The sequence below is a fragment of the Streptococcus porci DSM 23759 genome (genome assembly GCF_000423765.1).
Classification (GTDB): domain Bacteria; phylum Bacillota; class Bacilli; order Lactobacillales; family Streptococcaceae; genus Streptococcus; species Streptococcus porci.
Genome location: NZ_AUIP01000013.1, coordinates 1 through 57,671 on the forward strand (window position 1 = coordinate 1; position 57,671 = coordinate 57,671).

Annotated in this window: 52 protein-coding genes and 4 pseudogenes (1 of these 56 running past the window's edge); 10 read left to right on the forward strand and 46 right to left on the reverse strand. The window is 42.0% G+C overall.

The genetic code is table 11. From position 1 onward, the window contains the following. The 4 genes and pseudogenes from G576_RS0105750 to G576_RS0105765 all read left to right on the forward strand — a co-directional run. Nucleotides 1–336: pseudogene (locus G576_RS0105750) on the forward strand (transposase); the annotation flags it as partial. A gap of 8 nt (nucleotides 337–344) precedes the next feature. After that, nucleotides 345–1,157: a Cof-type HAD-IIB family hydrolase gene (locus G576_RS0105755; protein ID WP_027973797.1), complete on the forward strand. Its 813-nt coding sequence runs from the start codon at nucleotides 345–347 to the stop codon at nucleotides 1,155–1,157. 374 nt (nucleotides 1,158–1,531) lie between these two features. Then, nucleotides 1,532–1,765 carry a hypothetical protein gene (locus tag G576_RS0105760; RefSeq protein ID WP_027973798.1) on the forward strand — a complete coding sequence of 78 codons (234 nt, stop codon included), beginning with the start codon at nucleotides 1,532–1,534 and terminating at the stop codon, nucleotides 1,763–1,765. 10 nt (nucleotides 1,766–1,775) lie between these two features. After that, nucleotides 1,776–3,044 (forward strand): replication-associated recombination protein A, encoded by a 1,269-nt coding sequence (locus tag G576_RS0105765; protein WP_027973799.1) that lies wholly within the window; start codon nucleotides 1,776–1,778, stop codon nucleotides 3,042–3,044. A gap of 31 nt (nucleotides 3,045–3,075) precedes the next feature. Here the strand turns inward: G576_RS0105765 and G576_RS0105770 are convergent, their stop codons facing one another. The 4 genes from G576_RS0105770 to G576_RS0105790 form a co-directional block, all read right to left on the reverse strand. Then, on the reverse strand, nucleotides 3,076–3,333 hold the full coding sequence (locus tag G576_RS0105770) for a DUF896 family protein (RefSeq protein WP_027973800.1): 258 nt from the start codon (nucleotides 3,331–3,333) through the stop codon (nucleotides 3,076–3,078). A 9-nt stretch (nucleotides 3,334–3,342) separates the two neighbouring features. Then, complete coding sequence (glyS, locus tag G576_RS0105775) at nucleotides 3,343–5,382, reverse strand: glycine--tRNA ligase subunit beta (protein ID WP_027973801.1); 2,040 nt, start codon at nucleotides 5,380–5,382, stop codon at nucleotides 3,343–3,345. After that, a complete protein-coding gene (gene glyQ, locus G576_RS0105780; RefSeq protein ID WP_002939388.1) occupies nucleotides 5,382–6,299 on the reverse strand; it encodes a glycine--tRNA ligase subunit alpha in 918 nt (305 codons plus the stop codon). The genes glyS and glyQ overlap by 1 nt, the downstream gene beginning before the upstream one ends. Before the next feature lie 704 nt (nucleotides 6,300–7,003). Continuing rightward, nucleotides 7,004–7,723, reverse strand: a complete 720-nt coding sequence (locus tag G576_RS0105790; RefSeq protein ID WP_027973802.1) for a hypothetical protein — start codon at nucleotides 7,721–7,723, stop codon at nucleotides 7,004–7,006. 416 nt (nucleotides 7,724–8,139) lie between these two features. Here G576_RS0105790 and G576_RS12410 point away from each other — a divergent pair, with 416 nt between their 5' ends. Beyond that, on the forward strand, nucleotides 8,140–8,697 hold the full coding sequence (locus tag G576_RS12410) for a hypothetical protein (RefSeq protein ID WP_051178021.1): 558 nt from the start codon (nucleotides 8,140–8,142) through the stop codon (nucleotides 8,695–8,697). 70 nt (nucleotides 8,698–8,767) lie between these two features. On the opposite strand, the gene G576_RS0105805 is transcribed toward G576_RS12410, so the two are convergent. From G576_RS0105805 to zapJ, 12 genes are all read right to left on the reverse strand, one after another. Then, nucleotides 8,768–9,613 carry a DegV family protein gene (locus tag G576_RS0105805; RefSeq protein WP_027973803.1) on the reverse strand — a complete coding sequence of 282 codons (846 nt, stop codon included), beginning with the start codon at nucleotides 9,611–9,613 and terminating at the stop codon, nucleotides 8,768–8,770. A 79-nt stretch (nucleotides 9,614–9,692) separates the two neighbouring features. Further along, entirely contained in the window at nucleotides 9,693–10,505 is an 813-nt protein-coding gene (locus G576_RS0105810; RefSeq protein WP_027973804.1) for a Cof-type HAD-IIB family hydrolase, read from the reverse strand. A 113-nt stretch (nucleotides 10,506–10,618) separates the two neighbouring features. Next, the gene (locus tag G576_RS0105815; RefSeq protein WP_027973805.1) at nucleotides 10,619–11,230 is read right to left on the reverse strand and encodes a trimeric intracellular cation channel family protein; all 612 of its coding nucleotides are present in this window, start codon (nucleotides 11,228–11,230) and stop codon (nucleotides 10,619–10,621) included. Nucleotides 11,231–11,396: 166 nt separating this feature from the next. Then, a complete protein-coding gene (locus G576_RS0105820; protein ID WP_027973806.1) occupies nucleotides 11,397–11,597 on the reverse strand; it encodes a heavy-metal-associated domain-containing protein in 201 nt (66 codons plus the stop codon). A gap of 21 nt (nucleotides 11,598–11,618) precedes the next feature. After that, the gene (locus G576_RS0105825) at nucleotides 11,619–12,494 is read right to left on the reverse strand and encodes a cation diffusion facilitator family transporter (protein ID WP_027973807.1); all 876 of its coding nucleotides are present in this window, start codon (nucleotides 12,492–12,494) and stop codon (nucleotides 11,619–11,621) included. Between the two features lie 9 nt (nucleotides 12,495–12,503). Beyond that, nucleotides 12,504–14,738, reverse strand: coding sequence for a heavy metal translocating P-type ATPase (locus G576_RS0105830; protein WP_037618638.1), 2,235 nt, complete (start codon nucleotides 14,736–14,738; stop codon nucleotides 12,504–12,506). Then, the gene (locus G576_RS0105835; protein ID WP_027973809.1) at nucleotides 14,731–15,174 is read right to left on the reverse strand and encodes a CopY/TcrY family copper transport repressor; all 444 of its coding nucleotides are present in this window, start codon (nucleotides 15,172–15,174) and stop codon (nucleotides 14,731–14,733) included. Before G576_RS0105835 ends, G576_RS0105830 begins: the two co-directional genes overlap by 8 nt. Before the next feature lie 142 nt (nucleotides 15,175–15,316). Then, nucleotides 15,317–15,799 (reverse strand): transcription elongation factor GreA, encoded by a 483-nt coding sequence (greA, locus tag G576_RS0105840; RefSeq protein WP_027973810.1) that lies wholly within the window; start codon nucleotides 15,797–15,799, stop codon nucleotides 15,317–15,319. Between the two features lie 28 nt (nucleotides 15,800–15,827). Beyond that, nucleotides 15,828–17,540 (reverse strand): endolytic transglycosylase MltG, encoded by a 1,713-nt coding sequence (mltG, locus tag G576_RS0105845; RefSeq protein ID WP_051178028.1) that lies wholly within the window; start codon nucleotides 17,538–17,540, stop codon nucleotides 15,828–15,830. Between the two features lie 155 nt (nucleotides 17,541–17,695). Further along, entirely contained in the window at nucleotides 17,696–18,196 is a 501-nt protein-coding gene (locus G576_RS0105850; RefSeq protein WP_027973812.1) for a GNAT family N-acetyltransferase, read from the reverse strand. Nucleotides 18,197–18,301: 105 nt separating this feature from the next. Continuing rightward, a complete protein-coding gene (gene murC / locus G576_RS0105855) occupies nucleotides 18,302–19,633 on the reverse strand; it encodes a UDP-N-acetylmuramate--L-alanine ligase (RefSeq protein ID WP_027973813.1) in 1,332 nt (443 codons plus the stop codon). A gap of 99 nt (nucleotides 19,634–19,732) precedes the next feature. Next, nucleotides 19,733–20,326 carry a divisome accessory protein ZapJ gene (zapJ, locus tag G576_RS0105860; protein ID WP_027973814.1) on the reverse strand — a complete coding sequence of 198 codons (594 nt, stop codon included), beginning with the start codon at nucleotides 20,324–20,326 and terminating at the stop codon, nucleotides 19,733–19,735. Nucleotides 20,327–20,750: 424 nt separating this feature from the next. Here zapJ and G576_RS13010 point away from each other — a divergent pair, with 424 nt between their 5' ends. Beyond that, nucleotides 20,751–21,182, forward strand: coding sequence for a hypothetical protein (locus G576_RS13010; protein WP_051178024.1), 432 nt, complete (start codon nucleotides 20,751–20,753; stop codon nucleotides 21,180–21,182). 286 nt (nucleotides 21,183–21,468) lie between these two features. Here the strand turns inward: G576_RS13010 and G576_RS0105875 are convergent, their stop codons facing one another. The 14 genes from G576_RS0105875 to fabM all read right to left on the reverse strand — a co-directional run bounded on the left by G576_RS0105875 (nucleotide 21,469) and on the right by fabM (nucleotide 35,350). Further along, nucleotides 21,469–24,558 (reverse strand): pilus expression-regulating Snf2 family helicase, encoded by a 3,090-nt coding sequence (locus G576_RS0105875; RefSeq protein ID WP_027973815.1) that lies wholly within the window; start codon nucleotides 24,556–24,558, stop codon nucleotides 21,469–21,471. A gap of 155 nt (nucleotides 24,559–24,713) precedes the next feature. Continuing rightward, entirely contained in the window at nucleotides 24,714–25,484 is a 771-nt protein-coding gene (locus G576_RS0105880) for an acetyl-CoA carboxylase carboxyl transferase subunit alpha (protein WP_027973816.1), read from the reverse strand. Beyond that, a complete protein-coding gene (gene accD, locus G576_RS0105885; RefSeq protein WP_027973817.1) occupies nucleotides 25,481–26,347 on the reverse strand; it encodes an acetyl-CoA carboxylase, carboxyltransferase subunit beta in 867 nt (288 codons plus the stop codon). The genes G576_RS0105880 and accD overlap by 4 nt, the downstream gene beginning before the upstream one ends. A 94-nt stretch (nucleotides 26,348–26,441) precedes the next feature. After that, nucleotides 26,442–27,812: an acetyl-CoA carboxylase biotin carboxylase subunit gene (locus G576_RS0105890; RefSeq protein WP_027973818.1), complete on the reverse strand. Its 1,371-nt coding sequence runs from the start codon at nucleotides 27,810–27,812 to the stop codon at nucleotides 26,442–26,444. A gap of 23 nt (nucleotides 27,813–27,835) precedes the next feature. Next, nucleotides 27,836–28,258 carry a 3-hydroxyacyl-ACP dehydratase FabZ gene (fabZ, locus tag G576_RS0105895; RefSeq protein ID WP_027973819.1) on the reverse strand — a complete coding sequence of 141 codons (423 nt, stop codon included), beginning with the start codon at nucleotides 28,256–28,258 and terminating at the stop codon, nucleotides 27,836–27,838. After that, nucleotides 28,255–28,728 carry an acetyl-CoA carboxylase biotin carboxyl carrier protein gene (gene accB, locus G576_RS0105900; RefSeq protein ID WP_027973820.1) on the reverse strand — a complete coding sequence of 158 codons (474 nt, stop codon included), beginning with the start codon at nucleotides 28,726–28,728 and terminating at the stop codon, nucleotides 28,255–28,257. The genes fabZ and accB overlap by 4 nt, the downstream gene beginning before the upstream one ends. Before the next feature lie 3 nt (nucleotides 28,729–28,731). Next, entirely contained in the window at nucleotides 28,732–29,964 is a 1,233-nt protein-coding gene (gene fabF / locus G576_RS0105905) for a beta-ketoacyl-ACP synthase II (protein WP_027973821.1), read from the reverse strand. 31 nt (nucleotides 29,965–29,995) lie between these two features. Next, the gene (gene fabG, locus G576_RS0105910) at nucleotides 29,996–30,733 is read right to left on the reverse strand and encodes a 3-oxoacyl-[acyl-carrier-protein] reductase (protein WP_027973822.1); all 738 of its coding nucleotides are present in this window, start codon (nucleotides 30,731–30,733) and stop codon (nucleotides 29,996–29,998) included. Further along, nucleotides 30,734–31,657: an ACP S-malonyltransferase gene (gene fabD / locus G576_RS0105915; RefSeq protein ID WP_027973823.1), complete on the reverse strand. Its 924-nt coding sequence runs from the start codon at nucleotides 31,655–31,657 to the stop codon at nucleotides 30,734–30,736. It lies immediately after the preceding gene. Between the two features lie 27 nt (nucleotides 31,658–31,684). Further along, nucleotides 31,685–32,650 carry an enoyl-[acyl-carrier-protein] reductase FabK gene (fabK, locus tag G576_RS0105920; RefSeq protein WP_027973824.1) on the reverse strand — a complete coding sequence of 322 codons (966 nt, stop codon included), beginning with the start codon at nucleotides 32,648–32,650 and terminating at the stop codon, nucleotides 31,685–31,687. 164 nt (nucleotides 32,651–32,814) lie between these two features. Continuing rightward, nucleotides 32,815–33,039, reverse strand: coding sequence for an acyl carrier protein (locus tag G576_RS0105925; protein ID WP_006531079.1), 225 nt, complete (start codon nucleotides 33,037–33,039; stop codon nucleotides 32,815–32,817). Nucleotides 33,040–33,089: 50 nt separating this feature from the next. After that, entirely contained in the window at nucleotides 33,090–34,052 is a 963-nt protein-coding gene (locus G576_RS0105930) for a beta-ketoacyl-ACP synthase III (RefSeq protein WP_027973825.1), read from the reverse strand. Continuing rightward, entirely contained in the window at nucleotides 34,052–34,486 is a 435-nt protein-coding gene (gene fabT / locus G576_RS0105935) for a fatty acid biosynthesis transcriptional regulator FabT (RefSeq protein WP_027973826.1), read from the reverse strand. Before fabT ends, G576_RS0105930 begins: the two co-directional genes overlap by 1 nt. Before the next feature lie 69 nt (nucleotides 34,487–34,555). Continuing rightward, nucleotides 34,556–35,350, reverse strand: a complete 795-nt coding sequence (fabM, locus tag G576_RS0105940; RefSeq protein ID WP_027973827.1) for a trans-2-decenoyl-ACP isomerase — start codon at nucleotides 35,348–35,350, stop codon at nucleotides 34,556–34,558. 190 nt (nucleotides 35,351–35,540) lie between these two features. Between fabM and G576_RS0105945 the strand changes: the two genes are divergently transcribed. Together G576_RS0105945 and mobC are read left to right on the forward strand one after the other, a co-directional pair. Continuing rightward, nucleotides 35,541–36,896 (forward strand): aspartate kinase, encoded by a 1,356-nt coding sequence (locus G576_RS0105945; protein WP_027973828.1) that lies wholly within the window; start codon nucleotides 35,541–35,543, stop codon nucleotides 36,894–36,896. 727 nt (nucleotides 36,897–37,623) lie between these two features. Continuing rightward, a complete protein-coding gene (mobC, locus tag G576_RS0105955; protein ID WP_027973830.1) occupies nucleotides 37,624–37,962 on the forward strand; it encodes a plasmid mobilization relaxosome protein MobC in 339 nt (112 codons plus the stop codon). A 437-nt stretch (nucleotides 37,963–38,399) separates the two neighbouring features. Here the strand turns inward: mobC and G576_RS0105960 are convergent, their stop codons facing one another. From G576_RS0105960 to G576_RS12430, 13 genes and pseudogenes are all read right to left on the reverse strand, one after another. Continuing rightward, nucleotides 38,400–39,317 (reverse strand): DMT family transporter, encoded by a 918-nt coding sequence (locus G576_RS0105960; RefSeq protein ID WP_027973831.1) that lies wholly within the window; start codon nucleotides 39,315–39,317, stop codon nucleotides 38,400–38,402. An 82-nt stretch (nucleotides 39,318–39,399) separates the two neighbouring features. Continuing rightward, nucleotides 39,400–40,098, reverse strand: coding sequence for a gamma-glutamyl-gamma-aminobutyrate hydrolase family protein (locus G576_RS0105965; protein ID WP_027973832.1), 699 nt, complete (start codon nucleotides 40,096–40,098; stop codon nucleotides 39,400–39,402). A 334-nt stretch (nucleotides 40,099–40,432) separates the two neighbouring features. Continuing rightward, on the reverse strand, nucleotides 40,433–41,875 hold the full coding sequence (gatB, locus tag G576_RS0105970; protein ID WP_027973833.1) for an Asp-tRNA(Asn)/Glu-tRNA(Gln) amidotransferase subunit GatB: 1,443 nt from the start codon (nucleotides 41,873–41,875) through the stop codon (nucleotides 40,433–40,435). Then, entirely contained in the window at nucleotides 41,875–43,341 is a 1,467-nt protein-coding gene (gene gatA / locus G576_RS0105975) for an Asp-tRNA(Asn)/Glu-tRNA(Gln) amidotransferase subunit GatA (protein WP_027973834.1), read from the reverse strand. The genes gatB and gatA overlap by 1 nt, the downstream gene beginning before the upstream one ends. Continuing rightward, complete coding sequence (gene gatC / locus G576_RS0105980) at nucleotides 43,341–43,643, reverse strand: Asp-tRNA(Asn)/Glu-tRNA(Gln) amidotransferase subunit GatC (RefSeq protein ID WP_027973835.1); 303 nt, start codon at nucleotides 43,641–43,643, stop codon at nucleotides 43,341–43,343. The genes gatA and gatC overlap by 1 nt, the downstream gene beginning before the upstream one ends. Before the next feature lie 112 nt (nucleotides 43,644–43,755). Further along, on the reverse strand, nucleotides 43,756–44,757 hold the full coding sequence (gene galE / locus G576_RS0105985; protein ID WP_027973836.1) for a UDP-glucose 4-epimerase GalE: 1,002 nt from the start codon (nucleotides 44,755–44,757) through the stop codon (nucleotides 43,756–43,758). A gap of 84 nt (nucleotides 44,758–44,841) precedes the next feature. Beyond that, nucleotides 44,842–45,220: pseudogene (locus tag G576_RS12420) on the reverse strand (VOC family protein). A gap of 9 nt (nucleotides 45,221–45,229) precedes the next feature. Next, nucleotides 45,230–46,690, reverse strand: coding sequence for a UDP-glucose--hexose-1-phosphate uridylyltransferase (galT, locus tag G576_RS0105995; protein WP_027973837.1), 1,461 nt, complete (start codon nucleotides 46,688–46,690; stop codon nucleotides 45,230–45,232). A 3-nt stretch (nucleotides 46,691–46,693) separates the two neighbouring features. Next, nucleotides 46,694–47,866: a galactokinase gene (locus G576_RS0106000; RefSeq protein ID WP_027973838.1), complete on the reverse strand. Its 1,173-nt coding sequence runs from the start codon at nucleotides 47,864–47,866 to the stop codon at nucleotides 46,694–46,696. 341 nt (nucleotides 47,867–48,207) lie between these two features. Beyond that, the gene (locus G576_RS0106005; protein ID WP_027973839.1) at nucleotides 48,208–49,038 is read right to left on the reverse strand and encodes a carbohydrate ABC transporter permease; all 831 of its coding nucleotides are present in this window, start codon (nucleotides 49,036–49,038) and stop codon (nucleotides 48,208–48,210) included. After that, nucleotides 49,025–49,912: a carbohydrate ABC transporter permease gene (locus tag G576_RS0106010; protein WP_027973840.1), complete on the reverse strand. Its 888-nt coding sequence runs from the start codon at nucleotides 49,910–49,912 to the stop codon at nucleotides 49,025–49,027. Before G576_RS0106010 ends, G576_RS0106005 begins: the two co-directional genes overlap by 14 nt. A 91-nt stretch (nucleotides 49,913–50,003) precedes the next feature. Then, nucleotides 50,004–50,570, reverse strand: coding sequence for an extracellular solute-binding protein (locus G576_RS12425; protein WP_342664550.1), 567 nt, complete (start codon nucleotides 50,568–50,570; stop codon nucleotides 50,004–50,006). Then, nucleotides 50,561–51,835 (reverse strand): annotated as a pseudogene (locus G576_RS12430) (glycoside hydrolase family 36 N-terminal domain-containing protein); the annotation flags it as partial. The gene G576_RS12425 and the pseudogene G576_RS12430, both read right to left, overlap by 10 nt. A gap of 192 nt (nucleotides 51,836–52,027) precedes the next feature. Between G576_RS12430 and G576_RS0106025 the strand changes: the two are divergent. Continuing rightward, nucleotides 52,028–53,029 (forward strand): LacI family DNA-binding transcriptional regulator, encoded by a 1,002-nt coding sequence (locus tag G576_RS0106025; RefSeq protein ID WP_027973841.1) that lies wholly within the window; start codon nucleotides 52,028–52,030, stop codon nucleotides 53,027–53,029. A gap of 8 nt (nucleotides 53,030–53,037) precedes the next feature. Further along, nucleotides 53,038–53,641: pseudogene (locus G576_RS12435) on the forward strand (sugar O-acetyltransferase). Nucleotides 53,642–53,919: 278 nt separating this feature from the next. Here the strand turns inward: G576_RS12435 and dexB are convergent. The 3 genes from dexB to G576_RS0106045 all read right to left on the reverse strand — a co-directional run. After that, nucleotides 53,920–55,527 (reverse strand): glucan 1,6-alpha-glucosidase DexB, encoded by a 1,608-nt coding sequence (dexB, locus tag G576_RS0106035; RefSeq protein WP_027973842.1) that lies wholly within the window; start codon nucleotides 55,525–55,527, stop codon nucleotides 53,920–53,922. Nucleotides 55,528–55,647: 120 nt separating this feature from the next. Beyond that, nucleotides 55,648–57,093: a sucrose phosphorylase gene (gene gtfA, locus G576_RS0106040; RefSeq protein WP_027973843.1), complete on the reverse strand. Its 1,446-nt coding sequence runs from the start codon at nucleotides 57,091–57,093 to the stop codon at nucleotides 55,648–55,650. A 156-nt stretch (nucleotides 57,094–57,249) separates the two neighbouring features. After that, nucleotides 57,250–57,671, reverse strand: the 3' portion of a protein-coding gene (locus G576_RS0106045) for a carbohydrate ABC transporter permease (protein WP_083959962.1). The gene runs 412 nt beyond the window's last position; the window shows 422 of its 834 coding nt (coding positions 413–834); the start codon falls outside the window, past its right edge; its stop codon occupies nucleotides 57,250–57,252.

Below are 57,671 nucleotides of genomic sequence, written 5' to 3' on the forward strand. Positions count from 1 at the left end.
GGATATTCGTCATCAAAGAGGGATGAAGGAGCTCTACCAACATCGGAAAGAGACGATTGAACGGCTATTTGGCACAGCCAAGGAATACCATAATCTGCGCTACACGAGGGAAAAAGGCAAGTCCAAAATGGAGGATAAGATTGGACTGACTTTGGCGTGCTTAAATCTCAAAAAACTAGCTAAAAGGATGGCAAGAAGGCCTTTTTATTTTGTCCAGATGGGGTGGTTTCAGCATTAAAACAGCCATTTTTCTCTAAAAACAGTAAAAAAGACAAACACCAAAACGATGTTTGTCTGCAATCTGAAACTGTCCAATGGACAGTTTTTTTGCTATAATAGTCTCCATGACTAAGAAAATTATTGCTATTGATTTAGACGGGACGCTCCTTAGAAGTGACCAGACTATCTCGGATTACACCGTTGAGACCCTCCAAAAAATTCAAGAAAAGGGGCATAAAATCATCATTTCCACCGGTCGCCCTTATCGTACTGCTCTCCCTTACTATCATCAACTGGGACTCCACACACCCATGATTAACTTTAATGGGTCACTGACGCACATTCCAGAGAGCAAGTGGGCCTATGAGCACAGCGTCACTATCGACCGCCAGTATCTTTTGGAGCTTCTGGGACAAGCAAAACAGATCGAAGCTGATTTCATCGCTAGTGAGTACCGTAAGAAATTTTACATCACAACCGATTTCCCTGAGACTATTGAGCCTCAACTGTTTGGCGTGCCAGAAATTACCGAAAAGATGGTTCTAAAAACAGACAAAATCACTAAAAATCCAAACGCCATTCTCTTTCAAACAAGAGCTGATGATAAGTACGCCCTGGCTGAAGAGCTGCGCCAGCATTTTTCCCAAGAAATGGAGGTTGACTCTTGGGGTGGACCTCTAAACATCCTTGAATGCTCTCCCAAAGGGATTAACAAGGCCTACGCTCTCAAGTATCTGCTGGAGGTTTTAAACATTGATAAGGATAGACTTATCGCCTTTGGTGACGAGCACAATGACACCGAGATGCTTGCCTTAGCAAAGACTGGATATGCTATGAAAAACGCCAATCCCATGCTGTTGGACTTCGCCGATGACCAAATCTCTTGGACGAATAACGAAGACGGGGTGGCAAGAAAATTAGAAGAACTCTTCTTATAAATTGATGCCGCCTCAGACTATGTTTTTTTGGTAGCATTAAGGCATAGTTTACAAGATACAAGGAATAGTGGTCAGACAAATGACCGATAGCGATAAAAATGATATGCTAAATTTACAAAACACTGACTAGACTGTCAGACCTCTCCAACCTATGACTGGGTTTGACAAAACATAATCTGGATAGAAATCAGCTACAGAGCATGACTTTTTGCCGTTGAAGCTAGCTATCAGATGGTCAAACTTTAGATTTTAGTCCTTATAGTCGAATGAATTAGTTTTCAGGTGCCGGTAGTACTAGAGTGCGACAACCCAAAGTAACGATGTCTCAAAGCTGATTCAAATGACTATAAGATGTTTTCCCAAGCAATAAACATATGGCATTGTTCAAGAGTTCGAGCGATAAAGATTACTCAGGCTCTTGTTTCGGAAAAAGTCGTCTGAAAACAGTCGTTACAAAAGAAAAAGCACAGGACCAGCACAAGTTGATTATGTCGGTCACGGAAAACGACAGTTCTGCCATTTTCCTTATCAAGAATTTGGCCTCACCGAGAAAACATTTTAAAATTAATGGGGAGAAGGTTATTGCCTTGATTTTTGCCAAAGATTAGGAGGAAGATAATGCCTGATAATTTAGCGCTCCGTATGCGCCCACGCAATATTTCTGAGGTTATCGGCCAGCAACATCTAGTCGGTGAGGGCAAAATTATTCGCCGTATGGTTGATGCCAATATGCTGTCGTCTATGATTCTCTACGGTCCTCCCGGTATTGGAAAGACCTCAATCGCTAGCGCAATCGCAGGAACTACCAAGTGGGCATTTCGCACCTTCAATGCTACAACAGATAGCAAGAAGCGCCTGCAGGAAATCGCCGAAGAAGCAAGGTTTTCAGGTGGCTTGGTTCTGCTTTTAGACGAGATTCACAGACTGGACAAAACCAAACAAGACTTTCTGTTACCGCTCCTAGAAAATGGCAACATCATCATGATTGGAGCGACAACTGAAAACCCCTTTTTCTCCGTCACCCCAGCCATTCGCTCTCGAGTACAAATCTTCGAACTAGAGCCCTTATCTAACAACGATATCAAGTCTGCTATCAAGCACGCCATTTCAGACAAGGAGCGTGGTTTTACCTTTGAAGTCATCTTAGACGAAGATGCCCTCGATTTTATCACAACAGCAACCAATGGCGACCTGCGCTCTGCCTACAATTCCCTAGATTTGGCAGTCATGTCAACCCTAGCATCTGAAAACGGCAGTCGCCACATCACCTTGGACACCGTAGAAAACAGTCTCCAGCGTAGCTACATTACTATGGATAAAAACGGCGACGGCCACTACGATGTGCTCTCCGCCCTGCAAAAAGCCATCCGTGGTTCTGATGTCGATGCAGCTTTACACTACGCTGCTCGCTTAGTTGAGGCGGGTGATTTACCAAGCTTAGCTCGCCGCCTGACAGTCATTGCCTATGAAGACATCGGTCTAGCTAACCCTGACGCTCAAATTCATACCGTAACAGCTCTTGAGGCTGCTCAGAAAATCGGATTTCCAGAAGCACGGATTCTTATTGCTAATATTGTGATTGACCTAGCCCTATCTCCGAAGTCTAATTCAGCCTACCTAGCCATGGACGCTGCTCTAGCTGACCTACGCAAATCTGGTAACCTTCCCATCCCAAGACATCTGCGCGACGGTCACTACACAGGAAGCAAGGAACTGGGCAACGCTACCGCCTATAAATACCCCCACGCTTATCCAGAAAAATGGGTCAAGCAGCAGTATCTCCCTGACAAGCTCGTTGGTGCCAGCTATTTCACAGCCAATGAAACCGGCAAATACGAACGAGCTCTAGGAGCTAACAAAGACCGAATTGACAAGTTGTCCAAATAATAAAACTCCCTTACTGCAAGGGAGTTATTTTTTATGAATTTGGATCATCTAGCGAACGGCCATGCAAGCCTTTTTCACGTTGGAGTTGGCGGAGTTTCTCAGGTGTGATATCATTCCCCTCTTCATCCACGATCTTAAGGCCAGCAATATGGTGGCGTACCGAACGACGATAGCCTTCAATATACTCTTCACGAAGTTTAGCTTGCTCAACTTTCTCAGCCCCAGTCAGACCGACTGTTTTTTTCTTACGTGCCAATTCGTTGATACGATCAATTTTTGCTTGTTCCATCAAATCCTCCTATTTGGTGTTCAAAAGGTTGAATTTTGCCACAGCTCTCGCTTTTTGGGTCAAGTTTACCAAAAGTGCCAAACGGTTGTTTTTGACTGCCTCATTGTCTACCATGACCATAGTATTATCAAAGAAGTTATCGATAACTGGGCTTAGGGCAAATAGCTGAGCGACTCTATCGCTTGCAGTGCCTGAGAGGACTAGGTCATCAGTTGCCTGTGCCAGTGCTTTTTCTGCCTCATTTTCAAAGAGGTGGCTGTCAACTTGGCTACTAGCGTCAGCTTTTTCTGCCAAATTAAAGACACGTGAAAGACTTTCAACAGCTGCCTTATAATTGTCTGCTTTAGAGGCTTCAAACAAGCTCTCCGCTGCTGCCAACATTTCTGGAACAACGAAGGTTGAACCAGCAAGAACGGCTTCTTTGATGTCTTTCGGAATCGCCTTATCCATCATCTTCTCAACGCGGGCACGGATAAAGTCCATAACAGCTGGCTGGTTGTCATAAGTCAAGCTGGCAAAGTTCAAGCTGTAGAGTTCCGCAATCAACTGATCCAACGGAATTTCCCAACCAAATGCTTCCAAGATTCGAACGATCCCCTGTGTCGCACGACGAAGAGCGTAAGGATCGTTTGAGCCAGAAGGAATCAAGCCAACTGAGAAGAAGGATAGGAGGGTGTCAAATTTGTCAGCCAGTGCCAAGACCGCACCGACCTTGCTTTCAGGCAATTCGCCTTCTGCTGAGTTTGGCAAGTAGTGCTCACGGATTGCTGCTGCCACCGCAGGTTTTTCCCCTGCAAGAAGGGCATATTTCTCACCCATAATCCCTTGCAGTTCATCAAACTCGCCGACCATGCCTGTCAAGAGGTCAAACTTGTAGATGTCCGCCGCACGCGCCACATCTGCTTTTTCGTCCGCAGACAAGCCAGCCAAGTCAGCCAGTTTTTCTGCGATGACTTTTGTGCGTGCCATGTGCTCGTAAAGCGAGCCAATTTTCTCATGGAAGGTCACGACTTTGAGGCGTTCCACCAAGTCAGCAATCTTGAGTTTTTGGTCTTCACGCCAGAAGAACTCACCGTCTTCTAAACGAGCCACCAAAACTTTTTCGTTTCCTTTGATGACATTGTCAAGGTATTGGTCATTACCGTTGCGGACGGAGATGAAGTTTGGCAAGAGTTTGCCAGCCTTATCCCGCACCACGAAGTAACGTTGGTGATTTTTCATAGAAGTAACCAAGACTTCTTCTGGCACTTCCAAGTATTTGGTGTCAAAGGAACCCATAAAGGCAGTTGGGTACTCGACCAGGTTGAGAACTTCATTGAGCAGGTCCTCATCTATCTCAACGGTCACATTGTGTTTATCCTCGATAGCCTTGATTTGCTCGACAATCATATCTTGACGCTCTGCGGGGTCTGTAATGACAAACTGTGCACGCAAGTCTGCCTCGTAAGAATCTGCACTTGCAATCTCGGTTTCATTTCCAAGGAAACGATGACCACGGCTGATGCGACCTGATGAAATGTCCAAGAAATCCATATCCAGTGCCTCATCGTCCAAGAGAACGGTCAAGGTGTGGACAGGACGGATGTAGGCGAATTTGTTGGACGCCCAGTTCATGCTGACAGGGAAGGTCATAGCCTTCAAGACCTCTGGAATGCCCGCCAAGACAGCCTTAGCTGGCTGGCCTGCTTCGTGTTTGGTCACATAAACATACTCTTCGCCCTTGATCTCGCGGAACTCAATGTCAGCTGTCGTCAAGCCTTTGCCACGGACAAAGCCTTCTGCAGCTTTAGTGAAGTTTCCGTCTGCATCCAAGGCAATCTTCTTAGCAGGACCCTTGAAATCTTCCGTCAGATCTGTCTGTTGGTCCGCCAAACCACGGACACGAACAGCCAAACGGCGTGGCGTTGAAAAGACATCAATGCTGTCAAAAGCCAAGCGATTGTCTGTCAAAAAAGTCGCCATGCGGTCACGCAACTGGTGCATGGCTGGGGTTACGATGTAGGCAGGGATTTCTTCCAAGCCAAGTTCAACAAGTAAATTCTTTGTCATTATTCTGCGTCCTCCTTCAACAATTCTGCTCGTGTTGCTTCATCCAAAAGTGGGAAGCCAAGTTTCTTCCGCTCTGCCACAAAGGTTTTGGCAACGACACGAGCAAGGTTACGGATACGGGCAATGTAGCCTGCACGCTCGGTTACAGACACGGCACCGCGGGCATCCAACAAGTTAAAGGTATGAGAACATTTGAGAACATAGTCAAAGGCTGGGTGAACCAAGCCCTCTTCCAAAGCCCGCTCTGCTTCTTTTTCAAACTTGGTAAAGTTTTCAAGGAGCATATCCTGGTCGGATACTTCAAAGGAATATTTTGAATGCTCGTACTCCGGCTGAATAAAGATTTCGCCGTATTTGACGCCGTCTGCCCATTCGATATCGTAAACGGAGTCAACTTCTTGGATATAGGATGCCAAACGCTCCAAACCATAAGTTACTTCGGCTGTGACAGGACCTGTCGCCAAACCACCAACTTGTTGGAAATAGGTAAACTGCGTGATTTCCATACCGTCCAACCAGACTTCCCAGCCTAGACCAGCTGAACCTGTTGATGGGTTTTCCCAGTTGTCCTCAACGAAACGAATGTCATGTTCCAAGGGATTGATGCCCAAACGCTCCAAAGATTCCAAGTAAAGTTCTTGGATGTTAGATGGAGATGGTTTCATAACCACTTGGAACTGGTGGTGCTGATACAAACGGTTTGGATTTTCCCCATAACGACCATCTGCTGGACGACGAGACGGCTCCACATAAGCCGCATTCCATGGCTCAGGACCGATAGCACGCAAGAAAGTGTAAGGGCTCATAGTACCCGCTCCCTTCTCCGTATCATAGGCCTGCATGAGCAAGCAGCCCTGCTCATTCCAAAATTGTTGTAAGGTTAAAATGATTTCTTGAAACGTTAATTTCTTTGACATATATTTCCTCTTTCTTTAATTATAAGTCTTTTGGTTTACTTTTAGTACTAGGCAACGAGCTGCAGGCTGTACTGGAGTACGGCAAAGCGAGTTAACGACGTAATAAAAGATAAACTAAATGACGATGATTTTGCGACGTTCGCCTTTCCTAGCCGATACCGCTAGGAAAGGCGAACTAGTACAGCGTCTATCTCAGTCGTCCTAGCGATGAGCGTGTGACTATTCGACTGAAAGGAGACTATGCCACTGACACTATGAAATGTAAGTTTCTTTGACATAATATCCTCCGTTTTTTTATGGTAGATCGACAAAAAGAACCACATTCTCTTCCCCTGTCAACAGACATAGGGGCGTTGAGAACGCGGTTCCACCCTAATTTATTACTTCATTATTGTTTGATTGTGACCGAAAGCGCCTGTTACTTCTATCCACCGCTCGGCTTGCACCCTCCCGAACTCGCTAAGGCTTCATCAAAATAACCTTCTTTCATGGTCAATAGTATAGCAGAAAAATCAAGCTTTGTCTATTTTTTTAATATGTTATAGACTGTATTGAAGGTCGTCATTTTCTGGATTTGTTCCGTCTGCTGGAGTGCTGTTTCTTGTTGTTGCATTAGTTGATTGTATTGATTTTCTTGATGGAAAAGATTTAGGGCTTCTTGAAGCGTTCTAGCTCGTCCCTCATTAACATATATCCGCATGGTGTCAAAAAAGAAGGAGGAACTGTTTTGAGCTTGTTGCTGAATAAGAGGATGTTCCCCTGCCTTTTGAAAATGCCAATCTATACAGGCTTGAGCTTCCTGTTTTTCTTTTTGAATATGAGATAGTTCTACCTTCTTTCTTTCGTTCTTGGCTATTTTTAATAAAATATCCTAGACCCAACATCAATACTATGTAAATTAGAAGCATATGGGCATTCTTTAAGCCATAGGACAGCAGTTCACCTACAAATAAGAACAGAAGGAACCCTAAAATCCACCATAAGTAGTTGCCTTTTTTCCGCCTCTCAACTTCGGAAATCTCCAGAAATTGAAACCACCTATTTGCTCCCTCTAATTTACTCATCAAGATAGCCGCATCGTAGAGGTACCAGCTCAATTCATTCATGTTAAATTGTGCAAAAAATCCAATTCCATAAACCGATTGATACCACTTTTCAGAGGTCATTACTTGACTAGTCAGATGCCGAAACCTTTCAAAATTTCCTGCTTTCTCGCCTAATTCATCAACGGCCTTCTTATCTTCCGGCGACAACTCAATCTTATTCATAAGGTAGAGCTCATAGGTCGGCGCTTCCTTAGCACGATCATTTTTATAGCCATTTGGAATATCGTAATGTCGATATTCTTCAACAATTTTGTTTTTCTTTTGTAAATTTTCAGCCTTAAATTTCTCGATTAGTTGCAAATCCTCTTGATCTAGCATATTTCCTCCAAAACTTATCTATGTTCAATCCATTTATGATAGCAATTTTTACACTGATAATATGTTTCAGCCTGCTTGCCACTTGAAAACACTAAACCAGAGTGATTATCTCCAATTTTAACAACCTGATAATTTCCACATTTCGGACACATATCTTTCGCCCCTTTTTTTACTTTTTAGGAAGGCTTGGCTGTAAAGTCAAGCCTTGTTATACTAGTATAACAAGCGATTTGTCAAGTAAAAAGTTGATTTTCTGGAGCTAAATTTCCTTATGATATTCTCCAAATCACAGAAAAACTGCCTAAATTTCACTAATATTCAGAAATTCTTCAAATTTTAGCAAAAACATTGAAATTTCTAGTTTTTACTATATAATATATAATGTATTATTTTGTTATTTATAGCAAGGAAGTCTCATGAAATCATCAAAAAGCGAATTTCTTTATTTCTTTCTCAGCGTGCTCGTCTTGGGAGCGTTAGCCGCTCTCTACCTAGTATTTGGGCGTAACTACGGTAGCTATCAAGTTAAAACATCAGAACCTACACAGGTTTCGACCGCAAAAGAAAACACTGAAAGAGAAATAACACCCGAAGAAAAGCAACTAGCTGAATTGGAAACTGCCATTGCAGATTTGGAAAAAGCACCAAACAACGAAAAACTGACCAGCCTCCAAGGACAAGTATCAAACGTAGCCGACCAAGGTAAAAAAGCAGAGCTTCAAAAACGACTTGACGCTATTACCACCGAATTAGCTAATCAAACAGCCGCCGAGACAGCTGTTGCTAATGCAGAAGGCTACCAAGTTCTCTATAACGTTGAAGTTGCTCAAAACGCTATCAACCTCGTAACCAATGAAGGTAAGAAAGCAGAGCTTCAAAAACGACTTGACGCTGTCTCAGCTGCTATTCAAGCTGCCACTCAAAACACCTACGTTGAAACAAGCTTTGCAAGCACTGAAACAGCCACTCAATAATTAAAAAAAATTGACACCTGCTTTTTTGAACAGGTGTCTTTTCTTATCAAAAATACCACTGGGGATCTTTTTAAACAATTTCATAACCCATCAAGAGGCCACCTTCTTCAGCATAGAAGGAACAGAGTCCAGATGTTGGAATAGCTTGGATATCTGCGTCTGGAAACTTATCCTGAATGGCTTCACGAACTTGCTGGCAGATTTTATCATTACTACGGTGAGCAATAATAGCTTTCCCCCCCTGGTAACCAGCTTTTAGCATTTCCTCAACTGTTGCCGCAACCGCCTTTTTCTGCCCACGAGGCTTTTGAAGAAGTTCTAGTTTGCCTTCCGAACTTGCTTCACCAACCATACGGATATTGAGAAGTCCCACAACTTTCCCTAGCAACTTACTCAGACGACCATTTTTGACTAAATTATCAACCTTTGCAAGGACAAAAATTAATTTAGTTTTTGCCTGATAAGCGGCAATCCCAAGAACAACTTCGTCAAAGCTCAATCCTTTTCCAATCAAAGTATTTGCATGAGTCACCAAGAGGTCAATCTCCCCCCCAGCTGACAAACTATCGATAATATGAATATTAACATTTGGATGATTCTCAAGAAACATTTCTTTAGCTACACGAGCACTATTATAGCTACCTGATAATCCACCTGTAATGGTGAAAACTAGGATATTTTGAGCTCCTTCAAAGGCTTTAACATACGCATCTGGACTTGGGCAGGCAGAACTTGCTGCAGCAGACGAGGCGTACATGCTTTCCATCATGTGGTCAATATCGAGACCGCCATCGTCCACATAGACCTCAGAACCAATTTGAATGGTTAGAGGAACCGAGACAAACTGGGCACCTGCTGCTAGATTTTCTAATTCTCTAAAGTCACAGCCTGAATCGGCTACAATTTTCCAAGTCATTGTTCTCCTCCAAGAGATTTATTTTAATTTTCAAACTATATTCAGTATAGCATAGTCCCAGAATTTTTTCCAGCCTCAGCTACAGCAAGGCGTGGTCTTCGATAGCTCGGGCAACACCTGCTTGGTCACAACTAGCCGTTTCAAATTTTGCCATTGCTTTGACTTTGTCACTAGCATTTCCCATTGCCACACTGACACCGGCAAAAGCTAGCATTTCAAGGTCATTATCAGCATCCCCAATAGCCATGACCTCATCTGGAAAAAAGCCCAGCTCTTCAGCTAATTTCGCTAGAGCACTTGCTTTTGTCACACCTGCTGGCATTGCTTCAAAGATATAGGTTTGACTGCGTACGGTACTGAAAATTTCTGATAACTTGGCTCCTTGTTCAGCTTGAAAAAGGTCCAATTCTTCTTTTTCACCCAAGTACATGGCTTGAAAAATAGGTTCATGGTCAAAAACAGTTTCAAGCGTCACAGGTTTAGCCTCTGTAAAGACCAGCCCTGCATCGTAAGCTACGATATCTGGAACCTTATCTTCCAAAACCGTGTATCCTTTCTGATCCGCAAAGGTCAGATAAACTCCAGGGTAGTCTGCGCTAGCTTTTGCCAAAAAGGCTACATCCTCATGAGAGAGCTCAGAATAAGACTGCAAACTCCAGTCCGAAGTATGATGAACTGAGCAACCATTGTTTAAGATAGCATATTCATCATGTCCGGCAAAATCCAGTTGCTCAAAGTAAGGAATGACCCCGGGTTGCATGCGACCTGTACAAATCACCACTTTAATCCCCGCTTCTGCGGCCTTACGAATAGCTAAAATATTATCAGCTGGAATCTTCTTGTCATGATTTAACAGAGTTCCGTCCATATCAATTGCAATTAGTTTTATCATAGCATTACCTCGTTTATTCAACTCTATTATAGCATAGAATAAAAAGCGGTACAGCAAAATCTTACCAATCCCACCATCTTTCTTCTCTTTCTTTTTTGTTAAAAATGGCAGAGCTACTTAGTCCATTTGACTTTGGGCAGATGCCAGTTTCGTTTGACGCTATAGACGCGAAGAGCTGCCACGGCAATGACCAAGAGGTAGTAGGCGATTTCACCTTGAACCACATGAAAATGAATAAGTACTGCTACCACGATTGACCAACCTGCATAGATTTCACTTCTCAAGATACCTGGTTTTCGCCCCGCCAGTAAATCTCGAACAACACCGCCTCCAGTTCCAGTCAAGACAGCTGCCACAATAACGGCACTCAGAGGCTGTCCAAGTTTTTCCGCAAAAATAGCTCCCTGAATGGAAAAAGCCGCAAGCCCAATGGCATCAGTTAGAAGCCCTGCTTTTTCCCAGTGACGAGTCACGAACTGAGGCATAAGAATTAGCAAAATCATGGCAATCAAGGCGGCATTAAAGCCCATCCCTTGACTCCAAAGGGCAGACATGGGCAGTCCAATCAAGAGATTCCGGATGGTACCACCACCAAAGGCCGTCATGAAGCCCAAAACAAAAATTCCTAAAATGTCGAAATCCTCTTCCACTGCAACGATAGCTCCTGACAAAGCAAACGCAACTGTGCCAATCAAACTCAAAATATTCCAAAAAGTACCATCCATAAATTAAGAAACCTAGAGCAAGTTTGCTCTTTTGTCATCCCTTTCTAAACACCCAAATCACGAGTGTTTTCGTTTCAGCTTTCCTAGTTTACCATTGTTTGGCGAGAAAGAAAAGACCTACAAAAAATTAAAAAGAGATCGCATTTTTAGGCGATCTCCTTCAAAATTAAAGCTCGTCTCCCAGTTCAAACTTTGTTCCCTTTAAAGCCCCTTTGAGCAAGAATTTCAAAGCTTTTCCTTCGACTGTGACTTGCTTTTTGTCTAAATCTACTTGAACAGACTTGACGCCCGGAACCTTAGAGAGTTTTTCAGTTACTGTTTTGACACAGCCGTCGCATTTCATGCCTGAGATGTGATATGTTTTCATTTGTTTTTTCCCTTCTAACTTTTATAAACAATGGTGTTGGTGCTCAAAGTCGGACTTGTCGCACTCAATGGCTGACTCGATAATCGCATTTTCCTTAAAGAGATGATGCACCTGATCACGCACAAGAGGACTAGGCACACCTTCTGACACCTGGATATGCACCATAGCAATATGATGATGACCATCAATGGACCAGACGTTAAGTTGATTGATTTTTTCCATACCTTCTATAGATAAAAGCTGCGCTTCTAACTTTTCCAAGTCCAGACTAGCCGGTCGTTTCTCTAAAAAGATGGTCAAGTTCTTGATGAATTTTGGCAGGGCTTTTGATAAGATAAAGACCGCAATAGCCACGGACAAGAGAGGATCCAAAAAGTTCCAATCTGTGAACTGTAAAAGGATAGATACAAGAACAACCGCCACCCAGCCTAAAATATCTTCTAAAAAGTGCAAGCTGAGCACCGATTCCTGCTCAGAATGCTCCCCATCAAGCATACGACTAGCTAAGAGATTAACGACAATAGCAATAACTCCCAAAACCAGCATCCCTCGACTGTTGACAGGCTCTGGATGAAATAGCTTGCTGACATTTTCAAAGATGACTAAAGCAGAGCCCACAATTAAGATAACCGAGGTCATCATAGCCCCCAAAAGGCTAAAGCGTAGATAACCCAGTGTGTACTGACTATCCTTGCCACGCTGCGACAGCTTTTCAAAATAATAGGACAAACCAATAGCCAAGGCATCCCCAAAATCATGAATGCTATCTGCCAAAATAGCGCTGGAATTAAAAAGAATACCAAAGATAAATTCCAAAATGGAGAAACCCAGATTGGCAATAAAGGCGATAAAGATAGACTTACTCGACCCAGACTGATGAGAATGATGATGTGACATAATCTCCTCCTAAATTTTTTTCATCTTTAGGCGCAGGCTATTAGCCACAACAGACACCGAGCTAAAACTCATAGCAAGACCTGCCAGCATTGGATTGAGCAAGGGGCCGCCAAAGAGATGAAGAATACCCATAGCAACTGGAATAGCTAGGACGTTGTAGATAAAGGCCCAGAAAAGATTTTCCTTAATAGCTGTCAGAGTCACTCGACTAACTTTCAAAGCCTTTGTCACATCCATCAGCTCCGGCTTCATGAGAATGATGTCCGCAGATTCGATTGCGATATCTGTACCAGTTCCCATGGCAATTCCAATATCCGCCGTTGCGAGAGCAGGGGCATCATTGATACCATCACCCACCATAGCCACGCGCTTGCCTTGAGCTTGCAAGTCAGCAATCACCTTAGCTTTTTGGTCAGGCAAGACTTGACTAATGACCTGATTAAGACCTGCCTTTTGGGCAATAGCTTGCGCGGTTGCCTCATTGTCACCCGTGAGCATAATAACATCTAGCCCTAACTTTTTAAGTTTTGAAATCGCTGCGCGTGCATCTGACTTCAGTTGATCGGCTATCCCCATTAGCCCCACTAGATGACCATCAACTGCTGCCAAAACTGGGGTCTGACCATCTGCTGTTAAGTTTTCAAAATCAGCTTTGGCCTCTAACCAGTCGATGCCCGCTTTTACCATCAAGGCTAGATTGCCGACCAAGAGTTCGTGTCCTAAGACGCGCCCTCTTAAACCAAAGCCCGCTAAAGACTCAAAGTCTTCAACCTCTATCAAATCTAGATTTTCCCGCTTAGCTTTTTGGACAATAGCAGAGCTAATCGGATGCTCAGATAGGCTTTCTAATGAAGCAACTAGTTGCAAGACAGCTTGGCTATTGTCATAAGTATAGAAAGAAACCATCTCTGGCTTGCCCTCAGTAAGGGTACCTGTCTTGTCAAAGACGATTGTGTCCACTTGGTGGCTAGTCTCAAGGCTATCACCCGACTTGAAAAGAATACCATGTGAGGCAGCCAATCCAGTCCCCACCATAATAGCAGTCGGTGTAGCCAACCCCAAAGCACAAGGACAAGCAATCACTAGAACCGCCACAGCCACCGTCATAGCAAAGGTAAAGGACTCACCACCTAAGAAATACCAAGCCAAACCAGAAAGAGTTGCAAGAGCCATGACTACTGGAACAAAAATTCCAGACACCTTATCGGCAATCTTGGCGATTGGCGCCTTGGTTTGCTGAGCATCTTCGACCAATTTAATAATCTGGGCAAGAAGGGTCTCATCACCTAACTTTTCAGCCACAACGGTCAGAGAACCTTGCACATTAATCGAGCCACCGAAAACCCTATCTTCAGTTGATTTTTCAACAGGGAGAGACTCTCCCGTCAACATGGATTCATCAACCGAAGAGCTACCCGCGATAACCTTGCCATCCACTGCTATCTTTTCCCCAGGACGCACGATAATCTGGTCTCCTAGAACCACTTGATCAATCGGAATAGTCAGCTCCCGACCGTCGCGCAAAACACGTGCTTCTTTAGCTGACAAATGCATCAGTTTCTTGATAGCCTCAGAAGTCCTACCCTTTGACAAGGTTTCAAAAAATTTCCCTAAGGTAATCAAGGTCAAAATTACCGCTACCGACTCATAGTAAAGGTCGTGAGCAAAGTGGTGGTGGCCAGCCAGCACATGATAAGTGCCATAAAGACTGTAAAAAAAAGCTGCACTGGTCGCTACTGCCACCAGACTATCCATGTTAGGATGGCCTTTCACAAGCGAGCGAAAACCATTGCTGTAAAACGACCAACCAATCAGCATGACCGGCAAGGTTAAAAGCAACTGACCGACCGCAAAAATTGCTGGCGCTCCTTCATGGCTCAACCATGCTGGTAAAGGCAAACCAATCATCGAGCCCATAGAAATATAAAGAAGGGGCAAAGTAAAGATTGCCGACCAAATTAACTTTGTCTTCATCCCTGAGAGGCGCTGTCCCTCCCTTTCTTCCTGACTCAGTTCTTTACCTTCCACAAAAATGTGGGCATCATAACCAGCGTCAAGGACTGCTTGCTCTATCATCTCCTGGGAAACTTTTTGATTATCAAAATCTACAGACATCTTTTCCGTTGTCAGATTGACCACAGCCGAATCAATGCCATCTAGTTTTTTTACCGCATTTTCCACATTAAGAACACAGGAAGCGCAAGTCATCCCATCAATTACAAAGGTTTCTTTCACATTAGCCATAAGTTCCCTCCCCATGGTGAGCACAGCGGCATTGTCCCGGCACACAGTTGCATACTATTTTCTCCACAGCATTTTCTTTTTTGGACAATAGCAAAGCTTCTAAAGAGGCAATGTCTGATAAAGTCATAGGCATTTTCTCCATCAGATAAGCGATTAGACCGCTATGCTCGGTCACGCAAATCCGTTCAAGGACACTATCTATCTCGTCACGATGGGCCTGATTTTCCGAAATTTCCGCCTTATAAACAAATGCTCTGCCTTGGCGTTGACTAGAGACCAATCCCTTATCAACTAAACGACCAAGCAGAGTCTTGATCGTCGAATCCGACCAAGAAAACCTAGCTCCCAAGACGTCAATAATCTCTGAGCTTCTAGTGTGACCCTTGGCCCAGATGACTCTCATGACTTCCCACTCAGAATCTGAAATCTTATACATCCAATCTCCTTTCAAATTATATTTACATTTGTAAATATATTATACCTCATACTCGCGGAGAATGCAAACGATAAATCTACATTTGTAAACAAATTCAAAAAAGAAAATTCTAGCTTTGCTAGAATTTCTCTGCTAATGTTGTTTATGCTGTCTTTTTAACGCTAACGATTTTGACCTCGTAGCTTCCATTTGGTGACTCAATAGTCGCAGTATCACCTTTTTTCTTACCGATCAGGGCTTGAGCGATTGGACTCTCATTAGAAATTTTACCTGAGAAGATGTCCGCACCAGCAGCACCTACGATATGGTAAGTGTCCGTGTCAGATGTACCAATTTCTTGAACGACAACAGTCTTTCCGATAGCCACTTCGTCTTTAGCGATAGCATCACTATCAACAATTTCAGCATAACGAATTTTAGTTTCAATCGTAACGATTTGACCTTCAATAAAAGCCTGCTCGTCTTTAGCTGCATCGTACTCAGAGTTCTCTGAGAGATCTCCGTATGAACGAGCAATTTTAATACGTTCAACAACTTCTGGACGACGAACCAATTTAAGTTCTTCTAATTCTTTTTCAAGTTGCTCTTTTTCAGCAAGGGTCATAGGGTAGGTTTTTTCAGCCATATTTTCTCTTTTCTTATTTTTAATCTTTTTAGTTGTTTAGTTTGCTGTTAACATATTTTTCAACATTTGCCGAATGTTCTTCATAACTTTCAGCAAAATAAACAGCACCAGTTGTGACATCAGCCACAAAGTAATAGTATTTAGTGTTAGCTGGATTGATGGTTGCTAAAATGGCAGACATCCCTGGGCTATCAACTGGACCTGGCATGAGACCAGTGTTCAAGTAAATATTATAAGGAGAATTGATGCTAGTGTCAACAGCAGCATCCTCTGCCAAGGTCGTCTTCTCGCCAAGCTTATCCATAGCATAAAGAATAGCAATATTACTTTGAAGAGGCATTCCGATATTCCAACGATTGTAGAAGACACTTGCAATCATTTCACGATCATCATCCGTAGCTCCCTCTTTTTCAACCAAAGAAGCCATGGTCAGAACTTGATTAACGGACATGCCACTGTTAGTGATACTAGCATAGTAAGGTGACAGATTACTATCCATAGCCGCCAACATTTGGTCAACAATCTCCCTAATAGTGGTGCCTTCATAATAATCGTAAGTAGCTGGGAAAAGATATCCTTCTAACCGATACTTCACGTCCTTAGCTTCTGGTAGGCTGTCCAACAGTTTGGGATACTTCTTGACCATTTCAGCAATAAAGCTTTCGTCCTGCACAGTAGCCATAAATTCTTCTGCTTTAAAGGGAGTTTTGTCCGTAGTTTCCTCGGTATTGGCATTTAAAGTAACAGACTCAGAAATTTGTTTGAGGGTATAACCTTCAGGTACTGCTATTTTCCCCAAAACGGGCTTTTGAGGTTCAGCCGTGCCACCTTCTTGCAGGTACTTGGCAATGTCATCTAATGACATGCTCTTTTGGAAGTTGTAATAACCGCTTTGGAAATTGCTATAATTTTTAAATTTAGTGTAGAAATTAAAGACTGTGGAGTCCTTAATAACTCCATTGTCCTCCAAAATCTTACCAATCAGTTTGTTCCCAGAACCAGATGGAATTTCCACCTGAATATAGTTTTTATCTTTGCTATCCAAAGGTGCGATGGCGCTAGTGACATAGCGATAAGTGAAAAAGCCTCCCGCTAAAATAACTAAAACCAAAAGACTAACAAAAACGGTCGAAATCTTAGCTGCAAGGCGATTCGTTTTCCTGCGACTTTCTCGGCTCATTTCTTTTACTCCTACTTCTTCAATATCATCATAATCCAGCTCCTTAGAGTTGGACTCTTTGGCTTGTGTCTGCCACACAGATAGTTCCTCATCTGATGGCAAGTCATGATTTTGAACCAGCTCCCTAAGATTTGGCTGTTCCTTGGTTGCTTCTATGTTGTCACTTATTTCTCTTTCGGAAGAAAGGGCTGCGCTATTAATATCTTCCTCTGTTTCAACCGTGTCCATTGCTTCTGAATTTTCAATTTCATGCGCCAGACGGACTTCCTCTGGATCACCAACCAACTGTTGATCAACTTGAGAATCTAAATTCTTGGAAACCTCCTCGGACGGCTCAGTATTCAATGAAAAAGACTCAAGTTCTGCTACATCCTGATCAAGTTCAAACGTTGAGTCATCATAATTTGTTGAAACAGACCTAGACATTTCTTCTGTCTCGGTGTTTACATCTTGTGGCTGATGTTCTTTTGCCTTTACTGCTTGTTGCCATTCTTGGTATTGACGTTGACGTTCTTGCTTGGCTGCGGCTAAGTCTGCTAAGATTTTTTCCTTAAAACTCATCCCGTCAATATTTGCGTGAACATCCTTGTCCTTATTCGTCTCGGTCAAGCTTTGCCCTCCTCATATTATCACTCGCCATTATATCTTAAAAAGCGCTTGGAATCAACTGTTTAGGGCTTTTTCGACTATTTCCAAGAGATTTTTTGAACATTTTCTCATTTTTTGTCAATGGATGGGTTTTCCCAGACCAAGTTATACCAAGAGGCACCACCGTGAGTGGACTCAGATTCTCCCTCATCAGAAAAGCCATTAGCTTCATAATAAGCAATCAAATAATCATGACAGGTCAGGGTAATGCCTGCTCGTTTTTGAGCGACAGCTAGGTCTTTTAGGGCAGCAAGCAGGGCAGTTCCAACGCCTTGCCCTTGGAATTTTTTAGAGACTGACAAGCTCGTCACAGCTATAAAACCACCCTGCTCCGAATTGGCAACAACTTGGTGAAAGAGGTCATCGCTGAGATAACGCTGAGAAACCGCTGGTCCTACCACGTACCCCGCTACCTGACCCGCAATTTCAGCTACCAGAAAAGTGTCGCTCAGATGCTCAATACGGTTACGTAAATCTGCTGGCGTCGCCGCTTCCTGAGCTGAAAAATTTCCCGCTTCGATCTGACAAATCTCCTCCCAATCCTCAGGAATCACATATCTAATCAGCATGGTCAATGTCATCTTTTCCCTTCTTTAGTGTTAAAAGGAAAAGGCTAGAACTAGGTCCTGCCCTTTCGTCTGATATAAAGTGAAATCACTCGCCAATACCAGAATCTACTGGTTATTTTTGCTTAGGTTTGACAAAAGTTCTTCGAAAGAACGCTCATAAAGCTGAATATCGCCAGCTCCCATGAAAACATAAACAGCATTGTTATGATCGAGAAGCGGAGAGACGTTCTCAACGGTTACAACAGTTGCCGGCTTATGAATTTTAGCAGCCAGATCTTCCACCTTGACATCACCATTGTCCACCTCGCGAGCTGAACCGTAAATCTGAGCTAGATAAACCGCGTCAGCCTCATTCAATGCAACTGCAAACTCATCCAAGAGAGCGATCGTCCGAGTAAAGGTATGAGGTTGGAAAATAGCTACAATTTCCTTATCTGGGTATTTTTGACGAGCTGCATCAAGTGTGGCAATAATTTCAGTCGGATGGTGAGCAAAGTCATCAATAATCACTTGGTCATTGATGATTTTCTCAGTAAAACGACGCTTAACACCAGAGAAGGATTTAAGATGATTAGCCACTAGAGCCATATCAAAGCCAGCTACATAAAGGTTGGCAATAACAGCTGTTGCGTTAAGAATATTATGTTTTCCAAAAGCCGGAACATGGAAAGTCCCTAGAATTTTACCATCATGTCTGACCTTGAAATCCGAACCATTTGTAGTACGAACCAAATCATAAGCAATAAAGTCGTCATTATCTTCAAAACCGTAATAATATATTGGCGCATCAGAGGTAATCTTGCGCAAGTATGCGTCTTCTCCGTAGAGGAAAAGTCCTTTAGTCACCTGCTTCGCATAGTCATTAAAAGCATTGAAAACATCGTCCACGCTAGTAAAATAATCTGGGTGGTCAAAATCAATATTGGTAATGATAGAGTATTCTGGGTGGTAAGGCATGAAATGGCGCTCGTATTCGTCTGACTCAAAGACAAAATACTGAGCTTTTTCAGAACCACAACCTGTTCCATCACCAATCAGGTAAGAAGTATCCGTAATGTTTTTCAAAACGTGAGACAATAGACCAGTCGTTGATGTTTTTCCGTGGGCACCTGCCACCCCCATGCTAGTAAATTGGCGCATAAAGTTACCAAGAAACTCATGATAACGTTTGAACGGCAAGCCTTTGGCGATAGCCGTATCGATCTCGATATTTTTACCTTCTTTAAAAGCGTTTCCTGCAATCAATTCGACATCTTCTGTGATGTTTTCAGCTGAGAAGGGCAAAATCGGAATCCCCGCCTGCTCAAGTTCACGTTGCGTGAAATAATACTTTTTCACATCTGAGCCCTGCACCTTGTGACCCATTTGGTGAAGCATAAGAGCAAGGGCGCTCATACCTGAGCCTTTGATTCCAATAAAATGATAATTTTTTGTCATGATGAGTAAGATATGAAAGAACTTGATTTCTACAAACAAGTCCAGTGTCCAGTCAAACTGAACGTATCCCTTTCTAAAATTCTAAATAGAGACGTCAAATTAGTCTAAGCGATTAAGATTGAGCTCTTGAGCCACCCGATGTTCCTTGCGGCTTTGGTTTTCTTCGTAATTATAAATTTGGCTTTTTTTCAAGAAGTCGTAGGAATTTTTATGCTTCTTAGGGACATCCTCAGTCTGACCTGGCACATAAGTCCTTGGTAACTCAGCTAAAATATAGCTATCTTGCTGCAAATTACTAGCTACACGCGCTAGACCAGTCAGTCCTTCCTTGACCTGCACCAATTTAGCAGTCGGCGCTTGCTTGACTTCTTTTTTGAAAGTTGGTTTGACCGATTTCTTAGACTCCTTAGCTAGGAACGCTTGACGCTTCTGCTTAACATCACGTCTAGCTTCCTGGCGCGCCTGAGAAGCGTAGGACTTACCAGCTTCAATCGTTGCTACACGATCTGGAGCCGTTGCTTGAACCTCTGCAACGTCCTTTACAAACTGATAGTCTCTGGTCACATCCTGATAATCCTTATCCTGATAATCACCATGGATGTTCGTAATCAAATCCTCATTATCATATAAGGCCATTTGCTTCAGCGGGCTGACAACTGGTTCATCATCCGCCACAAGAGGAAATCGTTTCACAGAATCACCTTTCTAATCGGTCATTTTACATACTAACGCCGACTGACAATAGTAGCACACCTATTATAAACTAAATTTACTATTTTATCAAAAGTAAAAAGACGAACATGGAATCCGTCTTAAAAGTAAAGTTTGATTCAGAGAGCCATCATACCATCCAATTCAAAAATCTTCTACATAACGTACCGAACAAATATAATCCTCAGCACGAATAATAATATTTCTATTCGTATCAAGATAAGCACCCCAAAAAGGGGTACGAGCTTTCAGCCTTATTAACGCATATAAACATTTGATTTTTATTTCAAACAGATGTAAAATAAATCTGAAAAAATAGGGAAAACTCAATTTAAATAAGGAGGCTCAGTTTTCTATATAACATCTCCACTGTATAAAATAACATACAAACATTAGGAGACCAACTGTGAAAAAAATCATTAAACAAATTACCTTTTTATCGCTATTATCTATACTTTTCAATGCAAGCGCACCCCTACTTACTTTAACGGTAAATGCAGATGAAATCAAGAGTGAGGAAATTACAGAAATTGATAGCTATATAGAAAATCAGATAATCACTAACAATGAAAGTGCTCCAATAAAAATAGAAGAACGTAGCGCGACAGGCGCTATAGCAATCTTTTTTGGAGGAATGGTTGTTGGTTGGGTTATAGAGGGTACAATAAAGTATGCGACAGGAAAAGCACCTTCTGAATGGGTTGCTTGGGGATTAGGTAAGGTTCACAATTATATTTTACAACAAGTAAGAAATGGCGCAAGGCAAGTTGTCGTTCCAAAAAGTGGTCCATACACATGCCCTGGAGTCGTCATAGATCATTCAGGAATGTGTCCATAGATGAATCAAAGACCTTCAAAAAAAATGTTACAAATCTTTATTTTAGGTATAATTGTAGGGCTATTCATAATCCCATTACTTAGACCATATATGCTTGATTGGCTAAAAGCTATATTTGGTTAACAACGATAATCTTATTTAACCAAAAGAGTTTTCCCTTTTATTTAAAATTATATTTTTCAAAAATAGAGACAAAAAAAGCCCTAGAAGGGCTTTTTTTGTGAATTGAATTGTTTCTTTATTACTATAAAGAAGCAATTTCAACCCTATGCTAGCTCTCTTACTTTTAGCTAATTCCTAAAATCTCTTTAATGTCCTCAACGCTCAGGCTACTACGACTTTCATTGCCATCAAGAACAGTGGTGACCAGATTTTTTTTATTTTCTTGAAGCTCAAGAATTTTTTCCTCAATCGTTCCCTTACTAATCAGACGGTAAACTTCAACATTTTCCTTTTGCCCCAGACGATGGGCACGACTTATAGCCTGCATTTCCACTGCTGGATTCCACCAGAGGTCAATGAGAATCACCGTATCAGCCCCAGTCAGGTTGAGGCCGACACCTCCCGCTTTTAAGGATATTAAAAAGACATCCTTAGCTCCCTTATTGAAGGCTCGTGTCATATCCTGACGCTCTTTAGCTGGCGTTGAGCCTGTAAGTTTATAGGCTGTCATATTCAGATCCGAAAGCTCTGTTTCCACTAAATCCAGCATTCCTCTGAATTGCGAGAAGATGAGAGCACGTTTGCCATTTTCTTTGATTTGGGATAAAAGCTGACGCAGGCTCTCCAATTTTCCACTGTCACCCTCATAATCCATAAAAAGTTTTGGAGTATCACAAATTTGACGCAGTCTGGTAATACCAGACAAAATTTCTATTTTGCGACCATTGATTTGATCATCTGTTGCCCCACGGACAGATTCCTGCATCTGCCGAAGCTGTGCCAGATAAACCGCCTTCTGTTCAGAAGTCAACTCATTTGGATAGGTCATTTCAATCAAATCAGGCAATTCAGGCAGAACATCTTCCTTGCGACGTCTGAGAACGAAAGGCTTGATAAAACGAGCCACTTCCTTAGCTGATAACTTAAGAAAATCCTTCTTGCCTGGCAAAAAGCCCGGCAAAACAATTTGAAAAATGGACCAAATTTCCAAGAGATGATTTTCAATTGGTGTCCCAGATAGAGCAAAGCAGTGCTTAACCTCAAAATCTCTCAGATGTTGAGCAATCTTGGTCTGACTGTTTTTCATGACCTGAGCTTCGTCTAAAATCAAATAATCATACGTAGCCTTGCTGTATTCCGAAAAATCCTGACGGAAAGAGGCGTAGCTGGTTACGATGATCTGATGTCCCTCAGCAATCAAAAGCTCTCTCTGAAACTTGTGTCCATAAGAAACCACTACATCAAGATTTGGTGTAAACTTGGCAAATTCATCCTTCCAATTGTAAATCAGGCTGGAGGGGGCTAAAATCAAAACCTTGTCCTTACCCGATAAGCGACCAGACAAAAAAGCAATGGCCTGAAGCGTTTTCCCAAGCCCCATATCATCAGCTAAAATACCACCAAAACCATAATGAGCAAGCATAGACAGCCACTTCACCCCCAGTTGCTGGTAGTCACGAACCTGCGCCTGAACCTTAATTGCTGGCAGAGCAAAGTTTTCTGGATGCCTGAGGTCAAAGGCCAAAGCTTTAAAACTCTCAGTGAAGGAAACCTGTTCATTATCCTTAAAAACTTCCATGAGCTGAAAGGCTGAGGCCTGATTGATACGGACATGACCCTGCTCTAGTTTTTTGTTGCGTAGATTTTTCAGAACTTGACTGATTTTTCGCGTCGCGTCATCAAAGATGACCAAATTCCCAGTTTTTCCCACAAAATAAGGAGCTTGAGTCATCAAAGCAAACAGAGCGTCATCAACATCACTAGCCTCTACTCCATCAAAATCAAAACTAATATCCAAAAGTCCACCCTGTCGATCAATGGTCAACTTAGGAGGTTGTGAAAACCCTCGCTCAGCCAAACTTTCTGATAAGGTTACCTGACCCAGTTTTTCTAAACGCGGTAAGGTTTGGCTGAAAAAGCGATAGACTTCCTGTGGGGTCGACAGATTTTTCTGACTGGAAAAGCCCAGTGGAAAACCTTCTTCTCGCAAAACACGAATAATCTTCTCCTCTTTTTTAAAGTGACTGGTAAAAGGTAGCTGGTTGAGTTCATCTCGACTAGATACTCTGACACTTCCGTAATCAAAGGTCATACGAAGTAAAAGTGTCTCCTCCCCTAGCATTTCTAAAAAAAAGAGGACATTAAAATCCCGTATTTCAAAGGACTTAGGCGCCTTGACCTGACCGAGAGTCTTGAAATCCAAGAGGCTGGTAGCCAATTTGGCTTGATCATCCAAATCAAAATGCAGGTGTTTTTTTAAATCAGCACCGATAGGCAAGCTAGTCAAAGCCTGCGCAATTTTCTGCTGACGCCGACTGAGACGATAAAAAATCCCTCCATAATAAAGATAGGCAAAATTAAAGAAAACCTGAGCCTGCTTCTCAGCCACAATCAACTCCAGAAACTGTCGATGAACCAGAACCTCAAACTGATAAAGACCACTTTCTGCCGACAAATCGTCAAAAAGAAGCTGGTGAAAATGAGCACCTTTTAGCTCAAGACTAAAATCATAAAGATTTTGAAGCAGTTCCACCCCCTCTTCAAAAAAACCAGCAGGAAGATTCAAATAACGCCCCTGGCTTGGAAAAAGTCGCTCCTGATTGGAACGATCTCCCTCCGGCAACAATTTCCACAAAAAATGAATCAGCCTCTGGCTTTGCTCATCAAACTGAATAAAAGAAAGTGGCTCAAAATACCCCTTACCAATCTGGTAAGAAGTTTCCTTTTTTACCGACTGCAAAAAACTGACAATATCACGAACCACATAAGCTCGGTCGTCTGGCAGCCGATTAAGACGCAAGGTCCAGTGAATTTCCCTACTATAAAAAGCCTCCGCCCCCTCAGCGGACAGACGATATTTGACGCGATCATCCTCATTCATGACAAGGCCATCCAAAAAAAGCGAGCCAAAAGAGGTTTCCTCCCTTTTAACTTCCTGCTCTTTTTCTTTGGAGAAAAGCTGCGCAGCCAAATCTTTTCCCTCAGGATCATTTTTAAAGAAGGCCTCAACAGCTGCTAAATGCTTACAGTAACCTTTCCCGGCAAAGAAATCACAACTACAGAAAATCAAACTGTCATCTTCAGCAAATGTTAACTCTTGGTCTCCCACTTTCAAAAGCAAACCGTCATCTTTTTTCGACAAAAAAGAAACCTTTCCCTCCTCAAAAAGGGAAATGCCAGCATTTCTCACTCGTCCCGGAATTAGTTTTGCCATACCATACCACCTCTATACACTTAAAGCACAAGAACCATCAGACCGTTCACGTCGTTAAACAGCATTTATCTATCCCACTATTATAGCAAATTTCAGCCTCTTTTTCAGCTTAAAAATGCATGACAAAAAGATTGGGTATTCCCAATCTTCCTACTCTAATATTTTCTAAATCTCTGATAACGTTCCTCTAGCAACGTTTCCGTATCTAGTTGGCTGAGCTCATCAAAGGTTTCAATGAGGTGATGTTTTAAATCCTCAACAATCTCACTTGAAAAGTAGCCTCGTTCAGCAATCACCTTATCAATGATGTTCATGTTGAGCAGTTCGCCTGCAGTGATTTTCATTAGTTCTGCCGCCTCGGATGCTCGACTACCATCCTTCCACAAAATGGAAGCGAAGCCCTCTGGGCTCAAGATTGAATAGACTGTGTTTTCTAGCATCCAAACCCTATCTGCCACAGCCAGCGCCAGCGCTCCTCCAGAACCACCCTCGCCGATGATGACTGCGATAATTGGCACTTTAAGGTCACTCATGTCCATGAGATTACGAGCAATAGCTTCGCCCTGCCCACGTTCCTCAGCACCGACACCTGGATAAGCACCTGGTGTATTGATCAATGTTAAGATTGGACGACCAAATTTTTCAGCCTGCTTCATAAGACGAAGCGCTTTACGATAGCCTTCTGGATGAGGTTGCCCGAAATTACGTTTGAGATTCTCTTGCAGATTTTTCCCTTTTTGGATCCCTATAAAAGTGATAGCCCGACCAGCCAAACGACCAAGCCCACCGACGATTGCTCCATCATCCCCAAATTGACGATCTCCGTGTAGTTCGATAACATCATCAAGAATTAGATGTGCATAATCCAGAGCTGTCAGGCGAGTCTGACTTCTGGCCTCTTTTAAAATGCGTCCTACTGTAGTCATTTTTCACCTCCGTGGAAAGCCACAAGCTGGGCAATGGTAGCCCTCAATTCCAAACGGTTGACAATAGCATCTACAAAACCATGTTCCAGTAAAAACTCCGCCTTTTGGAAACCTTCTGGCAATTCTTCACGAACTGTCGTCTCAATGACTCGGCGTCCAGCAAAGCCCACCAGAGCTTGAGGTTCTGCCAAAATAATGTCTCCCTCCATCGCAAAAGAGGCAGTGACCCCTCCTGTCGTTGGATCAGTTAATATGGTCAGATAAAAATACCCCGCATTTGAATGACGTTTGACCGCAGCTGAAATCTTGGCCATCTGCATGAGGGACATGATGCCTTCTTGCATGCGGGCACCACCAGAAGCTGAAAAGACAACTACTGGCAGAGCCTTCTCAGTCGCAATTTCAAAAAGGCGCGTCAGCTTTTCGCCTACAACTGTCCCCATAGAGCCCATGATAAAATTGGCATCCATGATTGCTATCGCAATACTTGCGCCCCCCACCTTAGCAAAACCAGTCAGTACCGCCTCATCCAGTCCTGTCGCTTCCCTGGTTGCTCTCAGTTTGTCCTGATAATTAGGAAAACGGAGAGGGTCAGTCGTTTCAATACCATCAAAAAGCTCCTCAAAACTTCCGTCATCGATTGTCAGAGCTAGACGCTCCTGAGCCGAAATTCGGAAATTGTAATGACATTTGGGACAAATTTTAGCCGGACCCAAATCCTTCTGGTAAATCATGTGTTTACAAGCAGGACATTTGGCAAAAAGCTCATCAGGAACTTCTGGCGCCTCACGCTCAACCGCCCGCATTATCGAGCGGTTGGGATTGATGCGGATGTATTTTTCTTTTCTATCAAATAATCCCATATCTTCTCCTTAGATTCAAAGTTACAGCCCATGCAATTATTTGGGCAAAACAAGAGCCCTACCACAGGTCCAAACAGGCAGGGCGGTCTAACACTTAATCTAGATTTTTTGTATAAGCTGGTAAAAAAGTTTCCATCAGAAAACTGGTGTCGTAATCTCCAGCAATGACATGACCATCTGAAATAAGGTCTAATTGAAAATCAACATTGGTGACCACACCCTCAATCTCAAGTTCATAAAGGGCGCGTTGCATCTTCATGAGAGCATCAAAACGGTTATCACCATGAACGATGATTTTTGCAATCATAGAATCATAGTAGGGTGGGATAGTATAGCCACTGTAAACCGCTGAATCAACGCGTAACCCCACACCGCCAGATGGTAAATATAAATCTGTAATTTTACCTGGACTTGGTGCAAAATTAAATTTGGGATTCTCCGCATTGATACGACATTCAATAGCATGACCCGAAATTTTAATCTCATCTTGAGTTAGTGAGAGTTCTTGCCCTGCTGCAATTCGAATTTGTTCCTTAACAATATCCACTCCTGTGACAAACTCTGTCACGGGATGTTCAACTTGAACTCGGGTATTCATTTCCATGAAGTAAAATTCACCACTTTTTTCATCAAGAAGAAATTCAATGGTTCCCGCATTCTCGTAGTTGACGGCTTGTGCAGCACGAACTGCTGCTTCCCCAATCTGAGCGCGAAGGGTTTTTCCGATGGCAACAGAGGGTGCTTCTTCTAATACTTTTTGGTTATTTCGTTGCAATGAGCAATCTCGTTCACCCAAATGAATGATATTTCCAAAGGAATCACCCAAAATCTGTACTTCAATGTGGCGAGCTGGATAGATAACCTTTTCAATATACATAGCTCCATTCCCGAAAGCTGCTTGAGCTTCTTGAGAGGCCGATTCAAAAGCTGGCGCTAATTCCTCATGGCTGTTGACTTTGCGAATGCCTTTTCCGCCTCCCCCTGCAGAGGCTTTGAGCATGACTGGGTATCCCAGCTTGTCAGCAATCGCTAACGCTTCATCAGTAGAGAAAACCTCGCCATCAGAACCTGGTATGACCGGCACCTTTGCCTTAATCATTTCTGAACGAGCATTGATTTTGTCACCCATTTTATCCATGACTGCTCCAGAAGGGCCGATAAATTTAATATTCATTTCTTCACACATAGTGGCGAATTTTGAATTTTCACTCAAGAAACCAAAGCCTGGGTGAATAGCCTCAGCCTTAGTCACAATGGCAGCTGACAAGACCGCATTCATATTCAGATAAGAATCTGTTGATTTTGCGGGACCAACACAAACTGCCTCGTCAGCAAGTGCAACATGAAGAGCTTCCTTATCTGCCTCAGAATAAATAGCTACCGTTGCAATTCCCAACTCACGTGCAGCACGAATGATACGCACTGCAATTTCACCACGATTAGCAATTAAAATTTTCTTGAACACTTTACTTTTCTCCTTTTGGAGGTCTAATTACCAATGGCAAAAGTCAAGATTCCGCTAGCTGCTAATTTGCCATCCACCTCAGCTTTAGCCTCAACCACAGCAATTGTTCCACGACGTTTGACAAATTTAGCTGTCATGACTAATTGATCCCCCGGAACGACTTGTTTTTTGAACTTAACCTTGTCCATACCCGCATAAAAGACCAACTTGCCTTTATTCTCAGGCTTCGACAATTCCAAAACACCTGCTGTCTGAGCCAAAGCCTCCATGATTAGAACCCCCGGCATAACAGGGTATTGTGGAAAATGCCCTTGAAAAAAAGGTTCGTTGATGGTTACATTTTTAATGGCAACGACCTCATCTTCCGACGTTTCCAAAACACGATCGACCAGTAAAAATGGATAGCGATGTGGCAAAGCCTCTTTAATCTGGTTAATATCAATCATTTGATGCGCACCAATCCTTTTCCAAAGTCCACCACTTCTTCATTGGCCACCAATATTTCAGTAATGATGCCATCTTGAGGAGCTGGAACTTCATTCATCACTTTCATAGCTTCTACAATGAGTAATGTTTGCCCTTTCTTAACAGAATCACCAACTGATACAAAAGCCGGCTTATCTGGTCCAGGTGATAAATAGGCAACACCAACAAGCGGACTCTCAACAATGTCACCCTCCGCCTCTGATTGAGCTGAGACTGGACGTGCTACTTCTTCTTTTTCGGTCACAGCTGGCGCAGCTTCTGGAGTTGCCACCTGAACAGCTGGTGCTGTGGGTTCTACCATTTGCGCTTGTGGCATGCTCTGCTCATTTTTCGAAAAAGAAAGCTCATCTCCATCTTTTTTATAAGTAAATTCACGGAGGCTCGACTGATCAAACTGAGCCATCAAATCCTTGATTTCGCTAATTTTCACCTTTTAATCCTCCCAGCGTTTAAAAGCAAGAACAGCATTGTGCCCACCAAATCCAAAGGTATTTGAAATGGCATATTTGACTTCTGCTTCTTGTCCATTTCCAATAACAACGTTTGCTTCAATATCATCTGAAAGTTCTTGCGTCCCTGCAGTCTTTGGAATATAGCTATGACGCATAGCCTCAATCGTTGCAATAGCCTCAACCGCTCCAGCTGCACCAAGAAGGTGCCCTGTAAATGATTTGGTCGAAGATACAGGAACCTCTTTTCCTAGTACCGAGACAATAGCCTGGCTTTCACCCTTTTCATTAGCTTGGGTTGACGTACCATGGGCATTAACATAGGCAACATCTTCTGGGGAAATCTCTGCCTCTTTGAGAGCAAGACGAATAGCTTTTGCAGCGCCTGAACCATCTGGAATTGGTGTCGTTTGGTGGTAAGCATCACAGTTTGAACCATAACCAATGATTTCAGCCAAGATAATTGCCCCACGTTTTTGAGCATGTTCTAGACTTTCAAGCACCAAGACACCTGCCCCTTCACCCATAACAAAACCATTACGATCTTTGTCAAATGGGATAACTGAGCGGGTCGGATCTTCCGTCGTTGACAAGGCTGTCAACGCGTTAAAGCCACCAATACCAATTTCATTGATAGTTGCTTCAGCGCCACCTGCCAAAACCACATCATGGTAGCCAAATTTAATGTCACGGAAAGCTTCACCAATAGCATCATTTGCAGAAGCACAAGCCGTAGTCACTGATTTGCAGACACCTTGAGCTCCGATACGAAGAGCAATATTGCCTGCTCCCATATTTGACAGTGCTTTAGGGATAAACATCGGCTGAATACGTTTGATACCTTTTTCATGCATCCGAATAATCTGCTCTTGCATTTCTTGAAGACCACCGATGCCAGACGATACAATAACGCCAACACGATTCTTATCCTCTTTTTCCATATCAAGTCCAGCATTTTCCAAAGCTTCCAGAGCTGCATAAATGGCATATAGTGAATACTCATCCATGCGATTACGATCTTTTTTGACAAAATATTTATCAAATGGAAAATCCTGAATTTCACCAGCATTGTGAACTGGAATCTCAGACGTATCAAATTTTGTGATTGGTTTGATACCGATTTTGCCTTCATAAAGGCTATTCCAAAAATCTTCGGGTGTGTTGCCAATCGGCGAGGTCACACCGTAACCTGTAATTACAACTCGGTTTGTGGTCATCTTTAATCTCCTTAGAATTTTGCCATTGTAGCTAGCCATGCATCGTCATACCACCATCAACGGCGATAACTTGTCCTGTTAAGTACTCTTGTTGAGCAAGGAAGGCTGCAACCTCTGCAACCTGCTCTGGTTTCCCAATCACTTTCATTGGGATTTGCGAGAGCATTGCATCTTTCATTTTTTCTGGGATAGCATCAGTCATGTCTGACTCAATAAAGCCAGGGGCGATAGCGTTGACACGGACTCCTCTAGCAGCAACCTCTTTAGCCACAGATTTTGTAAAACCAATCAGCCCTGCTTTTGAAGCAGCATAGTTTGCTTGCCCAATATTACCCACTAAACCGACAACAGATGACAGGTTGATAATAGCGCCTTGTCTTGCCTTTGTCATCGGTTTTAAGACTGATTTTGTCATATTAAAACTACCAGTTAGGTTGACTTTAAGAACAGACTCAAAGTCTTCTTCTGTCATTTTTAACATGAGCTTATCATTGGTAATGCCTGCATTATTGATTAGCACATCAATAGAACCGAGCTCGGCCACAGCTTCATTGACCATGCGCTCAGCATCTTCAAATCGAGAAATATCACCAGAAATAGCAAGGACTTTCACTCCATACTTAGCGAACTGCGCTAGCAAGTCTTCCGAAATAGCAGAACGTCCATTAAGAACAACATTGGCACCAAGACTGGCAAATTTATGAGCGATAGCAAGTCCGATACCTCGAGTGGAACCCGTTACGAAAACATTTTTATTTTGAATTTCCATTTAATCATTCTCCAAAAGATTCTTTAAAGTTGTTAAATCTTCAACTGATGTCACCGGAAGATTTTTATCAATTTTTTTAATAAATCCTGATAAAACTTTTCCAGGTCCTATTTCAACAATCTCATCCACACCAAACTGTTGAATAGCTGCAATTGACTCATAGAAACGTACCGGCTCCATCACCTGACGGGCTAGGAGTTCCTTAATCTGACTTGCTTCCATAATTTTAGCTTCTGTGTTTCCGACCAAGGGTAACGCAAAATCCGAGAAGTTGACTTTTTCAAGTTCAAAAGCCAATTTTTCAGACGCTGATTTCAGAAGTGCCGTATGGAAGGGGCCTGATACATTAAGTGGAATCAAACGTTTGCTACCTGCCTCCTTGAGCAATTCGGTCGCATAATCTACCGCTTCAACCTCTCCGCCAATAACAATTTGAGCTGGTGTGTTGTAGTTGGCTGGCGTCACCACACCTTTTACAGAAGCTTTTTGACAGATTTCTTCAATCAAGTTTGGATCCGTGTTCATAACAGCGACCATTTTTCCACTGCCCGCAGGAGCAGCTGTCTCCATAAATTCTCCACGCCTAGCAACCAAAGCTACCGCATCTTCAAAGTTCAGTGCCCCACTTGCTACCAAAGCTGAATACTCTCCAAGAGAAAGTCCCGCTACGATGTCTGGCTGAATACCACTGTCAGCCAATAGCCGATAAATAGCAACTGAAGTCGTCAAAATAGCTGGCTGCGTGTAGCGTGTTTGATTGAGTTTCACATCGTCAGTATCAATTAGCTTACGCAAATCATAGCCTAAAAGCTGACTAGCTCTGTCAAAAGTTTCTTTCACAAGGGGATAAGCGTCATATAAGTCTCTAGCCATACCCAATTTTTGAGCTCCTTGACCAGCAAATAAAAAGGCTTTTTTTGTCATTTTTCCCTCCAATTAAACATGGAATACTTATTCCTGAACATCTGCCCAACGAGCGGCTTCTTGGCGGATAACCTCCGCAGCGCCATAATAAAGATCTTCTAGGATATCTCGACAACTTTCCTCTTTACGCACAAGCCCTGCAATTTGACCCGCCATGACTGATCCGTTGACAACATCCCCATCTACAACTGCGTTACGGAGAGCCCCTGCCCCAAGCTCTTCAATTTCCTCAGCCGTTTTTATTCCTGCTAAGAAATCTTTCTCCGCTTGAGCGTAACTGCTTGATAACTTATTTTTGATAGCACGAACTGGATGACCAACTACTGATGCTGAAACAACCGTGTCAATATCTTTAGCTTTCAAAATTTTGTCCTTGAAGTTTTGATGAGCATTCGATTCTTTAGCAACAACGAAACGAGTTCCGACTTGGATAGCATCCGCCCCCAACATAAAGGCAGCCGCAACTCCATTTCCATCCGCAATACCACCTGCTGCAATAACTGGAATGTCAACAGCATCCACCACTTGGCGAACTAGAGTCATTGTTGTCAATTTGCCGATATGTCCACCTGCTTCCATGCCCTCAGCAATGACAGCATCTGCCCCTAGTTTTTCCATGCGTTTGGCAAGAGCCACAGATGGTACCACTGGAATCACAGTAATCCCGGCTTCATGAAAACGCTCCATATACTTCCCTGGATTCCCTGCTCCTGTTGTCACCACCTTGACACCTTCTTCAATAACCAAGTCAACGATGTCATCCGCAAATGGTGACAGGAGCATAATGTTAACGCCGAAAGGTTTGTCTGTGATGGATTTGACTTTATCAATATTAGCTTTTACAACTTCTTTAGGAGCATTTCCACCACCAATAATGCCTAGACCTCCTGCATTTGAAACAGCACCAGCTAAGTCGCCATCTGCAACCCAGGCCATGCCACCTTGGAAAATAGGATATTTAATTCCTAGAAGTTCTGTAATTTGAGATTTCATTTTTTCTACTAACTTTCTAATAGATACACTTCGTATAATGATTTGAGAGTCAAAGTATGAGTTTAAGAAGAAAGGTTGGATATCACTCACAACCTGCTCTCCTATTTAATTGACTATTTCCTAAAAAAATCAGTGAAGATTTTTTAGGACTGACAAGACAAAATCTATTTAGTTTTTTCTTCAACGTAGGCAACAAGGTCACCAACCGTGTTTAGTCCTTCTTCAGTTTCGATTTGGATGTCAAAAGCATCTTCGATTTCTGAGATTACTTGGAAGACATCAAGCGAATCAGCATCGAGTTCATCAAAAGTAGTTTCTAATTTTACTTCTTCAGCCTCTTTACCAAGTTCTTCAACGATAATTTCTTGTACTTTTTCAAATACTGCCATGAGATATTCTCCTCTTTTTAAATAAATATTTGTGTAGTTACACAGATTAACTAGATTTTAACAATTAAATTGCCCCAAGTCAAACCTCCGCCGAATCCTGACAGAAGAATTTTTTGCGAGCCATCTAATTTAAGGGTTCCATTTGCCACATTTTCTGAAAGCAAAATAGGAATTGATGCAGCGCTAGTATTGCCATAGCGCTGCATATTTGCCAGAAATTTATCTCGATCAACACCAATTTTCTGCGCCATCTTATCTAAAATGCGCTCATTAGCCTGATGGAGAAGGAGGTAATCTGGCTCACCAGCTTCCTCCATGATTGCCACGATGCTCTTAGACACTGTACGAATGGTAAAGTCAAAGATAGCTCTTCCATCCATCTGAATGTAAGGATTAAGAGGCTCTTGATGTTCTGAAAATGGTGATTGTAGCACAGTCTGTCCGCTGACCAAGCCACCCTTACTACCGTCAGTATTGAGTGATTCCGCCAAAAAATACTGTGCGTCAGCTTTTTCCAAAAGAACACCACCAGCCCCATCCCCAAAGAGAACAGCCGTCGAGCGATCTGACCAATCCAACTGTTTGGAGAGAACTTCGGCTCCTATGACCAGACCTCGTTGACAGGTGCCAGAACGAATGAATTTTTCAGCTGTTGCCAAGGCAAAAACAAAACCTGAACAAGCAGCTGTCAAATCAAAAGCAAAAGCCTTTTTGGCACCAATAGCTCCCTGAACCTTGGCTGCCGTTGAGGGCATGGTCGAGTCAGGGGACATGGTCGCCACAAGGATAAAATCAAGTTCTTCCGAGGAAAGCTTTGCTTTGTCAAGTAGCTGTCGTGCTACCTGAACAGCTAAATCGCTGGTGTTTTCATGGACTGAAATGTGGCGCTCTCGTATGCCTGTACGGCTGGAAATCCACTCATCAGAAGTGTCCATGATTTTAGCCAAATCATCATTAGTTACCACTTGAGTAGGAACATAGTGCGCCACCTGACTAATTTTTGCAAAGGCCATTAGCGTCTCTCCTCCAAGAAAGTATGGAGATTAACCAGTCCACGTTCCAGCCCTTGAAGTTCATTTTCTGACATTCCTTCAAGGATTTGGTCAATCATAACACGATGAAATTTTTTGTGAAGATGGTAAACGACACGACCTTTTTTAGTCAAATTCAAGTAAACCACGCGACGGTCTTCTTGCGAGCGAATTCTAACGACATAACCTTTGCTTTCCAGCTTATTGAGAGCTGTAGTCACCGTTCCTAGGGTCACCATGAGTTCTTTAGCAATGTCACTAGGAGTGACCAGACGTCTTTTTCCGATGATGTCAATGGTGTGCACTTCTTTGATAGTACAGTCGTTAAAAGGACTGCTACGCAAGGTGTTTTCTTCGATAACTAAAATTCTGTTAAAAATATCAACCAGATAGTTGTTGATTTGATGAAAGTCCATTTGAGACTCCTTTATAATTTGATATTCAAATCATATCATATTATAAATCATTTGACAAGAGAAAATAATTTACCATTTCCCTGAAAAACTCGGTCTGCGACGTTCTGCGTATGCCCTGACACCTTCCTTGAAATCTTCCTTAAAAGCTAGCGTTTCTTGAAGATTTAATTCCAGCTCAGCATAATCCTTCCAACCTGTGAAAAAACTCTGCCAAACCATCTCTTTCATGGCTCGATAAGAGTTAAAAGAGCCACGCTTGAGCCGTTTAATCAGTTGCTGAGTGGTCGTGCTTAGCTTTTCTGATAGGCAAGTCTTATAGACAAAGCCATAATCCAAAGCTTTCTCAGCAGTCACCGCTTCTCCTGTCATGACCAAATGCGTAGCCTTATTCATACCGACCGCGCGCATAAGCAGGTAAAGTCCGCCCGCGTCTGGAGCAAGTCCAACATTGACAAAAGCTTGAATAAACTTAGCCTTCTCACTGGCAATGCAGAAATCTGCTGCCAAAACCATGTTAAAAGCTGCACCAGCAACTGGGCCATCTACAGCCATGATGATTGGTTTAGGGAGTTGCTTCATCTTATAAGAAATGTCCTGAACCAACTTGGCAATATCGACCAATGACTGAATGTCATCTGCTTCAACAGCCCTCTCCATCTCTGACAAATCTCCTCCAACGGAAAAAATTTTACCCACTGCTTCGATTAAAATTAGCCTAATATTTGCGTCATCTTCAGCTAGCTTAAGAGCTTGCAAAATCTCTTGACACATAGGAATGTTGAAACCATTCGAGACTTCGGGGCGATTAAAGGTCACTGTTGCTAAATCACCTGATACTTGGTATAGGATGGTTTGAAAGTTCATATAACCTCCTTCTTAAAATTATTTATTTGAAAAGTAAATAATTTCTATATCAAATTATATCACAATGGAATTATCTGTCAAGAAAAAAACGTAAAAATCCAAACGTTCGTGTCGTAATAATTCAAAAAAGACTGACAAATTATCAGAATTTTGCTATAATTGATTCACTTTATATTTTTAGAGGATTGACATGAAAGTTATTAAATTTGGTGGAAGTTCCTTGGCCTCTGCTGAGCAACTCAAAAAAGTTCTAGGGATTGTTAAAAGCGATGAAGAACGTCGATTTGTTGTCGTGTCGGCACCAGGTAAGCGGAATGCAGAAGATACAAAGGTAACCGATGCACTGATCAAATACTACAAACATTATCGATCAGACCGTGACGTGACTGCTGATCAAGATTGGATTATTAATCGTTACAAATCAATCGTTGATGAACTAGGTCTTCATTCTACTATTCTAGAAAAAATCGCTGCCGCTATCAAAGACTTGGCCACTTTGCCAATCGAAAATAATGAGTTTTTGTACGACACTTTTTTGGCTGCTGGCGAAGATAACAACGCAAAGTTGATTGCTGAATATTTCCGTCAAGAGGGGCTAAACGCTCACTATATTCACCCCAAGCATGCAGGACTCATCGTGACCAGCGAACCCGGAAATGCTCGTATTTTGCCTTCTAGTTACGACAAACTTGAAGAACTACGTAACAGTGATGAAATTCTGGTTATCCCTGGTTTCTTTGGTGTGACGACAGACAATCAAATCTGTACTTTTTCTCGTGGTGGCTCTGATATTACAGGGTCTATTATCGCAGCGGGCGTTAAGGCTGACCTCTACGAAAACTTTACCGATGTTGACGGAATTTTTGCCGCCCATCCAGGAGTTGTTCATAAACCACATTCTATCAAAGAATTGACTTACAAAGAAATGCGTGAACTTGCCTATGCTGGTTTCTCCGTTCTTCATGACGAGGCTCTCATTCCTGCCTACCGTGGCAAAATTCCCCTTGTTATCAAAAACACAAATAATCCAGATCACCCTGGTACCCGTATCGTTCTTAAACATTCTGGCGAAAGTGTTCCTGTGGTTGGAATCTCTGGTGACGATGATTTCGTCAGCATCAACATGTCCAAATACTTGATGAACCGTGAGGTCGGTTTTGGACGTAAGGTTCTTCAAATTTTGGAAGATTTAAACATCCGTTTTGAGCACATGCCAACTGGGATTGATGATTTGTCAATTATCGTTCGTGGGCGCGAATTAACGCCAATCAAAGAGCAAGAAATCATTTCGCAACTCACTCGTAAATTGGAAGTTGATGAGGTTTCGATTGAACGTGATTTATCTATCATCATGATTGTTGGTGAAAACATGAAAAATCACATTGGGGTAACCGCTACTGCCACCCGTGCCTTGTCTGAACAGGGAATCAACCTTGTGATGATTTCGCAAGGTTCTAGCGAAGTTGCCATCATGTTTGTGATTAAAACGGCAGATGAGAAAAAAGCTGTCCGTGCTATTTACGACGCCTTCTTTAAAGACTTATAATCATAACCACCCGTCAATAAACCGCACCCCAGAAGTTAGACAGACACTCTAACAACTGGGGTATTTTTTCTATAAAATAGGTTATGTTGATAACCTTGCCTTTATGAATGAAAACAAAAAAGGCTTTGCTATTCCCCTAGTTCATCGTTTCCAAGTGAATCCCTCTATTATCAGATATCACATTTGCTTGATATTATTTTGTCATCAATCCTTTGATCGTACCGTAAAAACGTTCACAAAAATAGAAATAACTTGTTAGAAAGGAGAGTATCTGATAAATCAAGTTATTTTGTTAAAGAAGTGTGAAAATATGATGAGGTATTTGTTATGAAAAAAATTATATCAATGTTAAGACATATTGGAGTTAATATGAGAAAAAATAAGTATTTAATTATTTTTGTAATTAGTAGTTATTTAATTTTTAATTCTATAGTTTCAGATGGGTATCGATATGAGAAAATATTTTATGGATTGATGGTTTTAATTCTTATAGGAATACTAGTTATATCAAAGAATGAAAAATAAAAATGCTGGTGTAACATGCATCAGCTTTTTAAGTTGGGTTCGAAACCGTTGACCAACAAAATGACGAAGTGAGGTATTACTATGAGTCTTGATTCAGAAATTAAATTACGGATAACGAACGAGGAAAAAGTATCATAAAAGAGATATCTAACTTATACAGGGTTAGCATGTCGGAGATGATACGTAGGCAAATTTTGGCGATATGGAAGAATTGAACAAGCGTTCAATGATGACAGATGAACAATACTTTGGTATTATTTCGGAAATTTCAAAGTTGTCTGAAAAGGTAGGTTTGATTGAAACTGATTTGCATAAAATTGGAATCAATATAAATCAAATTGCTAGATATTATAATTCAAAAAATGATGATCAATCAGTTTCAGCTTTGAATGGTTTTCTGTCTGATTTAAGAAAATCATTGAGTTTTATCAAAAAGTATATTTTGGTGAAGATGATAATAAGGTTATTAATACTGTTGATGACTTTAAAGAGGCTATTAATGAAGGTATTCATTTATATGAGTTATATTCTAGAAAATTAGCTGAACGTGTTGAATATATTAAAAATATGGTTCAACTTGGGGAATGGTCTGAAAAAACGGCTAGACAAATGGCTAAGTTATATTTTCAAGAAATAGATACTAATAACAGTTTTCTGTACAGCCATTATACGCTATCTGAATATGCAAAGTCCCGGCTCACCAGTCTGTACCTTTGCTACTGTCTTTCAATGTGTGTACTCCTCGCTGCTTTTTATCCGTCACAAACTTCGCAAAGATGTAGTCAGACCCTCTGAACGCTCTAAATATTGACTTTTAAACATCGTAAACTCTTGGGAATCTTGGTTCAAAGAATTTTCCGCTTTTAATGGAATGTGACTGTTTTAAAATCACATAATTGAAAAAGGCCTAGAAAAAATGTACTGACCCCAAAAAGTTAGAAAGAAAAAATCTAACTTTTGGGGTACAGTTCAAAAAATCTAGACCTTTTTAATTGTCGCTCGTTTTTCAGCGATTAAATCTTTATAGGAAATCAGGAAAACTGCCAGCATAATAAGCGTCATTCCAACTAAATCAATCAGATAAAAATGTTCGTGCATGATGAGAATGCCAAAGATAACAGACGCTACCGGCTCAACAGAAGCTAAGAGACTTCCTTTTACCGCTCCAATAATGGTGGTTCCTTTAAGAAAAACAGTATAGGCAAAAATTGTCCCAACCCCAACAATACCAAAAAGCGCCAGCCCATTTCCCCAAGTCAAAGAAAAAGGATACTGCCACGCCTTGACAGCGATTGGGAAAAAGATTCCACTGATCATCATACCGAGTCCGATGACGATAAGACTTCCCCACTCCTTTATGAGCTTGGCTGGGATAAGGATATAGAGGGCATAAGTAAAGGCTGATAAAATTCCCCAGAACAGCCCCTTTGGTGTTATTGCAAGATTGGTGACTTGTCCATGGGTAGCAATGATATAGGTACCAAGGACAGCTAGAAAAATGGCGAGACTATCCCCTATCGTCGGTAAACTCCTGTCTTTGAGACAAAAGGCGACAACAATTAGCACCGGGGTCATGTATTGTAAAACTGTCGCCGTTCCAGCATTGGTATAGTGAATGGCAGATAAATAAGCATACTGATTAAGTAACAGTCCAAAAAAGCTAAAAAGAATGACACCTAGCCAAAGGTGCTTGCTTTTTAAAGCTTGGAAAAAGCGCTGACGTTGTGTGAGTAATATCAAAGCAGTCAAAACGAGGCCTGAAATGAATAGACGTAAGCTGGTTAAAAGATTGATAGGAATGCCGTGGCTCATTAAATATTGTCCCGAAACTCCAGAAATTCCCCAAGCAATTCCAGCAACAACCACCATAATCGATCCTTTAAGCGTAGATGACATGATAACCTCCCAAAGATAGTTCTCTCATTGTATCACAAATTATAAAAAGGAAACACCCTACAAGAAGCATTTCCCTTAATTTTTAAAGTTCGTTTACTAGATAGTTAAAGAGTTTTTGACTCTGGCTATTTTTATTTTCCAACAAGAGTTCCGGATGCCATTGAAGTCCTAGAAGTGGTGCTCCATTTTTTCCTTCATATGCTTCGATGGTACCGTCACGCGGATCATGAGCTGTTGCTTTCAAATCTGGTGCTAAATGTTTCACAGACTGGCGGTGGATTGAGTTGATACGGCTTCCATTTTTGAGCAAACGGCTGACGCGGCTGTCTTTGACAACGGTAATCTCATGGTGGGTGCCTTGGTACTCAGACTGCCAATGGTTCTTTACTTCCTGATTAAGTGTGCCACCTAAAGCGACATTCAATAGTTGCATGCCTCGACAGACAGCAAAGATTGGTTTTTTCTGCGCTAGCGCTTCTTTAACCAAGGCAAATTCGAACTCATCACGCTCGAGGTTATAGTCGTTACAGTCAATAGCCCTGCTTTCCCCATAGTAACGCGGATCAACATTTTGACCTCCTGAAAGGATTAGCTTATCAATCATACTAATGTAAGTTTTGGCTAGCTCCGGCGTCCCGACAGGAATGATGATAGGCACACCACCAGCCTCTTTGACCCCTTCAGAGAGATGGCGCGAGACAGCATCGTAGCGGATGCCTGACATGGCGGGCATTTCCTTTTCATTTCCTGTGATGCCAACGATAATTGGTTTTGTCATAATGCTGCCTCGCTTTCTTAAATCTTTTAGAGTTTTCTTCTAATAATGACCCCTATTTTACCGTATTTTAGAGAGCCTGACTAATATAAAATTATTATAGCAGAGATAAGTTTTGCTTATCGCCAAAGCTCTAAGACTTTTCGAAAACTAAACTCAGATCTTGTTGCCTTGATTTGAGGCAGACAGCGCTACCTGCATCTGCGACGTATAGTCTTATCTTGATTGCCCTTACGTATAACCAATTTTCACGGTCGCTAAGCTATTCTTTTTATCATCATATAGAAGAACCTAAAAAGCCCAAATTGTGACATTTGGACTTTTGCATAGAATGATTGGCCTAGCCTTCTAACAATTTAGCTAATTCTTGAGCTAATAAGCGCTGAGCTACTTGTGGGTTAGCCTGTCCTTTAGTTGCTTTCATAAGGAATCCGGTAAAGGCCTTATCAGCATTACGTTTACCAGACTTGAAGTCAGCAACTGCAGCTTCATTATCGGCAAAGACTTGGTAAATAATTGGAATGAGAGCTTCTGGATCAGAAATCTGCACCAAACCAGCTTTTTCAACGTATTCACGGGCTGAACCACCATTTTTAGCCAAGTGAACAAAGACTTTCTTGGCAATCTTAGAAGAGATGGTGCCGTCTTGGATAATGGCAATCATTTCAACCAAGTTTTCAGGAGTCAAGCTGATTTCTTCAATAGTCTTGCTCTCAGCATTGAGGAACTGAGCTACTTCACCTTGAAGCCAGTTAGAAACTTGTTTAGCATCTCCGCCAAGCTCAACGGCTTTTTCAAAGAAGTCAGACAGAGCCTTAGTTGCTGTCAATTGGTTAGCATCGTAGTCTGACAAGCCAAGCTCCGCAGTGTAACGAGCACGGCGCTGAGCTGGAAAGGCCGGCAGTTCCCTACGCACTTCCTCAATCCAGGCATCGTCAATCTCAAAGAGCGGTAGGTCTGGTTCTGGGAAATAACGGTAGTCAGCAGCACCTTCCTTAACACGCATAAGGATAGTAGACTTGCTGGCTTCATCATAACGGCGAGTTTCCTGACGGATAACGCCACCAGACCGAAGAATTTTAGCTTGACGTTCTACTTCATACTCAAGACCCTTACGGACATTTGAGAAAGAGTTGAGGTTTTTCAGCTCTGTCTTGGTACCGAATTCCTCTTGACCATAGGGACGAAGGGAAATATTGGCATCGACACGCATAGACCCTTCTTCCATCTTAACGTCTGAAATACCAGTGTATTGGATAATTTCCTTGAGGGCTGTCAAATAAGCATAGGCTTCTTCAGGCGAACGCATGTCCGCTTCAGAAACGATTTCAATCAAAGGTACTCCTTGGCGGTTGAGGTCAACGTAAGAATATCCATCTGTACCGTGGGTATTTTTACCCGCATCCTCTTCCAAGTGGGCGCGTTCAATACGAATTTTTTTTGTTGAACCATCTTCCAACTTAGCCTCTAACCAGCCATCAAAGCCAATAGGTTCATCAAATTGTGAAATTTGATAGGCCTTTGGATTATCAGGGTAGAAATAGTTCTTACGGTCAAAATGCATTTTCTTATGGATATCCATGTTAAGCGCAAGCGCAGCCTTGATTCCAGCATCAATAACACCCTTATTCATGACCGGAAGAACACCTGGGAAGGACCAGTCAATGATATTAGTGCTAGCATTCTGGTCTTGACCAAAATGAGCAGCCGATGGAGAAAAAATCTTTGAGTTGGTGTTGAGCTCTACGTGGACTTCAATCCCGATAATTGTTTCAAAGTTCATTAGGCTTCACCTCCAAAGATAAGTGGTTGTTGTTTGTGGTAGTCTGTTGTCGCTTCAAAAGCTGCCGCTACCTGATAGATAGTCTCTTCTGAATATTTAGGACCAATTAACTGCAGACCAACTGGGAGGCCTTGGACAAAACCAGCAGGAATCGAAATCCCTGGAAGACCTGCCAAGTTGACAGGAATGGTCAAAAGATCCGCCAAGTACATAGCCACAGGGTCATGGTTAAGCGTGTCCAAACCAAAGGCTACGGTCGGAGCCGTTGGCCCCAAAATCAAATCATAGTTCGCAAAGACCTTTTCAAAATCTTGAATGATTAAGGTACGCACCTGACCAGCCTTTTTAAAGTAGGCATCATAGTAACCCGATGATAGACTGAAAGTTCCAAGCATGATACGGCGTTTGACTTCTTCTCCAAAACCTTCACTACGGGTATTGACGTAGATATCGTCAAGATTGTTGAAGTTTTCAGTGCGATAGCCGTAACGGATACCGTCGAAACGTTGTAGGTTTGAAGAGGCTTCAGAGGATGCTATGATGTAGTAAACAGCTACCCCGTATTTGCTGTGAGGTAGACTGACTTCCTCAACGGTCGCCCCCAATTTTTCAAAATGCTTGGCAGCCTTGACGATGGTTTCTTTGACTTCAGGATCGATTCCTTCACCAAGGTATTCTTTTGGCAGAGCAATCTTGAGCCCCTTGATATCTCGACCAATCTTGCTGGTAAAGTCTTCTACATGTACTGGTGCAGAGGTTGAATCCTTGCTGTCTGCTCCTGCAATCACGTTAAGAAGCTGGGCATTTTCCTTAACCGTTTGAGAAAAAGGTCCAATTTGATCCAGCGAGCTACCAAAGGCAATCAAGCCAAATCGAGATACCGTGCCATAGGTCGGTTTGAGCCCTACGATACCGCTGAAGGCCGCAGGTTGGCGGATGGAACCACCCGTATCCGAACCCAGAGACAGACGAACCTGACCAGAAGCCACCGCCGAAGCTGAACCGCTGGAGGAGCCTCCCGGCACCTTGGTCTGATCCCAGGCATTTTTCGTCGCACCAAAGTAAGAAGTCTCACCAGACCCCCCCATGGCAAATTCGTCCATGTTGGTCTTACCGATGACAATCATGTCTTTTCCATAAAGTTTTTCAACCGCTGTCGCATCAAAAATTGGTTCATAATTGTAAAGCATTTTTGAAGCAGCTGTTGTTAAAATGCCTTTTGTTGAGATGTTGTCTTTGACAGCCAAAGGAATACCAGACATAAGATTGCCAGCATCAATTCCTTTCTCGTCAATAGCTTTTGCCTGAGCCAATGCCGACTCTTCTGCAACGGTGACAAAAGAATTAAGCTTAGCTTCACGCGCCTTGATATCTTCAAGCGTTGCTTGGGTTAATTCAGTTGCAGAAATCTCCTTTTTAACCAAAAGGTCATGGAGTTCTTCAATGGTTTTATGATTAAAAGTCATTAAGCATCACCTCCATCGTCTAGGATTGCTGGTACTTTGATGTAATTGTCTTCCTGCTCTGGTACGTTTTTGAATAAAAGCTGGCGCTCTGTACCTTGTTCTGCTATATCCTCACGCATAACTGTTTTTCGATCAGCCATGGTCGTCGTGATGGCTACGCCTTCTGTGTCGACTTCATTTAAAAGTTCAACCATATCAACAATTTTTGACAAGGTGGTCGCAAATGCAGCTGTCTCAGTGTCTGAGAACGACAACTTCGACAACGTTGCCACATGACGAACTTCTTCTTCAGTGATTTTCATCTGATTTCTCCATTTTATTCATAATCTTTTTTATTATATCACAAAGAGCACCGCTCTGCTATTTTTGGAAAAGAATTCATGCAAAAAAGCCCCGCAAGAGGCCTTTTCCCTTTTAATGTCTATCATCGTAACCGCGTGGGTGGCTTGAGTGCCAAGTCCAGGCTGTCTCGATAATTTTTTCAATATCGTCAAATTGAGGTTTCCAGCCCAAAATCTCACGCGCTTTTTCTGAGGAGGCGATAAGGGTGTCTGGGTCGCCAGGACGGCGATTAGCCAATTCAGCTGGAATAGCCTTACCAGTAACTTTACGTGCTGCTTCAAGGATTTGTAAGTTAGAAAATCCTGTTGATGAACCTAAGTTAAAGGCAGTAGAAGCTCCGCCCTTGCGCAAATAATCAACCGCTAAAGTATGAGCGTCCGCTAAGTCAAATGGGTGAACGTAATCACGGACGTTTGTCCCATCTGGGGTATTGTAGTCGTCACCGAAAATCATAATTTTCTCACGCTCCCCTTGAGCAACCTGCAAGATAATTGGAAGAAGGTGAGTCTCTGGACCATGGTCTTCACCGATTGATCCATCTGGTTTGGCGCCAGCAACGTTGAAATAGCGCAGAGCCACAAAGGTGATGCCGTAAGCCTGATCAGACCACTTCATGATAGTTTCCATCATGAGTTTGCTCTCACCATACGGGTTTATTGGGCGTTGCGGCGTTGTTTCCAAAATAGGGATTTGATCAGGAATACCATAAGTGGCAGCCGTTGATGAGAAAACGATGTGCTTGACATGACATTCACGCATGACTTCAAGAAGGTTGACCATGCCAGCCGTATTGTTATCAAAATATTTGAGTGGCTCCACCATTGACTCTGCGACAAGGGAATAAGCTGCAAAGTGGATAACTGCGTCAACTTCTGGATTTTCCTTAAAAACTTGACGCATAAAATCCTTGTCAGAAAGATCACCTTCATAGAATTTTGCGTCTGGGTGAACCGCTGCACGATGACCAGTCACCAAATTATCAACAACGACGACCTCTTCTTTCCCTTCTGAAATGAGTCTATCCACCATATGTGAACCGATATAACCCGCTCCACCGAGCACAAGTACTGCCATAGTTTTGATTTAGAAGTTGCTAGGAAATCACTGCTAGCCGAGCTCACAGCCACCAAGCATCTTCTCCCTTTCTTTATTTTTAACTTAAAGTGTTAATTCAATTTGTAACCCCTCGACAACAACAAGGGCTGACTCGTAATAGCCGTCACCTGTTATACGGGGACCACTTATCAAATCATATCCTGCCGAGACCAATTTTTCTGTTAGTTCATCTACAGCTTCTTTGCTTCCCAAGCTGAAAGCCAGATGACTAAAACCGAACTGACTGATAGATGGATTATTATCCGTCAGATTAGGCTTGGTCATGATTTCCAACCGAGCACCGTCTAAAAAAGTCAGAAAATAGGATTGATGTTTTAGGATTATGATAACGCTGATTGGATTTAGCACCCAAATAGGTTTCAAAAAAGCTTTTGACCTTTTCCAAATCATGGACATACGCTGCCGCATGTTCAATTTTCATTTTCTGCTCCTAACCAAGCCCTACATGCTCCACAAAGCGCATAAAATCTTTTGTATTTTTGTAGACACCAGCGTCTTCAAGAACACGTGTAAAGGTTGCTCCAACAGCTTTTTGAACGATTGATGAAACTTTTTCTGCCGTTACATGAGGATTGGAGGCTTTAATCTTATCCGCCCAATCCTTGTGGTAGTCAGCTATTTCATTATACTCGCCCAGAACATATTTTTCAACTTCTAGCAGTTCTTCCTTTAGCCTTGGAGGTAAAATGGCTAAACCCATCACCTCAATGAGACCAATATTTTCTTTTTTAATGTGTTGCACATCTTTGTGAGGATGGTAGACACCATCTGGATGTTCTTCAGACGTATGATTGTCACGGAGAACAATATCTAATTGGAAACGTCCCTCTTTTTTACGAGCAATCGGCGTTACGGTGTGATGGGGCGTATCATCTGTATAGGCAAGAATATCTGCCGATTTATCAGAGTAATCTCTCCAAGCAAGACGAATTTTCTCAGCCAGTTCAATGACTTTATCCTTGTCATCTGAGGTCAGACGAATGACTGACATGGGCCAGTTGACAATCCCTGCATCCACTTCCTCAAAGCCTTTAAAGGTAAACCTGTGGCTTAGCTCCGCTTTTTCCATAGGGAAGGTGTGACGACCGCCCTGATAGTGATTGTGGGTCAAAATGGAGCCACCAACAATCGGCAAATCGGAGTTTGAGCCAGCAAAGTATCCCGGAAAGATGTCCACAATATCAAGCAATTGACTGAACGTGTCCTTACTGATGACCATGGGGACATGCTGGGTGTTGAGGAAAATACAATGTTCATTAAAATAAGCGTAGGGGGAGTACTGAAAACCCCACTTCTCCTCACCCAAATCCATCCGAATAATACGGTGATTGGCACGGTCTGGGTGGTTAATGCGCCCCTGATAACCTTCATTCTCCATGCAGAGTTGGCATTTAGGATAATCAGAGCTTGCCACCAACTTAGCTGCTGCAATAGCTTTAGGGTCTTTTTCAGGCTTTGATAAGTTAATGGTAATCTGCATATCACCGTATTTCGACGGAGTAGAAAAGGCAAGGTTTTTGGCAATGGCTTCAACCTTGATGTAATCGTTTTTCTTGCTTAAATCATAAAAATCAGCAATGGCTTGCTCTGGATTTTCTTGATATGTTTTCCAAAATCTACCGTTGACTTGACTAGGAATTGGAGTGATAAAATTCATCAACTCTGCACCAAGACAATTTTTCTCCTCCTGAATATCTGCACAGCGACCATTGTCGACCGCAAGCTCGACTAATTGGTCTTTCAGCTTGATGAGGGTAGTTTCTTGAGTTTCCTGCTGTGCATTTGCCTCACCCACCAAGGCAAGGATGCGATTAGCAAGGTAAATGGTATCCATTTCTGTGTAGTCGCTATTAGCAATCACTCCGGCGACAAAGCTATCTAAAAGTTTCATATCTTACTTCCTTGAGAGAACACGACTTCCGCCTGCCACTTCTGCTATGTAGAAAGCTGGCGCGTAGCCAATTTTTTCTTCATAAATCTTGCCCACATTTTCAGTAAAGGCAGCAACCTTATCCTTTTGAACAATGGCAATACCACAGCCACCAAAGCCAGCACCTGTCATGCGAGCCCCTAGAACACCCTCTTGTTCCCAAGCAGTATGAGCCAGAGTGTCAAGCTCAACACCAGTCACTTCATAGTCGTGCTCCAAAGAAACATGAGAAGCATTGACCAAACGACCAAATTGCTCCAAATCACCAGCAACTAGCGCCTCTTTAGCTTTCAGGGTACGTTGATTTTCTGAAACTGCGTGGCGAGCACGTTTGATGCGGTTTGTGTCTTTAATCAAATAAGCGTACTGATCAAAAGTGGCTTCGTCCAGTTCCCCGAGAGTTTTTATGTCAAGCAAGGCATTCAATTCTTCAACTGCTTTTTCACACTCGGCACGTCGCTCATTGTATTTAGAATCTGCTAATTCACGACGTTTATTGGTATTCATGATAACAACCACATAATCGCCTAAATCCAGCGGAACCAATTCATACTCTAAAGTATTGGTATCAAGATAAATGGCTTGTTTGTCTGCTCCCATGCCGATGGCAAATTGATCCATGATGCCTGAATTGACACCGATAAAGTTGTTTTCAGTTTGTTTACCAATTTTTACCAAATCAAGACGGTCTAGTTTTAGGTCAAAGAGTTCTTCACAGATGACCCCAATTAAAAGTTCTAGCGAAGCCGATGATGACAAACCAGAGCCATTTGGAATATTACCAAAAACATAGACGTCAAGCCCTGTCTCAATCTCATGCCCTGCTTCTTTCAAATACTTTATGACACCTTTTGGATAGTTAGTCCAATTATCTTCTTTTTTAAAAACAAGGTCGTCCAAGCTAATTTCAATGACACCCAGTTCCTCAAAATTGCCTGAGTAAAAACGTAAGGTTCTGTCCTCGCGCTTTTTAGCAGCGCCATAAGTGCCAAGTGTTATCGCCGCTGGAAATACGTGTCCGCCATTGTAATCTGTGTGTTCACCGATGAGGTTGATGCGACCTGGTGAGAAAAAGGTTGCATCAGGTTCCGTTCCAAACCTTGCCTCAAAAGCCTGTGTCAGTTGCTCAATGTTCATAATCTTTCTCCTTAATTTAAGATACCGAGGATACTGATCCTCATTAAATTGATAAATTGTTACCTAGATTATAAAATAGATTAGTAAAAAAATCAAGGAATATAGTAAAAATTTTATTATTTTTTACTTGCCTTTACCTCCCAAAGAAAAGGCTAAGACAAAAATCCTAGCCTTTTAATATTATGACAGACAAGGGCTTTGGCACAGTGTAGCAATGGAAAGTTCTCGTCCCTTGCTACACATTGGATGTCCCCTTCTTAATCAACCGTATGAAAATGAGACGACAAAATCGAAATCGGAAAAAACGCCAATGATTAATCCTTGTCCCAGACTTATTTCATCTACTTATTAGCACCCAGCATACCTGCAACAAATTGTTTCTGCAGCACGAAGAAGATAACCAAAGTTGGCACAGTCGCAACCAAAACCGCAGCCATAATCATCCCAAAGTCTGGAGAATAACTTGAACCAAGTTGTGAAATCAAGAGTGGCACAGTTTGTTTTTCCGTAGATTGAACCACAACCAATGGCCAGAGATAGTTATTCCAACTGTTCATGAAGGTGATAATAGCTGCCGCGGCATAGGTCGTCTTCATGGTTGGCATATAGATTTTGAAAAATAAGCCTGCTTCAGACACACCATCAATTCGACCAGCTTCCAATAATTCTTTAGGAAACATCTTGGTGTTTTGACGGAAGTAAAAAATCAAGAAAGCTGTCACAATATAGGGCAAGAAAATTGAAGCATAGGAGTTAATCCCAACAAGTGAACTAATCATAGACATTTTCCCGAAAAGTCGAAAAAGAGGAATCATGATTGCTGCGAAAGGTACCATCATAGACAAAAGAATGATATTAAAGACGATATCTTTCCCCTTACTACGGTAAACTTCAAAACCATAACCAGCTACTGAGCCAATCAGGAGAGCTAAAACTGTCTGGAAAAGAGCTACAACAGTAGAATTTTTCAGTGCATTTGTCATATCCGTCTGACTAAAAATGTTTTTCAAGTTAGTGAACAATTCGCCACCTGGCAACATGCGCCCATTAGTCACATCGATACTGCTATTGGTCGCACTGACTACCAAGAAATAAAATGGAAAAACAAAAATAATGGACATGAGGATTAAAAAGATATAAGTTGCAATTGTTTTTGGTTTATCTCTTTTCATCTCGACCTCCCACACGCGTTTGAATAATAGATAGAATCACTACCAAGACTACGATAGCATAAGAAACCGCTGCTGCATAACCAAAGTCTGGTGTGTATTTGAAACTCAAATTATAGATATATTGCGAAATTGTTGTCGTCGCATCACCGGGGCCGCCCTGTGTGATGTTCATAGGCTCATCAAATAATTGAAGCGTACCAATTGTTGACGTGATGGTCGTAAACAAGATAACCGGTTTCAAAAGAGGAATGGTAATGTTAAAGAATTTCTTAACCGCACTAGCCCCATCCACATCTGCAGCCTCGTAGATTTCTGGATCAATGTTTTGCAGAGCAGATAAGAAGAAAATCATATTATAACCTGTCCAGCGCCAGGTAATCGCAATAATGATAACGACTTTCGACCAGAAAACATTATCCAGCCACATGATTGGTTCTTGTAAAATGTGCAGCGAGGTCAAGATTTTATTCATGATTCCATCGTTGGAAAAGAGGTATTTGAAAACGATAGAATAAGCAACCAAGGAAGTAACAGAAGGCAGAAAGACAATCGTCCGAAACAGTCCCTTAAACTTCAAAGCCTTATTATTAAGCAAAACTGAGAAGAAGATTGCCAAAATAACCATAATTGGCACTTGAACAACTAGGAATAAAACGGTGTTCTTCAAAGCACTGATAAAGACTGGGTCGTTAAAGAGGCGTTTGTAGTTAGCAAGTCCAACAAAACTTAAATTATTCCCCTTACCTGATGAAAGAGACAATTTAAAGGCTTCAATCATTGGGTAAAAATAGAACAGGACGATCAATAGAGTCGGAACGATAACAAATAACCATCCCGCAAGTTTTGATCTTAAAAATGGATTCATTTTTTTCATTCTAAACTCCGACTTTCTGAATAAAATAACCAAATAATTTAGTTATCAAGCATCTGCTTTTAATATCCTAAATCATTTGGTTAACATGCGATTATTTCAACTGATTTTCAGCTTCTTTTTGGGCATCTTCAAGGACTTTGTCAATGCTTTCTCCGCCCAAATATTTTTGCAATCCTTTGATAAGGATGTCCTCAATTGCATATGTGTTTTCACCGTAGTTAACAGCTGGAATTTGAGTTGACCATTCGGCGAAGTCTTTGTAGATTTTTTGTCCTCCAAAGTATTTCGCTTCAGTGTCATAAACACCTGCTTCTGTTGCCGGGATATAAGAACCGATAGCTCCAATATTTTCTACCAGTGTCTTGTAAAGGTCTGTACTTGAACCGAAGGTTTCTTTCAAAAATTCAGCAGCAGCTTCTTTTCCATCAACGTTAAGAACATAGATAGATGCACCACCAAGGTTTGAAGCATTTACAGACTTTTCCATTTCTTGGCGTGGGAATGGGACAACTGCCCATTTGCCTTCTTGGTCTGCTTGAGCTGTGATTGATGGGGTAATCCAGTTGCCTGTCGGAACTGACCAAACCACACCTGTATTAAAGTCGCTCAGCCATTGGCTCCAGTCACTGTTGCTATCTGTGAGACCAGCATCGTAGATTTTCTTGAAATCATTTCAGGCTCAAACCAGAGCCCAAACTGGAGTCCCTGATCATGAACATAGTCTGCAAAATGCTTCAATCCTTTTGGAAACTTGTCCTCCCAGACCTGCCAATCTCCCAGTGAAGACTGGTCATTATTTCTATGACCAAACCAACCATCGTCAAGGACAAACATCTCGATTCCCATCTTCTTAGCTTCATCAACTATCGGGCGCAGCTTTTCTTCCGTAAAATCAAAATAGGTTGCCTCCCAGTTATTGATTAAAATAGGCCGTTCAGCATGCTTGTACTTGCTTCTCACAAGATTGTCTCGGATGATGTGGTGGAAATTCTGACTCATACCGTTCAAACCAGAATCAGAGTAAGTCATCAAGACTTCTGGAGCTTGAAAAGAGTCTCCTGCTGCTAAGGTCCAATTAAAACCAAAATCATTGATTCCAATCACCAGACGAACTTGTCCAATCTGATCTTTTTCCACCTCAAATGCGTGATTTCCCGAGTAAACAAAGTGAAAACCATAGGCCGAGCCAGTTAGCTCATCTGTCCTTTTGTCTACTAGAGCCAGAAAAGGATTCATCTGGTGGCTCGAAGTGCCTCGTCTACTGCTATAGTTTTTCAACCCATAACCAATGGGCTCACGCTCCAAATGACGCTCATTAGCATGGGCACCTGGTAAACAGATGGCATCAAAGTCTTTAGCGACAAAATCTAATTGCATGGATGCCATTTTCTCAACGACAAGTGACCTATCCCCTCTATTTAGGACAGAGCATGAACGAGCGATGATAGCTTGATGCCTAAAAATGGTATAAGAAAGCTCTACTTGTAAATGTAACAAACTATCTTCCAGAGTCACCACCAAAGTCTCAGCTTCATCATCTGTCGCGAAAGTCGCTGGCAGTCCAAGCAAACTAGGTTTTCTAGCTTCAATGCGGTAACTCTTATAGCGAAAATCTACCGAACAACTGCCAGAATCTCCCCTCACCATCAAAGCCGGTGTTCTGTAATCACCTGAATAGCTACCACTAAATTCTTGAGGTAAGGTATCTTTTGAATAACCTCGTTTAGAAATCCCTGATAAATTTCCTGAAAACCCTCGGTCAATACGAGGATAGGCCAACTGATTATGATAGCGCTTAACTCTTTTCCCAAAATAAAGATGACTCAAAAGTCCTCCCTCGTCAACCATAAAAAGATAGGACAGATGGTCGTTAGATAGATGAAAAGTGTTAGTTTCAGAAGTAAAGGTGATTAAATTCTTCATAAATGCCCTCCTATATTTTTTCACTAATCATTTTACTGTTTTTTTACTTATAATTCAATAATATTTTTATCTTTTTATCTGAAAGTCGGTTCTTGAAGCAGGTTTTTAAAAGTAAAATTTTAGTTTATGGAGCGAATATAAGAAGAATTTTATGATATACTATTAGCATAGATTATTTCAAGGAGAAAAAACATGGCAACGATTAAGGATATCGCAGAGCAAGTAAAAGTTTCAATCGCTACTGTTTCACGCGTGCTAAACAACGACGAGTCCATGTCAGTCAGCGAAGATACCAGACGACGAATTTTCCAAACTGCTGATAAACTAGGCTACACCAGATACAAAAAAAATCTTACCGCTAAAAATGAAAATAAAAAAGTCGCTATCATCCAGTGGTACACCGAGTCCGAAGAAATCAACGATCTTTACTATTACTCTATCCGCATCGGAATCGAGCGCCGAGCTATTGAATTAAACTACGAGATTATCCGTCTTTTCAATGATTCCCCCTTAGATGCCGCTAGAGGATGTGATGGGATTATTGCCATTGGAAAATACAGCAATTCCCAAATCAAGGAACTAGAAACCATCAATGATAATCTTATTTTTGTCGATAGCGATACACTTAGCCAAGGTCATACCTGCATCACGACAGATTTTACTAATTCCGTGGTCAATGTACTCAATCACTTTATCAGCAGAGGTCACAAACATATTGGGATTTTGACTGGCGAGGAGCTGACCGCCGACCATGAATTTCCACTAATTGACCCACGCTTTTATACCTTTAAAAATTACCTGAGTCAGCATCGTCTCTACAATTCTGACTATGTCTTTATTGGAAAATTTTCAACTGAAGACGGCTATCATTTGATGAAAAAAGCTATCGCAACGCTGGGAGATGACCTACCGGACGCTTTCTTTATTGCCAGCGACGCTCTTGCAATCGGTGCCCTTAGAGCCCTGCAAGAAGCCGAGATTAAAATCCCTGACCGCGTCAGTATCATTTCCTTTAACGATACCGTTGTTGCCAAACAGGTCTATCCCCCACTCAGCAGTGTTACCGTCTTTACGGAAGAAATGGGTATTCTTGCTATGAATACACTAGAGCAACATCTACAGAATTTCGCACCAGATCTTCCAGTTATGATGACTGTCGCAACCCTTCTCACCTTACGTTCAAGTAGCAAGTAGGTTTCACCATGCACCAAGGCAAGCTCTACATCCCTACTGACCCCATATTCTGACAAAGCAAAGTCTCTGTCAGGAATTTCTCTATGATTTTAACCATACCCGGCCTTCCGAAGGAAAAAAGCGGAGCGATTTACTTAAAAAATGTTTGCTAAAGTCGGCGAAAATGTCTATATCGAACCTCCTCTTCACGCTAACTGGGGAGGTCATTTCTGTCAGATAGGTGACCAAGTCTATGCAAACTACAACCTCACCCTAGTTGATGATACCACAATCACCATCGGTAGCAACACCATGATTGGACCAAACGTTACTATCGCAACAGCTGGTCACCCTATTCTACCAGAGCTTCGTGAACAAGCTTACCAGTTCAATCTTCCTGTCACTATCGGGAAAAACTGTTGGTTGGGAGCCGGAGTCATCGTTCTGCCTGGTGTTACTATTGGAGATAACTCTGTTATCGGAGCTGGAAGTCTAGTCACCAAAGATATCCCAAAAAACGTTATTGCCCTTGGTAGTCCAGCTAGAGTCCTCCGCAAAATTAACAACTACGATCGCCAATTTCTCAGCAAAAACCAAGAAATTGACTGGGCTTCTCTTCAAAGCAAAAAATGAGAGAGGGACAAAATTAAAATCGGCAAGAATGCCGATTTTAATTTTGTCTCCACCATCCAATTTTCAGGTGTTTGATTTGAAATAATCTATCTCCAGACCTTGATTGATGTCAGTTGACGATTGTCGACTTGTGCCTCCCACTTCCGCACAGTTGATTAGCAAGGACCTGTCCATTGTGTGAAAAGGGAGAAGTTCCTCCAATCAACCGCAGTATCAAAGTACCTAACTGCAACAAGGTTAAAAGACAAGGACTTTGTTCTAGTCTTTTTGTATGGTCATTACGCGAGCTTAACACAAAAGGCATCCCAAGCTGAAAGTTGGCTACTTTGCGCTATTTTTTCGACTTCAGTATTCGAGATGATGATTTCTTGATAAACTGGCAATTCAAATGGCTGCACCTGATCCGAAAGATTGATAACCACCAAGTAGCTAGCTTCAACCGTCTTACGCTTGTAAGCAAAGACCTTATCTGCACTATCTAACAATTCAAAGTCAGCATCAATGAGCCAATCATTCTCCTTGCGAAGCTTGATAAGTTTTTGATAAGTGTAGAAGATGGAATCTGGATTAACCAGCGAAGCTTCAACATTAATATCTGCATGGTTTGGATTGACCGGAAGCCATGTCTGGGTGTTGCTTGAAAAACCAGCCTGGGCGCCAGCAGTCCATTGCATAGGCGTCCTAGCATTGTCACGACCAATGATACGAATACTATCCATGACCTTGACTTCTGTTTCTCCATCTGCCATCGCCTCTCGTGCATAATTAAGAGATTCAATATCATTGAGCTGGCTCAAATTCTCAAAGGGATAATTGGTCATGCCAATTTCCTCACCTTGATAGATGTAAGGTGTACCGCGCATAAGATGGAGGGCAATGGCTAGCGCTTTGGCAGATTTTTCGCGGTAAGCTCCAGTATTCCCCCAGATGGATAACACACGAGGTAGGTCGTGGTTATTCCAGAATAGGGAGTTCCAACCTTGGCCTAATTCAAGATCGGTCTGCCATTTTTTGAAGATTTCTTTAAGAGCTGGCACATTCAGCTCTTTTTCATAGTCCCACTTGGGTGCATTTTCTTTATGCTGCAAGCCGATATGCTCAAACTGAAAGACCATGGACAATTCTTTTTCACCTGGACTCGAATACTTTTTCGCAATCTCTGGTGTCGCTCCCCAAGTCTCACCTACCGTCAGCAAATCCTTACCAGCTAAGGTCGCTTGATGCATTTCTTTGAGATAATCGTGCAATTTCGGACCGTTATTGGCAATCTTCTGATCAGGAATTTTTCCTATCATGTCAATGACGTCCATGCGGAAACCTGCAATTCCCTTGTCAATCCACCAGTTCATCATATCATAAATTTTCTGGCGTAGCGTAGCATTTTCCCAATTTAAATCCGGTTGCTTCTTGCTGAAAAAGTGGAGATAGTACTGACCTGACTTGTCATCGTATTGCCAGGCAGAGCCACTAAAAATGGATTCCAAATCATTTGGCTGGTCACGCCATATGTAGTAATCACGTTCTGGACTATCAGGATACTCACGCGCTTCCACAAACCAGGCATGCTCATCCGACGTGTGGTTGACCACCAAGTCCATAATAATCCTAATGCCACGCTGCTTAGCCTGCGCTAGCAATTCTTCCATATCCGCCATATCTCCAAAAATATCAGCAATAGCCTGATAATCTGAAATATCATAGCCGTTATCGTCCATAGGACTCTGATAAACAGGGGACAGCCAGATAGCTGTAATTCCAAGCTTTTGCAAGTAATCTAACTTACTCGTAATACCCTTCAAATCCCCAATCCCATCGCCGTTCGAATCCATAAAAGACTTAGGGTAGATTTGATAAATTGTGGCCTTATGCCACCAGTGTTTTTCCATACTTAACCTCATTTTCTTATCTTTTTATGACTAGTATATCTTACTTAGAAAAAGTACGCAAGCGTTTGCTTTAACTTCTCTAAAAAATCCCTGACTATAGGGATTCTTAAGAGGTTATCCTTAGAAAAAACGTCTCTCTTCACCATTTTCAGTCACTAGGTAAGTTAATTCTTTTAAATTGATACTCGCTTTAGCAATAACCGACTTATCAGCATTATGGCGTGTAATCAGAATGCTGTTTTCATCTGGAGTTTCTACCTCAATACCTCCATCTAGGGCAAAGGCTGCGCACTTATTACGGAAGGTAAAGAGATCAATCAAAGCCTTAACGACTGGACGTTTTACTTCCTGAGCAATCTCTTCTTCTGTATAATAATGACGATTGATATTTCGCCCTTCTTTTGTACTCTCAAGAAGTTCCAAATCATTTTTACCAGCTAAGAAACCAACATAGTAAACCTGAGGAATTCCTGGCGCGAAAGCCTGAATCAAACGAGCAAGGAAGTATTTTTTATCATCATCACCAAGAGCTGAGTAGTAAGTCGAGTTGATTTGGTAAATATCCAAATTATTGTACTCAGCTGAGGAGTACTTACGCTTAACATTTGCTCCCACCTTGTAAAGTTCATTGGAGGCAAACTCGATTTCTTCATCTGTCAAAATGTCTTTAACGTCCACAACGCCAATACCATCATGCGTATCAAGGGTTGTAAATTGTTTCATCGGGCTCATTTTTAGCCACTTAGCCAACTGATTCGTATGTTTAGAATAAAGGGCATGCAAAGTCACCATTGGTAGAGCAAAGTCGTAGACATAATAGTCATGGTCGGCAATCTTAAATTGAATAGTGTAGTGCTCGTGAATTTCGGGTAAAAGCTCTGCACCCGATTTGGCGGCAATATCACGTACCTTATCGAGCAAGTCCCAAATGTCTGGTTCTACAAAGAAATCATTGGTATCCAATTTCTTAACAGCATAGGCAAAAGCATCCAGACGAATAAGGTCACAACCGTTAGCCGCCAGATTTTCAATGGTCTTTTTAATGAAGTCCATCGTTACCTCTTTGGTAACATCAAGGTCAATCTGCTCCTCACCAAAAGTATTCCAAAGATGCTCTGTTGACCCATCTGCAAAAATGATTTCCTGCATTGGTGCCTTATCTTTACGCTTGTAAATCAAGTCCACATCAGCTGGCGTTGGACGGTTCTCAGGCCAAAATTTATCCCAGTTTAGGAACAAATCCTTGTATTCACTGTCTTCATGCTTTGCTTGATAATCTTTGTAATATTTTGACTGGCGCGAAATATGGTTAATCATAAAATCAAACATGAGATAATATTTTTCTCCCAATCGTTTGACATCATCCCAATCTCCAAAAGCAGGGTCAACTTCATCATAATCAACTGGAGCAAAACCTCGGTCACCAGTGGATGGAAAGAATGGCAAGAGATGCACACCACCAATCGCCTCCCCAAAATACTTGTCCAAGATTTGTTCAAGTTCCTTCAAATCCTTACCCATACTATCTGAGTAAGTGATTAACATGGTTTTATTTTGAATACCCATAAGGTCTCCTTTTCTTGTAAACGTTTAATTATCCTTGATTTTAGAAGAGCTGATTAATGACAGCCCTTCAATTTATTTTTTCAAAATCCTTAGGAATCTTCCTCTAGGACATCCCGTAGTGTGATTGCAGCTTTAGCTGCTTATCACACTTAACACTTACTTGACCGATCCGCTTGTCATACCTGAGATAATGTTCTTTTGGAAAATGAGATAAACAATCAAAATCGGAATAATCCCAACGACATAAGAGGCAAAACTTGGTCCGTAATCGCTAAAATACTGTCCTTGATAGTTGTATTGGAAGAGGGGCATTGTCCATGTACTAGAATCACGGTTGAGAACTAGAAGTGGCATCAAGAAGTCGTTCCAAACCCAAAGAGCATTGATGATTAATACCGTTGCATGCATGGGTTTCATGAGCGGAAAAATAATCTTACGGTACATCAAAAAACGTCCTGCACCATCAATAGCTGCCGCCTCATCCATCTCTGTTGGTACAATAGTCTTTATGTAGCCTACATAAAGAAAGAGTGTTTGAGGTATAGCATAGGTCAGATAAAGGATTGTCAAGCCAACCA

What these genes read in the sequence shown, in the direction of transcription:
- G576_RS0105755 (WP_027973797.1), top strand. Translation starts at nt 345, where the DNA reads ATGACTAAGAAAATTATTGCTATTGATTTAGACGGGACGCTCCTTAGA.
- G576_RS0105760 (WP_027973798.1), top strand. Translation starts at nt 1,532, where the DNA reads ATGGCATTGTTCAAGAGTTCGAGCGATAAAGATTACTCAGGCTCTTGT.
- G576_RS0105765 (WP_027973799.1), top strand. Translation starts at nt 1,776, where the DNA reads ATGCCTGATAATTTAGCGCTCCGTATGCGCCCACGCAATATTTCTGAG.
- G576_RS0105770 (WP_027973800.1), bottom strand. Translation starts at nt 3,333, where the DNA reads ATGGAACAAGCAAAAATTGATCGTATCAACGAATTGGCACGTAAGAAA.
- glyS (WP_027973801.1), bottom strand. Translation starts at nt 5,382, where the DNA reads ATGACAAAGAATTTACTTGTTGAACTTGGCTTGGAAGAAATCCCTGCC.
- glyQ (WP_002939388.1), bottom strand. Translation starts at nt 6,299, where the DNA reads ATGTCAAAGAAATTAACGTTTCAAGAAATCATTTTAACCTTACAACAA.
- G576_RS0105790 (WP_027973802.1), bottom strand. Translation starts at nt 7,723, where the DNA reads ATGCTAGATCAAGAGGATTTGCAACTAATCGAGAAATTTAAGGCTGAA.
- G576_RS12410 (WP_051178021.1), top strand. Translation starts at nt 8,140, where the DNA reads ATGAAATCATCAAAAAGCGAATTTCTTTATTTCTTTCTCAGCGTGCTC.
- G576_RS0105805 (WP_027973803.1), bottom strand. Translation starts at nt 9,613, where the DNA reads ATGACTTGGAAAATTGTAGCCGATTCAGGCTGTGACTTTAGAGAATTA.
- G576_RS0105810 (WP_027973804.1), bottom strand. Translation starts at nt 10,505, where the DNA reads ATGATAAAACTAATTGCAATTGATATGGACGGAACTCTGTTAAATCAT.
- G576_RS0105815 (WP_027973805.1), bottom strand. Translation starts at nt 11,230, where the DNA reads ATGGATGGTACTTTTTGGAATATTTTGAGTTTGATTGGCACAGTTGCG.
- G576_RS0105820 (WP_027973806.1), bottom strand. Translation starts at nt 11,597, where the DNA reads ATGAAAACATATCACATCTCAGGCATGAAATGCGACGGCTGTGTCAAA.
- G576_RS0105825 (WP_027973807.1), bottom strand. Translation starts at nt 12,494, where the DNA reads ATGTCACATCATCATTCTCATCAGTCTGGGTCGAGTAAGTCTATCTTT.
- G576_RS0105830 (WP_037618638.1), bottom strand. Translation starts at nt 14,738, where the DNA reads ATGGCTAATGTGAAAGAAACCTTTGTAATTGATGGGATGACTTGCGCT.
- G576_RS0105835 (WP_027973809.1), bottom strand. Translation starts at nt 15,174, where the DNA reads ATGTATAAGATTTCAGATTCTGAGTGGGAAGTCATGAGAGTCATCTGG.
- greA (WP_027973810.1), bottom strand. Translation starts at nt 15,799, where the DNA reads ATGGCTGAAAAAACCTACCCTATGACCCTTGCTGAAAAAGAGCAACTT.
- mltG (WP_051178028.1), bottom strand. Translation starts at nt 17,540, where the DNA reads ATGAGTTTTAAGGAAAAAATCTTAGCAGACTTAGCCGCAGCCAAGCAA.
- G576_RS0105850 (WP_027973812.1), bottom strand. Translation starts at nt 18,196, where the DNA reads ATGCTGATTAGATATGTGATTCCTGAGGATTGGGAGGAGATTTGTCAG.
- murC (WP_027973813.1), bottom strand. Translation starts at nt 19,633, where the DNA reads ATGACAAAAAATTATCATTTTATTGGAATCAAAGGCTCAGGTATGAGC.
- G576_RS0105875 (WP_027973815.1), bottom strand. Translation starts at nt 24,558, where the DNA reads ATGGCAAAACTAATTCCGGGACGAGTGAGAAATGCTGGCATTTCCCTT.
- G576_RS0105880 (WP_027973816.1), bottom strand. Translation starts at nt 25,484, where the DNA reads ATGACTACAGTAGGACGCATTTTAAAAGAGGCCAGAAGTCAGACTCGC.
- accD (WP_027973817.1), bottom strand. Translation starts at nt 26,347, where the DNA reads ATGGGATTATTTGATAGAAAAGAAAAATACATCCGCATCAATCCCAAC.
- fabZ (WP_027973819.1), bottom strand. Translation starts at nt 28,258, where the DNA reads ATGATTGATATTAACCAGATTAAAGAGGCTTTGCCACATCGCTATCCA.
- fabF (WP_027973821.1), bottom strand. Translation starts at nt 29,964, where the DNA reads ATGACCACAAACCGAGTTGTAATTACAGGTTACGGTGTGACCTCGCCG.
- fabG (WP_027973822.1), bottom strand. Translation starts at nt 30,733, where the DNA reads ATGGAAATTCAAAATAAAAATGTTTTCGTAACGGGTTCCACTCGAGGT.
- fabD (WP_027973823.1), bottom strand. Translation starts at nt 31,657, where the DNA reads ATGACAAAAAAAGCCTTTTTATTTGCTGGTCAAGGAGCTCAAAAATTG.
- fabK (WP_027973824.1), bottom strand. Translation starts at nt 32,650, where the DNA reads ATGAAATCTCAAATTACAGAACTTCTAGGAATTAAATATCCTATTTTC.
- G576_RS0105925 (WP_006531079.1), bottom strand. Translation starts at nt 33,039, where the DNA reads ATGGCAGTATTTGAAAAAGTACAAGAAATTATCGTTGAAGAACTTGGT.
- G576_RS0105930 (WP_027973825.1), bottom strand. Translation starts at nt 34,052, where the DNA reads ATGGCCTTTGCAAAAATTAGTCAGGTGGCGCACTATGTTCCTACTCAA.
- fabT (WP_027973826.1), bottom strand. Translation starts at nt 34,486, where the DNA reads ATGGACTTTCATCAAATCAACAACTATCTGGTTGATATTTTTAACAGA.
- fabM (WP_027973827.1), bottom strand. Translation starts at nt 35,350, where the DNA reads ATGAACTTTCAAACCATCCTATACCAAGTATCAGGTGATTTAGCAACA.
- G576_RS0105945 (WP_027973828.1), top strand. Translation starts at nt 35,541, where the DNA reads ATGAAAGTTATTAAATTTGGTGGAAGTTCCTTGGCCTCTGCTGAGCAA.
- mobC (WP_027973830.1), top strand. Translation starts at nt 37,624, where the DNA reads ATGGAAGAATTGAACAAGCGTTCAATGATGACAGATGAACAATACTTT.
- G576_RS0105960 (WP_027973831.1), bottom strand. Translation starts at nt 39,317, where the DNA reads ATGTCATCTACGCTTAAAGGATCGATTATGGTGGTTGTTGCTGGAATT.
- gatB (WP_027973833.1), bottom strand. Translation starts at nt 41,875, where the DNA reads ATGAACTTTGAAACAATTATCGGGATTGAAGTCCACGTAGAGCTCAAC.
- gatA (WP_027973834.1), bottom strand. Translation starts at nt 43,341, where the DNA reads ATGACTTTTAATCATAAAACCATTGAAGAACTCCATGACCTTTTGGTT.
- gatC (WP_027973835.1), bottom strand. Translation starts at nt 43,643, where the DNA reads ATGAAAATCACTGAAGAAGAAGTTCGTCATGTGGCAACGTTGTCGAAG.
- galE (WP_027973836.1), bottom strand. Translation starts at nt 44,757, where the DNA reads ATGGCAGTACTTGTGCTCGGTGGAGCGGGTTATATCGGTTCACATATG.
- galT (WP_027973837.1), bottom strand. Translation starts at nt 46,690, where the DNA reads ATGAAACTTTTAGATAGCTTTGTCGCCGGAGTGATTGCTAATAGCGAC.
- G576_RS0106000 (WP_027973838.1), bottom strand. Translation starts at nt 47,866, where the DNA reads ATGAACATTGAGCAACTGACACAGGCTTTTGAGGCAAGGTTTGGAACG.
- G576_RS0106005 (WP_027973839.1), bottom strand. Translation starts at nt 49,038, where the DNA reads ATGAAAAGAGATAAACCAAAAACAATTGCAACTTATATCTTTTTAATC.
- G576_RS0106010 (WP_027973840.1), bottom strand. Translation starts at nt 49,912, where the DNA reads ATGAAAAAAATGAATCCATTTTTAAGATCAAAACTTGCGGGATGGTTA.
- G576_RS0106025 (WP_027973841.1), top strand. Translation starts at nt 52,028, where the DNA reads ATGGCAACGATTAAGGATATCGCAGAGCAAGTAAAAGTTTCAATCGCT.
- dexB (WP_027973842.1), bottom strand. Translation starts at nt 55,527, where the DNA reads ATGGAAAAACACTGGTGGCATAAGGCCACAATTTATCAAATCTACCCT.
- gtfA (WP_027973843.1), bottom strand. Translation starts at nt 57,093, where the DNA reads ATGGGTATTCAAAATAAAACCATGTTAATCACTTACTCAGATAGTATG.